This is a genomic window from Falsibacillus albus (genome assembly GCF_003668575.1).
GTDB lineage: Bacteria > Bacillota > Bacilli > Bacillales > DSM-25281 > Falsibacillus > Falsibacillus albus.
Genome location: NZ_RCVZ01000013.1, coordinates 57,672 through 115,342, shown reverse-complemented (window position 1 = coordinate 115,342; position 57,671 = coordinate 57,672). Strand labels below are relative to the sequence as shown.

Annotated in this window: 56 protein-coding genes and 2 pseudogenes (1 of these 58 only partly in view); 34 read left to right on the top strand and 24 right to left on the bottom strand. The window is 39.2% G+C overall.

The annotated features are described in order from the left end of the window. The first annotated feature begins 131 nt into the window (after positions 1-131). Positions 132-1,160, top strand: coding sequence for an ATP-binding cassette domain-containing protein (locus D9X91_RS17000; RefSeq protein WP_121681849.1), 1,029 nt, complete (start codon positions 132-134; stop codon positions 1,158-1,160). Then, entirely contained in the window at positions 1,157-1,972 is an 816-nt protein-coding gene (locus D9X91_RS16995; protein WP_121681848.1) for an ABC transporter permease, read from the top strand. Before D9X91_RS17000 ends, D9X91_RS16995 begins: the two co-directional genes overlap by 4 nt. Before the next feature lie 498 nt (positions 1,973-2,470). Here the strand turns inward: D9X91_RS16995 and D9X91_RS16990 are convergent, their stop codons facing one another. Beyond that, on the bottom strand, positions 2,471-4,345 hold the full coding sequence (locus tag D9X91_RS16990; RefSeq protein ID WP_456071347.1) for a BMQ_0737 family morphogenetic spore coat protein: 1,875 nt from the start codon (positions 4,343-4,345) through the stop codon (positions 2,471-2,473). Positions 4,346-4,825: 480 nt separating this feature from the next. Between D9X91_RS16990 and D9X91_RS16980 the strand changes: the two genes are divergently transcribed. Continuing rightward, positions 4,826-5,182 carry a hypothetical protein gene (locus D9X91_RS16980; RefSeq protein WP_121681846.1) on the top strand — a complete coding sequence of 119 codons (357 nt, stop codon included), beginning with the start codon at positions 4,826-4,828 and terminating at the stop codon, positions 5,180-5,182. Positions 5,183-5,265: 83 nt separating this feature from the next. Here the strand turns inward: D9X91_RS16980 and D9X91_RS16975 are convergent, their stop codons facing one another. Next, positions 5,266-6,381 (bottom strand): AbrB family transcriptional regulator, encoded by a 1,116-nt coding sequence (locus tag D9X91_RS16975; RefSeq protein ID WP_121681845.1) that lies wholly within the window; start codon positions 6,379-6,381, stop codon positions 5,266-5,268. 210 nt (positions 6,382-6,591) lie between these two features. Continuing rightward, a complete protein-coding gene (locus D9X91_RS16970) occupies positions 6,592-6,963 on the bottom strand; it encodes a DUF6572 domain-containing protein (RefSeq protein WP_121681844.1) in 372 nt (123 codons plus the stop codon). Between the two features lie 131 nt (positions 6,964-7,094). On the opposite strand from D9X91_RS16970, the gene D9X91_RS16965 reads away from it, so the two are divergent. Then, a complete protein-coding gene (locus tag D9X91_RS16965) occupies positions 7,095-8,198 on the top strand; it encodes an NADH:flavin oxidoreductase (RefSeq protein WP_121681843.1) in 1,104 nt (367 codons plus the stop codon). Positions 8,199-8,525: 327 nt separating this feature from the next. Here the strand turns inward: D9X91_RS16965 and D9X91_RS22930 are convergent. The 6 genes and pseudogenes from D9X91_RS22930 to D9X91_RS16935 all read right to left on the bottom strand — a co-directional run. Further along, positions 8,526-8,655, bottom strand: a pseudogene (locus tag D9X91_RS22930) (flavin reductase family protein); the annotation flags it as partial. 217 nt (positions 8,656-8,872) lie between these two features. Continuing rightward, positions 8,873-9,145: a DUF2277 domain-containing protein gene (locus D9X91_RS16955; RefSeq protein ID WP_121681842.1), complete on the bottom strand. Its 273-nt coding sequence runs from the start codon at positions 9,143-9,145 to the stop codon at positions 8,873-8,875. A gap of 144 nt (positions 9,146-9,289) precedes the next feature. After that, positions 9,290-9,676, bottom strand: a complete 387-nt coding sequence (locus D9X91_RS16950; protein ID WP_121681841.1) for a VOC family protein — start codon at positions 9,674-9,676, stop codon at positions 9,290-9,292. Between the two features lie 164 nt (positions 9,677-9,840). Next, the gene (locus tag D9X91_RS16945) at positions 9,841-10,350 is read right to left on the bottom strand and encodes a DinB family protein (RefSeq protein WP_121681840.1); all 510 of its coding nucleotides are present in this window, start codon (positions 10,348-10,350) and stop codon (positions 9,841-9,843) included. Between the two features lie 112 nt (positions 10,351-10,462). After that, positions 10,463-11,248, bottom strand: a complete 786-nt coding sequence (locus D9X91_RS16940) for an SDR family NAD(P)-dependent oxidoreductase (RefSeq protein ID WP_121681839.1) — start codon at positions 11,246-11,248, stop codon at positions 10,463-10,465. A 114-nt stretch (positions 11,249-11,362) separates the two neighbouring features. Continuing rightward, positions 11,363-12,322, bottom strand: coding sequence for a sigma-70 family RNA polymerase sigma factor (locus tag D9X91_RS16935; RefSeq protein WP_121681838.1), 960 nt, complete (start codon positions 12,320-12,322; stop codon positions 11,363-11,365). A gap of 579 nt (positions 12,323-12,901) precedes the next feature. Between D9X91_RS16935 and D9X91_RS16930 the strand changes: the two genes are divergently transcribed. The 4 genes from D9X91_RS16930 (at position 12,902) to D9X91_RS16915 (ending at position 15,753) form a co-directional block, all read left to right on the top strand. Then, entirely contained in the window at positions 12,902-14,359 is a 1,458-nt protein-coding gene (locus tag D9X91_RS16930) for a protein adenylyltransferase SelO (protein WP_121681837.1), read from the top strand. A 99-nt stretch (positions 14,360-14,458) separates the two neighbouring features. After that, a complete protein-coding gene (locus D9X91_RS16925) occupies positions 14,459-15,028 on the top strand; it encodes a hypothetical protein (protein WP_121681836.1) in 570 nt (189 codons plus the stop codon). A 144-nt stretch (positions 15,029-15,172) separates the two neighbouring features. Beyond that, positions 15,173-15,406, top strand: coding sequence for a DUF3953 domain-containing protein (locus D9X91_RS16920; protein ID WP_121681835.1), 234 nt, complete (start codon positions 15,173-15,175; stop codon positions 15,404-15,406). 167 nt (positions 15,407-15,573) lie between these two features. Beyond that, positions 15,574-15,753, top strand: coding sequence for a DUF4083 family protein (locus tag D9X91_RS16915; RefSeq protein WP_121681834.1), 180 nt, complete (start codon positions 15,574-15,576; stop codon positions 15,751-15,753). Positions 15,754-15,792: 39 nt separating this feature from the next. On the opposite strand, the gene D9X91_RS22590 is transcribed toward D9X91_RS16915, so the two are convergent. Next, positions 15,793-15,957 (bottom strand): hypothetical protein, encoded by a 165-nt coding sequence (locus tag D9X91_RS22590; protein ID WP_158598348.1) that lies wholly within the window; start codon positions 15,955-15,957, stop codon positions 15,793-15,795. A 104-nt stretch (positions 15,958-16,061) separates the two neighbouring features. Between D9X91_RS22590 and D9X91_RS16910 the strand changes: the two genes are divergently transcribed. Further along, a complete protein-coding gene (locus tag D9X91_RS16910; RefSeq protein WP_121681833.1) occupies positions 16,062-16,535 on the top strand; it encodes a hypothetical protein in 474 nt (157 codons plus the stop codon). Between the two features lie 86 nt (positions 16,536-16,621). Here the strand turns inward: D9X91_RS16910 and D9X91_RS16905 are convergent, their stop codons facing one another. The 3 genes from D9X91_RS16905 to D9X91_RS16895 all read right to left on the bottom strand — a co-directional run bounded on the left by D9X91_RS16905 (position 16,622) and on the right by D9X91_RS16895 (position 19,507). After that, the gene (locus tag D9X91_RS16905; RefSeq protein ID WP_121681832.1) at positions 16,622-17,698 is read right to left on the bottom strand and encodes a sensor histidine kinase; all 1,077 of its coding nucleotides are present in this window, start codon (positions 17,696-17,698) and stop codon (positions 16,622-16,624) included. After that, positions 17,695-18,375 carry a response regulator transcription factor gene (locus D9X91_RS16900; RefSeq protein ID WP_121681831.1) on the bottom strand — a complete coding sequence of 227 codons (681 nt, stop codon included), beginning with the start codon at positions 18,373-18,375 and terminating at the stop codon, positions 17,695-17,697. The genes D9X91_RS16905 and D9X91_RS16900 overlap by 4 nt, the downstream gene beginning before the upstream one ends. Positions 18,376-18,646: 271 nt before the next feature. Beyond that, positions 18,647-19,507 (bottom strand): PHP domain-containing protein, encoded by an 861-nt coding sequence (locus D9X91_RS16895; protein WP_121681830.1) that lies wholly within the window; start codon positions 19,505-19,507, stop codon positions 18,647-18,649. A gap of 315 nt (positions 19,508-19,822) precedes the next feature. Here D9X91_RS16895 and plsY point away from each other — a divergent pair, with 315 nt between their 5' ends. From plsY to D9X91_RS16855, 8 genes are all read left to right on the top strand, one after another. After that, positions 19,823-20,455, top strand: a complete 633-nt coding sequence (plsY, locus tag D9X91_RS16890; protein ID WP_121681829.1) for a glycerol-3-phosphate 1-O-acyltransferase PlsY — start codon at positions 19,823-19,825, stop codon at positions 20,453-20,455. 45 nt (positions 20,456-20,500) lie between these two features. Next, the gene (locus D9X91_RS16885) at positions 20,501-20,956 is read left to right on the top strand and encodes a hypothetical protein (RefSeq protein WP_121681828.1); all 456 of its coding nucleotides are present in this window, start codon (positions 20,501-20,503) and stop codon (positions 20,954-20,956) included. A gap of 44 nt (positions 20,957-21,000) precedes the next feature. Next, entirely contained in the window at positions 21,001-21,513 is a 513-nt protein-coding gene (locus D9X91_RS22585; protein WP_233569831.1) for a DUF5412 family protein, read from the top strand. 478 nt (positions 21,514-21,991) lie between these two features. Next, positions 21,992-22,420, top strand: coding sequence for a hypothetical protein (locus D9X91_RS16875; RefSeq protein ID WP_121681827.1), 429 nt, complete (start codon positions 21,992-21,994; stop codon positions 22,418-22,420). A gap of 167 nt (positions 22,421-22,587) precedes the next feature. Continuing rightward, positions 22,588-23,733 (top strand): acyl-CoA dehydrogenase family protein, encoded by a 1,146-nt coding sequence (locus D9X91_RS16870; protein ID WP_121681826.1) that lies wholly within the window; start codon positions 22,588-22,590, stop codon positions 23,731-23,733. A gap of 14 nt (positions 23,734-23,747) precedes the next feature. Further along, entirely contained in the window at positions 23,748-24,902 is a 1,155-nt protein-coding gene (locus D9X91_RS16865; protein WP_121681825.1) for a thiolase family protein, read from the top strand. Between the two features lie 22 nt (positions 24,903-24,924). Then, entirely contained in the window at positions 24,925-26,037 is a 1,113-nt protein-coding gene (locus tag D9X91_RS16860; RefSeq protein WP_121681824.1) for a CaiB/BaiF CoA transferase family protein, read from the top strand. Between the two features lie 503 nt (positions 26,038-26,540). Then, positions 26,541-27,341, top strand: coding sequence for a hypothetical protein (locus tag D9X91_RS16855; RefSeq protein ID WP_121681823.1), 801 nt, complete (start codon positions 26,541-26,543; stop codon positions 27,339-27,341). Positions 27,342-27,576: 235 nt separating this feature from the next. Here the strand turns inward: D9X91_RS16855 and D9X91_RS16850 are convergent, their stop codons facing one another. The 4 genes from D9X91_RS16850 to D9X91_RS16835 form a co-directional block, all read right to left on the bottom strand. Next, complete coding sequence (locus D9X91_RS16850) at positions 27,577-27,897, bottom strand: heme oxygenase (RefSeq protein WP_121681822.1); 321 nt, start codon at positions 27,895-27,897, stop codon at positions 27,577-27,579. A gap of 78 nt (positions 27,898-27,975) precedes the next feature. Then, a complete protein-coding gene (locus D9X91_RS16845; RefSeq protein WP_121681821.1) occupies positions 27,976-28,650 on the bottom strand; it encodes an ABC transporter ATP-binding protein in 675 nt (224 codons plus the stop codon). Beyond that, positions 28,651-29,772, bottom strand: a complete 1,122-nt coding sequence (locus D9X91_RS16840) for an ABC transporter permease (RefSeq protein ID WP_121681820.1) — start codon at positions 29,770-29,772, stop codon at positions 28,651-28,653. It abuts the gene before it with no gap. A 102-nt stretch (positions 29,773-29,874) separates the two neighbouring features. Continuing rightward, a complete protein-coding gene (locus D9X91_RS16835; RefSeq protein ID WP_121681819.1) occupies positions 29,875-30,450 on the bottom strand; it encodes a TetR/AcrR family transcriptional regulator in 576 nt (191 codons plus the stop codon). A gap of 348 nt (positions 30,451-30,798) precedes the next feature. Between D9X91_RS16835 and D9X91_RS16830 the strand changes: the two genes are divergently transcribed. Continuing rightward, positions 30,799-31,020 carry a hypothetical protein gene (locus tag D9X91_RS16830; protein WP_121681818.1) on the top strand — a complete coding sequence of 74 codons (222 nt, stop codon included), beginning with the start codon at positions 30,799-30,801 and terminating at the stop codon, positions 31,018-31,020. A gap of 450 nt (positions 31,021-31,470) precedes the next feature. Continuing rightward, positions 31,471-32,082: a CPBP family intramembrane glutamic endopeptidase gene (locus D9X91_RS16825; RefSeq protein ID WP_233569830.1), complete on the top strand. Its 612-nt coding sequence runs from the start codon at positions 31,471-31,473 to the stop codon at positions 32,080-32,082. Positions 32,083-32,255: 173 nt separating this feature from the next. On the opposite strand, the pseudogene D9X91_RS16820 reads toward D9X91_RS16825, so the two are convergent. Then, positions 32,256-32,684, bottom strand: a pseudogene (locus tag D9X91_RS16820) (FAD-dependent oxidoreductase); the annotation flags it as partial. Between the two features lie 239 nt (positions 32,685-32,923). Here D9X91_RS16820 and D9X91_RS16815 point away from each other — a divergent pair. After that, positions 32,924-33,268, top strand: a complete 345-nt coding sequence (locus D9X91_RS16815; protein WP_121681816.1) for a DUF6176 family protein — start codon at positions 32,924-32,926, stop codon at positions 33,266-33,268. Between the two features lie 119 nt (positions 33,269-33,387). On the opposite strand, the gene D9X91_RS16810 is transcribed toward D9X91_RS16815, so the two are convergent. Further along, on the bottom strand, positions 33,388-33,591 hold the full coding sequence (locus tag D9X91_RS16810; RefSeq protein WP_121681815.1) for a hypothetical protein: 204 nt from the start codon (positions 33,589-33,591) through the stop codon (positions 33,388-33,390). 52 nt (positions 33,592-33,643) lie between these two features. Next, a complete protein-coding gene (locus tag D9X91_RS16805; RefSeq protein WP_121681814.1) occupies positions 33,644-33,880 on the bottom strand; it encodes a helix-turn-helix domain-containing protein in 237 nt (78 codons plus the stop codon). A 390-nt stretch (positions 33,881-34,270) separates the two neighbouring features. On the opposite strand from D9X91_RS16805, the gene D9X91_RS16800 reads away from it, so the two are divergent. Together D9X91_RS16800 and D9X91_RS16795 are read left to right on the top strand one after the other, a co-directional pair. Beyond that, positions 34,271-34,594: a nucleoside triphosphate pyrophosphohydrolase gene (locus tag D9X91_RS16800; RefSeq protein ID WP_121681813.1), complete on the top strand. Its 324-nt coding sequence runs from the start codon at positions 34,271-34,273 to the stop codon at positions 34,592-34,594. Between the two features lie 143 nt (positions 34,595-34,737). Next, positions 34,738-36,654 carry a 3'-5' exonuclease gene (locus D9X91_RS16795; RefSeq protein ID WP_121681812.1) on the top strand — a complete coding sequence of 639 codons (1,917 nt, stop codon included), beginning with the start codon at positions 34,738-34,740 and terminating at the stop codon, positions 36,652-36,654. Positions 36,655-36,696: 42 nt separating this feature from the next. On the opposite strand, the gene D9X91_RS16790 is transcribed toward D9X91_RS16795, so the two are convergent. Further along, positions 36,697-37,368 (bottom strand): GIY-YIG nuclease family protein, encoded by a 672-nt coding sequence (locus D9X91_RS16790; RefSeq protein ID WP_121681811.1) that lies wholly within the window; start codon positions 37,366-37,368, stop codon positions 36,697-36,699. Between the two features lie 714 nt (positions 37,369-38,082). Here D9X91_RS16790 and D9X91_RS16785 point away from each other — a divergent pair. Together D9X91_RS16785 and D9X91_RS16780 are read left to right on the top strand one after the other, a co-directional pair. Then, positions 38,083-39,846: an ATP-dependent nuclease gene (locus D9X91_RS16785; RefSeq protein WP_121681810.1), complete on the top strand. Its 1,764-nt coding sequence runs from the start codon at positions 38,083-38,085 to the stop codon at positions 39,844-39,846. After that, positions 39,833-41,410, top strand: coding sequence for a UvrD-helicase domain-containing protein (locus D9X91_RS16780; RefSeq protein ID WP_121681809.1), 1,578 nt, complete (start codon positions 39,833-39,835; stop codon positions 41,408-41,410). Before D9X91_RS16785 ends, D9X91_RS16780 begins: the two co-directional genes overlap by 14 nt. 131 nt (positions 41,411-41,541) lie before the next feature. Here the strand turns inward: D9X91_RS16780 and D9X91_RS16775 are convergent, their stop codons facing one another. The 3 genes from D9X91_RS16775 to D9X91_RS16765 form a co-directional block, all read right to left on the bottom strand. Beyond that, positions 41,542-45,855, bottom strand: coding sequence for an Eco57I restriction-modification methylase domain-containing protein (locus D9X91_RS16775; RefSeq protein ID WP_121681808.1), 4,314 nt, complete (start codon positions 45,853-45,855; stop codon positions 41,542-41,544). Beyond that, positions 45,848-46,606, bottom strand: a complete 759-nt coding sequence (locus D9X91_RS16770) for an N-6 DNA methylase (protein WP_121681807.1) — start codon at positions 46,604-46,606, stop codon at positions 45,848-45,850. The genes D9X91_RS16775 and D9X91_RS16770 overlap by 8 nt, the downstream gene beginning before the upstream one ends. Before the next feature lie 338 nt (positions 46,607-46,944). Further along, the gene (locus tag D9X91_RS16765) at positions 46,945-47,139 is read right to left on the bottom strand and encodes a helix-turn-helix domain-containing protein (protein ID WP_121681806.1); all 195 of its coding nucleotides are present in this window, start codon (positions 47,137-47,139) and stop codon (positions 46,945-46,947) included. A 170-nt stretch (positions 47,140-47,309) separates the two neighbouring features. On the opposite strand from D9X91_RS16765, the gene D9X91_RS16760 reads away from it, so the two are divergent. The 10 genes from D9X91_RS16760 to D9X91_RS16715 all read left to right on the top strand — a co-directional run. Then, complete coding sequence (locus D9X91_RS16760; protein ID WP_121681805.1) at positions 47,310-48,812, top strand: hypothetical protein; 1,503 nt, start codon at positions 47,310-47,312, stop codon at positions 48,810-48,812. 92 nt (positions 48,813-48,904) lie between these two features. Further along, positions 48,905-49,483: a hypothetical protein gene (locus tag D9X91_RS16755; RefSeq protein WP_121681804.1), complete on the top strand. Its 579-nt coding sequence runs from the start codon at positions 48,905-48,907 to the stop codon at positions 49,481-49,483. A 7-nt stretch (positions 49,484-49,490) separates the two neighbouring features. After that, positions 49,491-51,179 (top strand): DNA primase family protein, encoded by a 1,689-nt coding sequence (locus D9X91_RS16750; protein ID WP_121681803.1) that lies wholly within the window; start codon positions 49,491-49,493, stop codon positions 51,177-51,179. A 371-nt stretch (positions 51,180-51,550) separates the two neighbouring features. Beyond that, positions 51,551-52,438 carry a recombinase family protein gene (locus D9X91_RS22925; RefSeq protein WP_233569829.1) on the top strand — a complete coding sequence of 296 codons (888 nt, stop codon included), beginning with the start codon at positions 51,551-51,553 and terminating at the stop codon, positions 52,436-52,438. A gap of 35 nt (positions 52,439-52,473) precedes the next feature. Continuing rightward, a complete protein-coding gene (locus D9X91_RS22920) occupies positions 52,474-53,160 on the top strand; it encodes a zinc ribbon domain-containing protein (RefSeq protein ID WP_233569828.1) in 687 nt (228 codons plus the stop codon). Between the two features lie 34 nt (positions 53,161-53,194). Continuing rightward, on the top strand, positions 53,195-53,704 hold the full coding sequence (gene radC, locus D9X91_RS16740) for a RadC family protein (RefSeq protein WP_121681802.1): 510 nt from the start codon (positions 53,195-53,197) through the stop codon (positions 53,702-53,704). A 199-nt stretch (positions 53,705-53,903) separates the two neighbouring features. Next, positions 53,904-54,164: a hypothetical protein gene (locus D9X91_RS16735; protein ID WP_199738132.1), complete on the top strand. Its 261-nt coding sequence runs from the start codon at positions 53,904-53,906 to the stop codon at positions 54,162-54,164. Positions 54,165-54,445: 281 nt separating this feature from the next. Beyond that, the gene (locus tag D9X91_RS16725) at positions 54,446-56,194 is read left to right on the top strand and encodes a DUF262 domain-containing protein (RefSeq protein ID WP_121681799.1); all 1,749 of its coding nucleotides are present in this window, start codon (positions 54,446-54,448) and stop codon (positions 56,192-56,194) included. 98 nt (positions 56,195-56,292) lie between these two features. Then, a complete protein-coding gene (locus D9X91_RS16720) occupies positions 56,293-57,204 on the top strand; it encodes a hypothetical protein (RefSeq protein ID WP_121681798.1) in 912 nt (303 codons plus the stop codon). A 176-nt stretch (positions 57,205-57,380) separates the two neighbouring features. Then, positions 57,381-57,671, top strand: the 5' end (the start) of a protein-coding gene (locus tag D9X91_RS16715) for a DUF4145 domain-containing protein (RefSeq protein ID WP_121681797.1). The gene runs 3,813 nt beyond the window's last position; the window shows 291 of its 4,104 coding nt (coding positions 1-291); its start codon is at positions 57,381-57,383; the stop codon falls past the right edge of the window.

The window sequence follows — 57,671 nt, the reverse complement described above, 5'->3', positions numbered from 1 at the left end:
TTGAACCGCATACTTCCTATAAGAATCCGATCAACAAACAAAATTTAGCAAAAAACATTTCCATCGTTCATATTCCGTTCATAAAGGTGAGGTATGATGCATTTGTGATTAGGTAATTAGGAGGAATGAAAATGAAACAAGGATATAGGGAGTCAGCTTTACATGGCAATTCGGATTTGGCCGTTGAAGCGCACGGGCTCGTCAAGACATTCGGCGACAATCGTGCAGTGGACGGTGTCAGCCTGAACGTTCCGACAGGTTCCATCTACGGTGTGCTCGGGCCGAATGGAGCGGGGAAGACAACGACGATCAGGATGCTGGCGACGCTGCTTCGGGCAGATGGTGGATCGGCAAGAATATTTGGACACGACATCGTGAAGGAGGCGCAAATCGTCCGTCAATTGATCGGGGTAACCGGGCAGTATGCTTCAGTCGATGAGTCGCTGAGCGCAACCGAGAATCTCATCATCTTTTCCCGTCTGTTGGGATTGAGCCGTGCAGAAGCAAAACGAAAGGCAGCGGAATTGCTGGAGGAGTTTAGTTTAACGGAAGCGGCGAAGCGCCCGTTGAAAAACTTCTCGGGCGGGATGCGCCGCCGTCTTGATCTGGCAGCAAGCCTCATTGCCCAGCCACCGCTCATTTTTTTGGATGAACCAACGACCGGGCTCGACCCGCGCACGCGCAATCAAATGTGGGATACTATACGCCAATTGGTGAAATCGGGATCGACCGTACTGCTTACCACGCAGTATTTGCAGGAGGCGGATGAGCTGGCTGACAGGATCGCCGTCATCGACCGAGGAAAAGTGGTAGCGGAAGGGACCGTTGATGAACTGAAGGGATCTGTTGGAACGTCATCCCTGCATTTAACTATCAAAAATCCACACGATATCCACATTGCCCGCAATACCGTGGAACGTGTGCTCAACGTCCAATCTTCCGTGCTGGCAGAGGCAGGACGGATTACAGCACCGATGGCCGATGCCGATCGTGTCACGGACCTTTTGATTGCCCTGCGCGAAGCGGGCATCGCACTCGCCGAATTAAGCGTACAAAAACCGACGCTTGATGAGGTCTTCTTGACCATTACAGGACACGGAGTACAGGAGGACGCTGATATGTCCAACCAATCCAAACAAGCAAGGGAGGTAAGTGTATGAAAAACGCAGCCATCCAGCCTGCAGCAGACCGGCAATTGCGCAACCGAACAAGCATCAGGCAAACATTCAGAAATTCATTGACCATGGCCTACCGCGGACTTTTGAAGATTCGCCGGACACCAGAGCAGCTTTTCGATGTCACGCTGCAGCCGATCATCTTTACATTGATGTTTACGTACATCTTTGGAGGCGCCATCTCCGGCAACGTCCAAAACTATTTGCCCGTCATCATCCCAGGCATCCTCGTTCAGACTGTCATCACAACGTCCATTGTTACCGGAGTCCAGCTGCGCGAGGATATGGATAAAGGGGTGTTCGACCGGTTCAAATCGTTGCCGATCGCACGGATTGCCCCGCTCGCAGGAGCACTGCTCGCTGATACGATCCGCTATACGATCGCCACCGTGCTAACCTTCGCCATGGGGTACGTCATGGGCTACCGCCCGGACGGAGGCTTGGAGCACGTTGCCTTGGCAGGACTCATTGTCATCGTGTGTGCATGGGCAATCAGCTGGATTTTTGCCTTCTTCGGGGTTATTGCCAGGACGGCCTCAAGCGTACAAGGAATCTCGATGCTTGTGCTCTTCCCGCTCACATTCCTATCCAATGCATTCGTGCCGGCCGATACAATGCCTAACTGGCTTCAATGGTTCGTAAAAATCAACCCGATCTCCCATCTCGTCACGGCCGTCCGAAATATGACCAACAACGGCACCGTCGGCTGGGACCTGACGATTTCCCTCATTGGTGCAGCAGTAATCGTTGCCATTTTCGCCCCGATCACTGTGAAAGCTTATATGAGAAGGACATGATGATGAAAGGGGTGCCCTTGGACTAATAAACCGTTCCATTTCGATCAAGTGACATAGGAAATGGTCCAGGGGTTTACCTTGGACCATTTCTTTTTCAATCAAAGTTTTTTAAACTTTTAATAAGGCTCTTTTCTCAAACTTTGTTGCTTTAACTATTAAAATAGGGTTGTATATGCAATCTTTTACCAATAAAATGGCGTAATTAGTCAGAAAAGAGCCCGGACCCTATGTTTAACGTGCAAATCATCTATTTTCGCGTTAAAATCGGTATTAAGATTTTAACAACAATCCTTACGAAAACAGCCTTTAATAAAGATTCGTCTACTGAAATGACAAAGAATTTCATAGGACAATAAGCGATGTACGTTTAAAATTCATTGCTAATTTATCTGCCAGTTGTGCTGTCATGCAACTGGCATTTTTTATGATATTTTTTCAAAATAACTATGCTTTTCCTTTGAACGGTACATAGTTCCTTTGTAAAAATCATTATCATTCTTATGTTTCTATTGCCAAACTATGATAACCGCCCCCTGCAATGGCGGTGACATCGGTTAAGCCACTGACAGATACAGGCACAGGACTATCGGAGTTGGTCCCATCCCCCAATTGACCATATAAATTATACCCCCAAGCCCGTATGGTTCCAACGGAAAGGAGAGCAAGACTATGATAACCGCCCCCTGCAATGGCGGTGACATCGGTTAAGCCACTGACAGGAACAGGCACAGGACTGTTCGAGGAGGTCCCGTCCCCCAGTTGCCCATGATTATTACGCCCCCAAGCCCACATGGTTCCATCGATACGGAGAGCCAGACTATGGTAAAATCCCCCTGCAATGGCGGTGACATCGGTTAAGCCACTGACAGGAACAGGCACAGGACTATCGGTGTTGGTCCCATCCCCCAGTTCCCCATAAAAATTAAGCCCCCAAGCCCACACGGTTCCATCGGAAAGGAGAGCCAGACTATGAAAGGTTCCCCCTGCAATGGCGGTGACATCGGTTAAGCCACTGACAGGTACAGGCACAGGACTATTGGTGTTGGTCCCATCCCCCAGTTGCCCGGAACTATTATCCCCCCAAGCCCACATGGTTCCAACGGAAAGGAGAGCAAGACTATGATAACCGCCCCCTGCAATGGCGGTGACATCGGTTAAGCCACTGACAGGTACAGGCACAGGACTATTGGTGTTGGTCCCATCCCCCAGTTGCCCGGAACTATTATCCCCCCAAGCCCACATGGTTCCAACGGAAAGGAGAGCAAGACTATGATAACCTCCCCCTGCAATGGCGGTGACATCGGTTAAGCCACTGACAGGTACAGGCACAGGACTATTGGTGTTGGTCCCATCCCCCAGTTGCCCGGAACTATTATCCCCCCAAGCCCATACGGTTCCATCGGAAAGGAGAGCAAGGCTATGATAACCGCCCCCTGCAATGGCGACGACATTGGTTAAGCCACTGACAGGTACAGGTACATTACTGTTGGTGCTGGTCCCATCCCCCAGTTGCCCATAACTATTATTCCCCCAAGCCCATACGGTTCCATCGGAAAGGAGGGCAAGGCTATGATCAAATCCCCCTGCAATGGCGGTGACATCGGTTAAGCTACTGACAGATACAGGCACAGGACTATCGGAGTTGGTCCCATCCCCCAATTGACCATATAAATTATACCCCCAAGCAAAGGGTGTTACTCCAGTAGGTCGGACTTCTAAAGGTATAGATAGATGAACTTGAGAGGTGACCCAATCATATACTTTCTCTACTTGCAGACAAATGTCTTCGCTTGGAGTCGCTTCAAGGTGTTGATCACAAAATTGAGAGTTCGTCGGAGTCTTTTTTTCTGATAGTAGAGGTGGGTTTGATGATATTGAACAAGATATAGTGCGTTGATCAAGAGGACTGCAAAGTTGACTCTGCATGGCTACAACGGCATCCGTGACAACTTGTACGGAGGGGCACATGGATAAATTTACATTGATTTGCAGGACGTTTCCATTGGCATCTCTAATCAAGGTGGGTTTACATTTAAAGTCGGTGATCTGACACTTGATCTTCGTTCCTAGCGGAGCACAAAGAATGAAACTTTCTATTTTTTGAAAAGGAATGGGGTCACTTAAACAGATGTGGCCATCAAGATAAATTAGCTGAACGACAACAAACCCTTTTATCACAAGGTATACTTTCTGTAAGGTAACTGTTTCTCCTGAAGGGAGAAGGATATCAACATTTTCACGACCTTGATTTTGAGATAATTCTTCGCAGTAAATATTATTTTGAGAAAGAGGATTCACCGGATTTCCAGAGTCATCGGTTAACAAACAGACGACTTGTGATACATCTTCTGTTGGACAACTAACAATAAACATGAATTAACCTCCGTTATTTAAATCGGTTACTATCAAGTATATGTTTGGTTTCAGTAAAGGCTTATGCAGTTGTCCTTATGAATGAGGATTGATTATTGATATAAACGGAGGATTCTGTTTTGGACAATATCAATGTCAAAATGGGTATAAAGAACATAAAAATAGCTGGTCAAAACTGTCGACAGTTGGAAAGCCATTTCCTTTCTATGCACCTCAAAACGGAACGGTTTGTCGGTCAAAGAGACAGCCAATTTTTATGGGGCTCTGTGTGGGAGTATGAGACCCGGATCGAGTGGGAATTGCGAGAGAAGTGTCTCAAAGCGGGAGTATGAGTCCCGAAACGAGGATGAAATACGGAATGGGTGTCTCAAAGCACGCACCAGTACGCCTCTTTAAAAAGAAAATTTACCCATATTTCCAAAAATTTATATGATATAATGTTCTTGTTTAAATCACAACAAGAGGTGTACACGATCGAAAATGAAAAACATGCTAGGATTCGTAACGATTCTTTCATTAATCGCTTCAATTATTCTCGTTTTTATTTGCACGTGCAACTATTTGATTGATTATCATACAACAGGTGAACACTTCACAGAGGCGATGAAGAACAATGTCTATGTAAGCTACTGGGTATATTTATTGATTTTCTTTGCCGGGACGCTGGTTCTCTCATTCCTCGGATCTATCATTTTGAGGCCAAGTGTGGTCGAAGAGGAAGGATTTCGAGTATACGAGGATCCGGTCAGAATGGGATACGGTCAAGGGCCGCCCGTGGAAGAGTATGTCACGGTAAGAATGAAAAAGAGTGAGCTGTCTAAAGTGCAGGGTTCATAAAGAAATCCCAAAGTAAATTCCTTTGGGATTTTTTATTTGTCTGAATTTTTGTGGGGTCAGACCCTCGACGGTGCATTCAAACGTTAATGCACAACTGGAGGTCTGACCCCTTTCCCCTGCTTATTTAACAACTTGAACAATGGCGGCAATATCATAAATATCGTAAGTAGCCGTAATACCTGGACCGTTACAACAAAAGTTGAATCGGCATGGAGCGCGATGGAGGTTGTCGCCATCTCGGCCACGCCGCCGGGGGCGAAGGCAAGCAATGCTGTTGCGAAGGGGATATGGGTGATTTTAGACACTTCCAACGCAAAAAGAGCCATTGCAGCAATCAATCCAGAAGAAGTAAGCAAACCGAACACAAAGATCTTTTTGGCACCTGTAAACATTTCCTTATTGAGACGGGAACCGATACTTGCCCCAATGAAAATTTGGGCAAGCACGTTCAGCCCATGCGGCCACCAGACTAGGGGAGCTCCGCCTTGGGTGGATGTGCCGATCAACTGGATAACAGCAACAGCCATCATCCCGCCTACCAGCCATGGCGCAGGAAGTTTAACCAATCTGCCAATGATATAGCCGATCGTTGATCCTAAAATAAGAGCAAAAGTCCAGGTGACCTGATCAGGATGCAGAATATGCATAATCGGTGCAGCCATGCTTCCAGACGCCACACTCATTTTTGAAGAGTTGGCAAGGAGCGGAACTGTTCCAACGACGAGAAAAATGCGTATCATTTGAACGATGCTGACGGTTACGGTGTTTGCCCCGACTTCTTCAGCAATGCTTGGCATCGCTGAAATCCCTCCAGGCGTCGTACTGAAAAGACTCGTCACCATATCCGCTTTACTGAACCACCATAACACCACCCCGGAAACCAAGGCGAGAAGGATTGATAATAGCAGCGTGGCGGTGATGACCACATAATGCATTTCAAAGGTTTTGAACACAGATATACTGATTTGCTGGCCCAACTCGATTCCGATGATCGCCTGGCCGATATGCCGCCAATACGGTTCAATGCCTTTTTTCAATTGCAGCCATCGAGGCTTCCAAAATGAGAGGATGCCCGCAGCTGCCAAACTCCCCACCATCCATGCAATCGAGGTGCCGGTCAAGGAAAGTAAATACCCGCCAAAGCTGCTTATTATAAGAAAACATATATTTTGTAGTAAACGATTTTTACTGAATTTCATAGATAGGAAGCTCCCTTCCAACATAGTTTGGAGCATTTTCCTGAAATGATGCATGAGGTGGTTTGGTCCGTTTGCTTTTTCGATAAAAGAAACAATGAAGAAGCATGTCAAAAATAAAAGGGATCAGACCCTCGTCGTCACATTAATACGGTAATGAAACGAAAGGGATCTGACCCGGTATTGAAACCGCTCAGTTAAGCTTTTGCATCCTTATTCCTCTGAAACTTCATAACTTAAATCAAAACCAGCTTCCTTGACTGTAGAATAAGCAACATTTAAGTACTCCACTGCATTACCAGGTAGGTCAAATTTTGAAAAGATTTTTATCTCAAAATTCTTTCCTTCTGCTTGAGGATAGCTTTCATAAACCTCCCCACTCTCTAGAAAGCTTACATATATATTTATCTTATCTTGCAGTAAAATGAGATGTTCATATTCATTAGACCAGTCAAGGTGGTCTGTTATCGCAAGTGTTACGATTCCTGTTTCTTTGTTCATTCCAATACTATCAATTTTATCCTTATCTTTGATTGACATTCTTACAACTCCCCACTGTATGATTGCAACTTCTATTTCAAGCATCGCATATCTTCTTCGGACAAGTTCGTGAATAAGCGCTGAGTGCAGAGCAAAACATTTGCCAAACAGATTTCTTTTCTTACTTGATGGTATCTGAAATAATATCTACGTAATCATGAAAGGGGAGAAAACCAATGAGTCAGACAAATAAATCACTTGAAGCATTATTTAAACCTTTTAAAAGTGAAAAATTAACACTGGCAAATCGCACAGTGATGGCGCCAATGACACGCGGATTTTCACCTGAAGGCATACCAGGAGAAGATGTGGCAGACTATTATCGCCGCCGCGCCGAAAATGGGGTAGGCTTGATTGTCACAGAAGGAACAGGAATTAATCACCCTGCTTCTGTGTCAGGTGCAAGGATCCCACTGTTTCATGGGGATGCATCATTAGACGGCTGGAAGCAGGTGGTGAAGGACGTACATCAAGCTGGCGGAAAAATCGTGCCTCAGCTCTGGCATGTCGGAATGACCCGTAAAAAGGGCGAGCTTCCAAATGCAGACGCTCTTCCTGTTGGACCATCTGGACTAAGCTTGTCTGGTGAAAAAGTGACAGAACCAATGACTGAATCAGAGGTCATGGCGATGGTCGAAGCGTATGCTCAAGCAGCAGCTGATGCCAAACGCCTTGGTTTCGACGGCATTGAGCTTCACGGAGCGCATGGTTATTTAATTGATCAATTCTTCTGGGGAAATACAAATAAGCGTACGGACCGTTATGGCGGCGATCTCGTCGGGCGAACACAATTTGCCGTTGAGGTAATTGAAGCCTGCAGACGGGAAGTTGGACCTGACTTCCCGATCATCTTCCGTTTTTCTCAGTGGAAAATGAACGATTTCAAAGCCAAGCTTGCTGAAACGCCGGATGAATTACATCGTTTCTTGCAGCCCATAGTAGAAGCAGGAGTCGATATTTTTCACTGCTCGACACGCCGTTTCTGGGAGGCGGAATTTGAAGGCTCTGATCTGAATTTGGCAGGCTGGACGAAGAAGTTGACAGGCAAACCTGTAATCTCTGTTGGATCTGTGGGACTCGATGGCGAATTTACCAGCTTTGAGGGTGCCAACACAGCCAGCCTGGATGGTCTTATTGAAAAGCTGGAAAATGAAGAGTTTGACATGGTCGCAATCGGCCGTTCATTATTAATGGATCCTGAGTGGGTAAGGAAAGTGCGCGAAGGCAGACTGAATGATTTACTGCCGTTTAATAAAGAAGCACTTCAAAAGTTATACTAGGTTTACAAAGTCTAAAATAATGGCTCTGTTAAAGTTTAATATTTATCTATATAGAAAGAAGACTTCCGAAAATGGAAGTCTTCTTGCGTTATTGTCTTATGCAATAACGTACCGTCAGTCTAAGTACATTTTGTCTATTTCCAGTTCTTTATAACAGACTGGACTGCCATTCCGGATATGAATTTGAATAATGAAATTACAGATAACGAGTTTTAAAATCTTGCTTTCTAATTATACAATTACTATTCAAACACCACCTATGTAATATAATTATTCTTGAGGTGATATAAGTGGAAGGTTTACAAATATCCGAAGAATTCTGGCAGGCTGTAGATTGATTAATCCACCAAGCTGATGACATGGGGGCAAGATTAGGTGTCCCATCTTCATTTAACTTGCTTATTAGTAAGACTGGTGACCCGAAATAAAGGATTTTAGGGTCAATTGTATTGTGCATGTAATCAATCCTAGATAATTACTTAATGTTTACATTATTAAGTATAAGAGTGAATTGAATAGATTATCTTTCTAAATCTTGCTCTTTCAATCAGGATGTTCAACATTTCTGTTTTTACCGTTGTTCCACAATCTGGCTCGTTTCATATAAAAAGACGCATTTCATATTACAGAAATGCACCCAATAGTTGAATAGCTCATTATAATGTTATTACTCACTAACTTGTACCAAACCTTTTAGCTGATCTGACACGAGCACGCTCAGCTTCGACTTCACGATTGCGAGGTTCTGCACTGGTTTCCATAATATCAAATAAATTCTTAGTAATCATTGCTACTTCATTGACTGCGTGATTAAACGCCTCTTCGTTCGCCTTCGAGGGTTTGTTATAGCCCGTTATCTTTCTGACATACTGAATAGCTGCTGCATGAATCTCTTCATCGGTAGCTGGTGGGTCGAAATTAAATAATGTTTTAATGTTCCGGCACATAATTTCTCCTTTTTGTTTTCTTATTCTACATTCCATTCCACAAGGGATCCTTACAATCCTTTTCTACTTAGAAAGGAACTCTATTTTTTTATAACCAGAAAGTGTTCTAAACTACAACAAGGATAGTTAAATGAAAGTGCATCTTCAGAGATTTTGCACAATCTGAATTGGATTACCGTCCGGATCTGCAACCCATGCAATGAGAAGACGGCCGAGCCATTCGTACGGTGAGACCAGGGGCTCGGCACCCTTCGAGATGATGGTTTCAAAAGCCGCTGCAGTGTCATCGGTCCACAAAATCACTGCAGCACGCTGCCCTTGTGACAAGGGAGCGAGGCCGTGATCATCGCGCGTAGAATTAACAGATGCGATGCCGATTCTGTAGTCATCGAGAACCAAATCAATATGAATTGGTTCTCCATCATTTGGTACTCGAAAGGTCTCAGTAAAACCCAGACCCTGGTAGAACGTAGCTGCTCTAACTACATCCGAACTGAGCAGAACAATTTGAGGATTACGGAAAATCGACACTTTGATACACCTCCTCTACAAGTTGAACATAAACCGTTAATCATTGGTTCAATGTTTCGTGAAAATCCTTTTTTCAATAAATTTAATAAAAAGTGCAGATCTACTTCTCGAAGAAACACACTCAATAGCTGAAGATAAAAATCTTTCAATCCCCTCTACTCAATTTACACCCCCGTCAGGTCAACAAGCCTTTGTTCTAACTCATCTTTTTGACGCAGGTGATGACGTAAATGTAATTCAACTAAATCATACCATTCCCTTGCATTCAGCCAGCCGAACGATATATGCTCGATTTTATAATTTGGGATTATATCATCGACTTTGGATTCCCATTGGTTTAACCTTAAAATTACTTGATCAATTCTACTGGCAAGCTCCTCCTTGCTATCTGAATTATTGGGTGGAGTATTTAGTTCATCCGGTAATTTATATTTATTCGGTGGAAATCCAAACTTAAATAATCGCTCAGCAAACTCCGTTTTCCCAAGACGTTGTTCCTCATTCAAGGTAGAACATGTTTCCATATTATCTAGATAAGAATGGGAAACAAGGATTAAATGGTCATACATTTGCCCAATAGACCAAACCCCTTCTTCAGATATATATCTTAGTTGTTCTAAAGAGTAATTTTGAAGCTCATTTTTATAAGTATTGATCAGTCTAAGTTCACTCAATTTAATTCCTCCTTTTTAATCATTAACTCAAATCTAAAACTTTTACATTTTTTTGATATGTAGCTAATTATTCAATTTCCTCATGCATTTGCACTAGCTGTATACTTATTCTTCAATCTACAATTTCTCCGCAGGTCACATTGGCCACAGCGCCTGTAATTGCGCTCGCACGATCGGAAGCCATAAGGACAGCTGCATTCGCTACTTCTGCAAGTCTTGGCAATCGTTTAAGCAGAGTTTTTTCAGCGATGCCGGACTCGAACTCATCTCGTGTAATACCAGCATTGTCTGCATGTCGATTGAACACCTCATCAACACCCGGGGCGTCCGGAGAGCCGGCTGAACGTAAACAGACGACACGGATACCCAGTGGTCCAACCTCAATCGCCAATTGACGGCAAAGGCCCTCGATCGCTGCTCCTGCAACTCCGAAACCGCCTACATCGCGATAAGGTTTACGGGCCGCCTGAGCGGTGAGCGCAAGTATAACTCCTGCCTTTTGCTTAGCCATGTGTCGTGCTGCTGCAGTCGCAGTGATAAAATGTGATTGCATGGCCGTGATGATCGGACTCACAAATTGCTCCTGTTCCATTTCTACAAGCGAAGCCCCCTGGGTTTCGCCAAGTCCAATGAGGTTAAATGAGACATCTACACTCCCGACTGTGTTTACCACTTGAGAGAGGTGATTTTCTACCGCCTGCTCGTCTACAGCATTAACTTGAGCGGTCTCAACTTCTCCTCCACTACCAGTAATCTCCTTAGCTACTATATTAAGTCTATTAATATTCCGACCCACAAGAAAGACCTTCGCCCCTTCTTGAGCAAAAGCGCGGGCAACGGCGCCTCCAATTGCGCCTCCTGCACCATAAATCACGGCGTTTTTGTTCCTAAGTAACATTTTCGATTCCTCCCTTTATTTGACTCAACTATGAATGGTTACACCAATATAGACGAACGGGCGACTGGAAAATCATCGGTCCAATAGATGTATTTTTAATTTGATCTGCTGCAATCAAATAGTTAAGTCTAGCTTAGTTGGCAGCCCTAGTCGGGAGTATAGTGCGGGATGGATGAAAGTATGTACATGGATTATTCGATTGTCACGAATCTCAGGAACATGGATACCCCACGGTACTAGTTGTTCATTCGACTGACCTGGGGCATACTGAGCAAGGGCAGCTGTACCATTGACTCTGGTTGGCAGCAATCGTGAGCCTACACAGTGAGACCGAGTGATTTCATAAAATGTGGCAAGGTCCCCTCGACCACTGATCCACATCACGAAAGGCGGCATCGATATGCTGCCGTCCTCATGAAAAAGTTCTAAAAGCGCATCAATATCGTAGCGTTCAAAAGCATCGACATAGCGGTCAATCAATCCCCGATTCACTTCTGAATCAACATCATTCAGTGTTTCCGAATTCAGGTTAGCACGGTTAAGTGTGCGTCTTGCTCGCTGCAGCGCACTATTGACAGCGGTAATTGACGTTCCCAATGCTCTCGCGGTTTGAGTGGCTGACCATCGGTACACATCCTGTAAAATTAAGACTACACGCTGGCGTGGGGGCAGTGTCTGCAAAGCAGCTATAAATGCTAGACGAATGGTATCTTTCCGAATTGTCACATCAACTGGATCGATGGCATTGTCGGGTACCGGCCAAACCCAATTCGCCAAGGGCAATGTTTCCGTTGGTAATCGTACGGTTGCCGCTGGATCTGAGAAGTCTATTGGCATTACCCGGCGTTTTGATCCTCTTGTCTTATCCAGACATACGTTGGTAGCGATTCGATAGATCCAAGTCCTGGGAGAAGATTCATTGCGAAAACTGTCCCAACCCTTCCAAGCTCGAAGCATCGTATCCTGCACAGCATCTTCGGCGTCAAATACACACCCCAACATTCTGTAGCAGTAGGCGGTTAGCTCCGGATGTAATTCTTCAACCCATGCCATTTCAGGTGGCTTTTTGTTCATTTCATTCACCAAACCCTTCATTGTGTTTGTATAATAATTTGGGTTCAAGCTTGTTCTTACCAATAGTAATTCAACGTTAGGCATCGTTTTTATATCAGAATATTCAGATAATAAATAGCGGATAGTTGCTCATTACTGTAATTCTCTTATGCTGCTGATAAATCTATTATCCTTCAATTATTAAAGGAATCGACAAGTAATAAATCCAATCATACGCCATCTACTATAAGTCCAACTTTTTGGACATATATGGGTACTTTTTTATGCTCTTATTTCTACATTTTTCGATGAAATACCTGCCCTGGTTTTAAAATACGCATATTTTATATTCCTTGTTACACAATCGCGGTTCAATTAGGTGTGACGTGGAATTCCATATCTTTCATATAGACTTTATAGGAAGGTCGGTCTACACCTATTTTTTAATAGGTGGAAAAAAATTTATGGAGAAGGGAAGGCGTTTATAAAACTCGTCTTCTTCCGATAAACGGGTATAATAAAAAACAAAGACCAATCTGTTGAAAAGGCAAGGAGATATAAGCGAAAATAAAGGAAAGCCACAAAAGAGAAGGGGATTCGATGACAAACGAAGGATGGAAGTTAGAAAACAGCTACAGCCAACTGCCACGGACGTTTTACCGAGAGCAGATGCCGACACCTGTCCGCGACCCGGAAATCGTGATGTTCAACGGGCCATTGGCAGAGTCGCTCGGATTGAACGCCAAGGAACTGAACAGTGAAGATGGCGCAGAAATTTTCGCCGGCAATCAGCTTCCGGAAGGCGCTGAGCCGATTGCCCAAGCCTATGCGGGGCATCAGTTTGCAAACTTCACGATGCTCGGCGACGGCCGTGCGGTGCTGCTGGGCGAACAGATCACACCTGACGGGAAGCTCGTGGATATCCAGTTGAAGGGGCCGGGCCGGACGCCGTACTCCCGTGGAGGCGATGGGCGAGCGTCTCTTGGGCCGATGCTTCGGGAGTACATCATTAGTGAAGCAATGCACGGACTTGGCATTCCGACTACCCGCAGCCTGGCTGTCACGACAACGGGGGAGCCGGTCTACCGTGAAACGGAACTTCCCGGGGCAATTCTAACCAGGGTCGCCTCCAGCCACCTGCGTGTCGGCACCTTCCAGTATGCGGCGCAATGGGGGACGAAGGAAGATCTGCAAGCACTTGCCGATTATGCGATCAAGCGCCATTATCCACATGTGGAAAACGATGAGAACCGATATCTTTCGCTGTTGAAGGAAGTAGTCAAGCATCAGGCCGAACTGATTGCGAAATGGCAGCTCGTCGGCTTCATCCATGGCGTCATGAATACGGACAATATGACGATCAGTGGTGAAACGATCGATTATGGACCGTGCGCCTTCATGGACACGTTTGATCCAGGGACGGTGTTCAGCTCGATCGACATTCAAGGCCGCTACGCATACGGCAACCAGCCGGCAATCGGCGGCTGGAACCTTGCACGCCTGGCGGAAAGCATGCTTACACTCCTCGCAGATGAGGAAGAAGAGGCGCTTCAGCTCGCACAGGATGCGATCGCACAATATCCGAAGCTGTATCACACTCACTGGCTGTCGGGCATGAGGGAAAAAATCGGATTATATAATGAAGAAACTGAGGATAAAACGTTGATTGAGGACCTCCTCAAACTGATGCACAAGCATGAAGCTGACTACACGAATGCGTTCCGTGCATTGACCCTTGATCAACTGGACGACAAACCTCTCTTTGAAAGCGAGGAATTCACCCAGTGGAAAGAAAACTGGGAAGCAAGGCTTGAAAGACAGGAAGAAACGAAAGAAGCTTCGCAGGAATTGATGCGCAAGAGCAATCCTTCCGTCATTCCGCGGAATCATCGGGTGGAGGAAGCGCTAGAAGCAGCAGTGGAAAAGGGAGACTACAGCGTCATGAAAAAACTCCTGCAAGTCCTTACTGACCCGTATGCTTACTCATCTGAACAGGAAGACTATACAACGCTGCCGGAACCAACGGATGTACCGTATCAGACTTATTGCGGGACCTGATCAAAAAAACCTTTCATTCTCTCAGCGAAGAGGATGAAAGGTTTTTTTCTTTTCATTGGGACATCCTATCGATAACCAAATTATAGGGATGTGACCAAAATGAAAAAAATGCTTACTATGCTTGTCATCATCGGCATGTCCATAGGAGGAAAGGGCGTCTTCGCAGCGGGTCAGCAGGTTGATTTAAGTGGTGTGACGTATATCAAATCGGAAACCACTCCTGACCACAAGCTGGAAGAAGCCTTCAGCAAGGAATTTAACCTGAAGCCTGGAGAGAGCAACATTCATTACTTTTACAATCACATCGATCTCAATGGTGATAATGTTCCAGAAACCTTTGTTTATTTGACGGGCCGTGAAGTATGCGGAACAGGTGGGTGCAGCGCCATGATTTACAGGCAAAGTGATGCCGGCAAGTATCAGCTCGTCTCCCGTTTTTCTCTTGTCCGGACGCCAGTCATAATCGAAGACGCCACGACGAAAGGCTGGAAAAATATCATCATGTACGTGTCAGGCGGCGGGATGGAGGGGCGCTATAAAATTTTGCCCTTCAATGGAAAGGCGTACCCATCCAATCCATCTGTTCAGCCTGATGTAAAAGATGACAAGATTACAGGAGTCGGTATTATTAATGACGACCTATCCAAAAATCCGGGAATTCCTTATTAAGAATCTGAGTCCGCCTTCAATTCCATACCTGGGGAAAGCTGCCTGTTCTAATCAAATTACCTATGTTAAACTTGAACTATCAATGTTTCCTATTCATGATCCAAATTAGATCAGACATGCTGAATATGAAGGAAGGGATTCATTTTGCTTAGGTATATTCGTTATGTTTTATCAATTATAGTGGTCGCCTCAGCTGCTTATGAACTGTTGGCTAAAAATTTCGAGTTTCATCATTATATAATGTTTTTCCTGGGGCTGACCATGTTGGTTTTGGGAATAGAAGAATATCAACGGAACAAAAAAGGAATTGGTCTCTTACTTGTCGGTGTATTTTTATTTTTAATGGTCGCTTCCGTTCAAGGATTTTTACTGCACTAAAATGTTACAGGGGGTCTGACCCGAGATGTGTTAATGGAATTAACGCACTGCGGGTCATGCCTCTTTTTTTTGCCTAAGAAAATTATTGTAAGAATGATATGTTTTTGAAATAATTGGAATTAAGTTAAAGAGCAGTAAAAGTAATAATGTTTTTGGAGGTGATTAATATGGGTGCGTACAATGGCGGGGATCTTTTATTTCAATTTTTTAGTTTTGGATTAATTATTTTACTTATCGTACTAACCGTCTTCCTCTTTCGTTCATATTCACAAAGATGGAAAAAACTCGATAAAATAGAGAAAAAATTGGATACGATTATGGAGCAAGTAAAAAAAATGAATGATTAAAATGAAAAAGCATCCCTGAATAGTCTTTTCCAGAGATGCTTACTCTTTTCCTCTAACTACACGGCAGATTTGATTGGAATTTTCACCAATATTGATTCTTCCGATCGAATTTGACAAAAGTTCAAGTTGTTCCGCAAATTGAAGTTCTTGTTCAGTTTCATATGTTGGCGTTTTTGTAGTCATTTCTTCATCCTGCTTTTTCATCCCACTCACTTCCTTAAGATAAGGATCACCAAATCATGTGGTAAAATATAGTAAAAGGAAAAATTAATCATACACGAAGGCATAAGAAAGGGGGTTTTATAACTATGGCAGAAATAGCTCATGTTGTTGCTCTTAATCATTTTTTGATGGTTGCCTCTGCAGTCATTTTATTTATACTCATTACATACTTATTCATGAGAAGGGCAGCAGCTCCTCAGGAAATGGAGTTTACTTTGAAGAAAGGTGTCAGGAAATTTATCTTTAATTTTTTACATTCGGCAATGGCTGGTTTTCTATTCTACCTAGTCAATAATGAAAAAACAGGTGCCATGATGTTTTTCGTTCTATTCTTAATCGTGTTGTTACTATTACCAGAGAAGACATACGAATCCAAGTCCATCAAGGCAAAAATCATATCCAGCGTTTTCTTATTAGTGCTAGTGATTTTAACATCATTATGGACTGCCAGTATCAGTGTTAAAGGCATTGCATGGTTAATTATTTTTATGGCGTATTTACTTGAAAAAATTGAAAAGAAGGTTTTTATCTTGGATAACAATAGTAGTCACGGGTTATAGCATTAAAGGAAAAAGCTTGGGGAAATCCCAAGCTTTTTGTGTGCTCGTTGTGAGAAAGGGATCAGGTCCCCTTGTTCATACTAACCTCACTTCCCACCATTCCTAGGCAAAGTCACCATTATCGTCGTGCCTTTCCCTAATTCACTTTGGGCCCGGATCTCGCCGTGGTGCATATCGATGATCTTTTTGACGATCGACAGCCCGAGTCCGCTGCCTTCTGTCGTGCGGGTCCTCGATGGGTCGGCTTTGTAAAAGCGCTCGAACATATGCATGATAGCTTCTTCATCCATCCCGATGCCTGAATCTTTGATCGTCACCATCAATCGATTTTCATCGACTTCGCGCACCGCAACAGAAATCGTTCCGCCAGACGGAGTGAATTTGATGCTGTTATGGATGAGGTTGATCCACACTTGATCCATCAAATCCTTGTCGGCCATGATCACTTGGTTATCGAGCGAAATGTCCATCTCCAATTCCTTTTCCGTCCATTGCGGTTCACAGGAGAGGATGATGCGGCGCAGCTGGTGGTCGAGCCGGTAGCTGGTCAATTCAAAAGGAGGGTGCTCGGACTCCAATGACGTCAGCTTCAGCAGGTTGTCGCTTAACTTCGATAGCCGGATTCCTTCCTTTTCGATGATGTCCAAATAATGCTTCCGCGCCTCTGGTGTCAGCTGTTCACTTTTCAAAGCGTGGGCGAATCCGCTGATGGAGGTCAACGGAGACTGGAATTCATGCGAGACGTTCGAGATGAATTCCTGGCGCATCTGTTCCATCGCCCCAAGCCTCGACGCCATGTGCGTGATGTTCTCGATGAGATGATAATACGGATGCCTGGGATTTGGAACCTGTTTCTTATAATAAGAAAGATCAATATTGAAATTTCCCTCGGCCATCATTTTCATCGCGTTGATCAGTGGGGTCATGAATGCCTGCTGCCGGTCCTGTACCCACTTGATTCGTGTGATTAGGAACATGCAGCAGCCAAACAGGATGAAGCCGAAAATCGAATTGATGATCTGCGTCATATAGAGGCTCGGCGTGTAATCCCATTTTGGAAACACCCACGATGTGAGCCAGTAGGAAGCGGACCAGCACAAGGTCAAGGCAAGGAAAATGGAAACAAATCCGAATGCGCGTTTTCCGATTTCCTTCACAGTCATGCCTTCACCTCCAGGCGGTACCCAAGCCCGCGGATCGTCGTGATTTTAAACGGACAATCCTCATGTGAAAAACGCTGCCGCAGCCGTTTGATGTGCACATCCACCGTCCGTTCGTCCCCTTCGTAGTCATAGCCCCAAATATCCTCGATCAACTGCTCCCGCGAAAACGTCTTGGTCGGATTGAATGCCAGCTTAAACAGAAGTTCGAACTCCTTCAGCGGCAGGGTGATGTCTTTTTTTCCGTCAAAGACGTTATGTGAAGCACGGTCGATGACGATGCTTCCGATTTCAATTTTATTGGACACCGAGATTTGAAAACGTTTGAGCAGCGCCTTGACGCGTGCAGTCAGTTCGGCCGGTGCGAACGGCTTCACCATATAATCATCCGTACCGAGGTCGAAGCCCTTCACCTTTTGCGTCACCTCGCCCTTCGCCGTCAGCATCAGGATCGGAATCGAATCGGAATAATACGTGCGCACCTCCTGGCAAAATGTCCAGCCGTCCATCTTCGGCATCATGATATCCAAGATGATCAGGTCGATCTGAGTCGACGCCAGGACTTCCAGTGCCGATTCCCCATCCGTCGCCTCCACTATCGACATCCCCTCTTTGGAGAGGAGGACGCGGACCAGCTCCCGAATATGCGGATCGTCATCCACAATCAATACTTTCGCCATGCGGATCACTCCTTTGTATGTATTCTGCCCACTTCATGTCCCTTCATTTTACCAATAATGGAAAAGGGGAAGAAGAGCAGGATCTGACGAATAGGATATCTATAGCATACATCGGATTTATGAACGGAATATGAACTGAGGTTGTAACGGATATTTTTTCATAAAGCACTTTTTTAACTTTTGTTGCTTTTCATCAAGGGGATTTTTTGCAATAAGAAAACCGCCTTGGTAAAAAGACGGTTTGTTAAGCGATCCTTTTCCGTTCGTTTAATCATGTGGTGAATTTGCTTACTTCATTGTGACTTAAAATATCCCCAAGATTTAACCAGGAAATCGGAATTTCCATCTCTCCAATTTCGGTTTTTCCAAAATTACCGTGGCAATCTGAACCAGCTGTAATCAACAAACCATGTTCTTTGCAGGTGGACAGGCAATCTTCTGTGACTTCATGGGAATGCGTTGGATAATAACATTCAATGCCATCAATCCCTAAATTAATTAATCTAGTTATTTCTCTCTTAAAATCGTTCCTTTCAGCAACCTTTATTACTCTTCCTGGATGAGCAAGAATTGCCTTCCCGCCTGCACTGTGAATATGATTGCATACCATGCTGACAGAGGGAAATTCAATACAGTCAAATGATAGTTCGTATTTTGAATAGAATTCAAAACCTGCTGTCAAGCTGCTGGTAATCCCCTTTTCCACAAAATAATGCAATGCCTTCCAACCACCGTTTTTTCGGTCATAATGATAATGTAAGTATTCCTCTAGAGATATGTTATTGTATTCCCTTTGCATCCTCACTATGAGCCGCTCATCCAAAGACTCAAAAAGCAATCTGTTTTTTTTCGTGAATTCTCTAAACCTTTCATTATTTAAATCCATTCCATAACCCAATATATGCAGATTTTTCCCTCTATCTAATGCGTCCAATTCTACACCAGATATTAACAATAGTTCTTTTTCATCATTTAGCTTTAGTATTTCTCTTGAACCTTCTAGCACATTGTGGTCGGTAATCGCTATTAAACCTAACCCTTTCTCTGCTGCTTTAGCTATAACCTCTTCGGGAGACATCGTTTCATCGGAAAATAAAGAGTGAATATGTAAGTCAGCAAATTTATGATTCATTTTAATATCAGCTCCGTAACAAATTTATATAAATCAACATTCGCTTTTGAGGATCATATTCCCTTCCTATGTAACAAAAGCAATAAAACTTTGTTGCAACACCGTTAAAACCGTCCATTCGTTTTTTCAGACGGTGTAGTAGCTATTGACGTTTTGGATATAGTAAGGAAAATCAAAAAACCTTACGATTACATTCTTTCATCAAGTTTGTGGCCTGAGAAAGTCTAAAGAATAATCCGCTTTTTATGGTATTATTTGTATAAAAGCTTATTCAGCACGGATGAAAGCTTTATTGAGGGAAAAGGGGGAAGAGTGATGATTGACATGTTAAAGATTGTAGCTGCCTTAGCTTTGGGCTACTTGATAGGCAGCATGAATACAGCGGTGATTGTTGGAAAAATATACGGCAGGGACATCAGGAGTCATGGAAGCGGAAATGCCGGGCTTACGAATACGTTGAGGGTCCTTGGGAAATCTGCCGCGATATTTGTTCTTGCGGGAGATATATTAAAAGGGGTCATTGCCTGCTTTGTCGGATTGTCACTCCATGTTTACCTTTTTTCTGGAGAAGCGCAAGATTGCGTAAGCCTTTTGGCCGCAGGTGCTGGAGTGGTGATCGGGCATAATTGGCCGGTATATTTTGGGTTTAAAGGGGGCAAGGGAGCACTTACAGCAGTGGCTGTGCTGTTTATGATTAACTGGATCATGGCCCTGTTATGCGTTGGCTTTTTTGTGATGATCGTCGCCTTGACCCGTTATGTTTCATTGGGCTCAGTAAGTGCAACAATCCTTTTTGCAGCAATTTCATTCATTCCAGCTTTCGGGAACACCTTTTACTTTTATATATTTGCGTTTCTAATGGCGTGTATGGTTATTTTCAGGCATTTGGAAAATATAAAGAGGCTGTTTTCAGGAACTGAAAATAAACTTAATTTTACGCGGGGTTGAGCACCTTGGAAATGTCAATGCTATAGAAATATTAGGGGGGAGCATATGAAAAAATTCGGATCGATTTTAGGGGGCATTGCTCTAGTCATCATAATATTAGCAAGTATCTCAACCATCATGTCCCATGTGAAATTTTATTCATTTGAACATAACAAGAAGGTCACAACCGAAACAAAAGTTGTAAATGCGGATGAACTTTGGCATATCATCTTTCCCCAATCGATATTGGCCGAGAAATTAGACAATTCCACTAAATATTCATTAATAGTTAAAGAAATGAGAAAGAATTTTAATGAACTGTTTGATGAGTTAAACATGATTATAAATAGTCCTGATGTCAAAGTGAAAATTACCTATCCAATAACTACATACAAAGACAAAGATCAGACAATTCGATTTGTATCCGGTAAGGCCGAAATACTAGAAGTAAATGAAAACGGGCAATGGAAAGATTTTAATGGTACGTGGCGTGATTTATATAACTCTCTTAACAAGCGTTAAAGGACTTCGGCGACAATCTCGTTCATTCAGCGAAAGGGGTAATTATGGGTAGAAGATTTAATATATGGTCATTTTATTTATGCTTAATCGTTCTATTGTTTTTAATGAACTTGATTTTTTCGGATTGGAAGGTATCTCCTCCATCTTACATTCTATGGATTCTTTCCGTAATCTCCTTTATTCTCGGGATAATCGGATTTAGAGATAAAACGAATAAACGATCAAGGATTCGAAGCTGGTTTACTGTTATTCTTTCACCGCTGTTATCTTTAGTTCTTTTTCTTGGTGTCATTCGATTTCTATTTATTTCAGAAGATTTATTTAAAACGACGGTTTCTCCAGATGATAATTATAAGATAGAATTTTACCTTACAAATGGCGGTGCCACTACATCGTTTGGTGTAATAGGTAAATTAGATGGTCCTTTTTGGTTTAAAAAAACGATTTATCATGCATACCCAATGGACCACGTCAAAGTAAAATGGGTAGACAATCATACTGTTTGGATAAATAATCATATTTTGGACCTAAAAAAAGGCGAAACCTATTCTGAGTGAGGAAAGAAAGCTTTTCCTTTATTCCATAAAAGGTCTCGTCTTTCCGATCATAGACTATTATTGCGATGGGATGTTGAAATTTTCCCTGTGGGGTACAACATCATCAGCAGTAGGGTTATTTAACCGAAAGAAAAATCGTGAATTTAAGAAAGAATCTTAAGTTAAAAAGGACGGTAATGGGAATAGAAGACCACAGCCGCCCTTGTTTTTCTATATATCACGCAGCGCATTCACCAGATATCTTCGAAAACCACGAAGATATCTGCGAAATTCTCATTTTATCTACGAAATCAAAGATTTATCTGCGAAAAATACCAATATATCGATTATTCGACATCTCTCGCCAAAATTTTTATATTTCGCGCGAATACTACATTATGAAAAACGTCTCCGCATATTAATGAATAAACCTATTCTCCAAACATTTCCATTTAATGTTAAAATTAATTAAACTTTTAAAAATCAAAGGGGGGATTTCATGAAAAAATTCTTCTTTCTCACAGTGTGTTTCCTGCTGATTACCTTAACGGCCTGCAGTGAAAAAGAACAAACGATTGATATGAATAGGGTAAGTAAAGAGACTATGATCACAAAAAAATATCTCGAAGAAAAAGGCTACACATTGGTTTCATTCGTCGGTAAGTCCAGGGAAGTCCTCACAAAAGAATACCTTGCATCCATCAGGGGCCAGCAGGAATGGAAGGTACAGCCGGTCAAACCCGATCCATTCATCGGAAAGGCGATCCAAAGAGTCACATTCGTTGTAAAAAACCATCCTTTGAATAAACAATACCATGGCGAAATAAGAGTCACGGTCTTTCTTTATCAAAACAAAGTCATAGGCGGCACATCGTTTGCGCCTGAAAATGACGGAGCGGTTCATTCCTTGGATGGGAAAAATGACTGACCATCCCCGCCGGCAGAAAGCGTCCGCCCGCAGTGGGAATCAGCTCACAACATCATCCACAGCAGGAAATTCCCCTATCACTGTGTAATTATAAATAAAACAGATTGAATTTTCCGATTATAATGGATTGATTAAATATCACGGAACAAGCAGGGAGGAAATAAAGAATGAAACACCTCTATTTAACGGATGACCACGAAATCTTCCGCAGCTCATTACGGAAGTTCCTCGAGAAGGAAGCCTATCCCTATTATGAACAGTGGGAGGAGGAGCGGATGATCCCGCGCTCCTTCTGGACGAAGATGGGGCAGCAGGGATACCTCTGTCCGGATATCGATGAACAATATGGTGGAAGCGAGGTCGACTGGGGCTTCTCGGTCATCATCAACGAAGAGCTCGAGCGGGTCGGCTCGAGCCTCGTCGGCATCGGGCTGCATAATGATATCGTCGTTCCGTATTTGACGGCTTTCGGGACCGATGAGCAGAAAAAACGCTGGCTGCCGAAATGCGCGACCGGTGAAATCATCACGGCGATCGCCATGACTGAACCAGGGACGGGATCGGATCTTGCCAACATCAAAACAACTGCCGTCCTGAAAGACGACCACTACGTCTTGAATGGCCAAAAGACGTTCATCACCAACGGCATTCAATCGGACCTCGTCGTTGTTGCCTGTAAAACGGATCCAAAGGCGAATCCGAAGCATAAGGGAGTGAGTCTGCTCGTGGTAGAACGCGATGCCCCGGGCTTTTCAAGGGGCAGGAAGCTGAACAAAGTCGGACTCCACGCGCAGGACACCGCAGAACTCATATTCGAGGATTGCCTCGTCCCGAAGGAAAATCTTCTCGGCGAAGAAGGCAAAGGCTTCCTTTATCTAATGGATAAACTGCAGCAGGAGCGCCTGTTGGTGGCGATTGCCGCCCAGACGGCTTCTGAGGTGATGCTGAAGCAGACGATGGACTATGTGAAAAGCCGGGAAGCGTTCGGCAAGCCGGTGAGCAAATTCCAGAACACGCAATTCAAGATCGCGGAAATGGCGACAGAGGTTGAAATGGGCAGAGCATTCCTCGACCAGCTGATCGCGGAGCATATCGGCGGGAAGGATATCGTGACGAAGGTGTCGATGGCGAAGTGGAAGCTGACTGAGATCGCCCGGAACATCGCCGCGGAGTGCATGCAGCTCCATGGCGGATACGGTTATATGGAAGAATACGAGATTGCCAGGAGATTCCGCGACATCCCCGTCGCAAGCATCTACGCCGGCACGAACGAAATCATGAAAACAATCATTGCCAAAAACTTAGGATTATAGAAAGGAAGATGAACATGCGCGAAGTTGTAATCGTAGAAGGGGTCCGGACCCCGGTGGGAAGAAGGAATGGAGTACTGAAGGATATAAGGCCGGATGATCTGGCGGCAAAAGTGTTGAGCGAGCTCGTGAAACGGGCGGGGATCGAAGCTGGTCTTGTCGAGGATATCATTCTTGGCTGTGTGACGCAGTCAGGCGAACAGGCAGGCGACATTGCCCGGGTGGCTGCGCTGAATGCCGGCTTTCCGATTGAAGTGCCGGGCACAACGATTGACCGTCAGTGCGGATCGAGTCAGCAGGCCGTCCACTTTGCAGCCCAGGCGATCCTTGCAGGCGACATGGATATCGTGATCGCCGGTGGTGTCGAGTGCATGTCGCGCGTGCCGATGGGATCAAACTATCAGGGAGCAGACCCATATAGCCCGAACCTGAGGGAGCGCTACGAAATGATCCATCAAGGCTTATCAGCGGAAAAAATCGCGGAGAAATACGGATTCACCCGTGCGGAGCTTGACGAGTTCTCGACGGAAAGCCACCGCCGCGCATTGAAGGCCCAGGCGGAAGGTTTTTTCAAAAAGGAAATCATGCCGCTTGAGGTGACGCTCGAAAACGGTGAAACGACTGTCGTGACGGATGATTCAGGTCCAAGGGAAGGCACGACGCCGGGAGTCCTCGCTGGACTGAAGACAGTTTTCAAGGAAGACGGCGTCATCCATGCGGGCAACTCCAGCCAAATCAGCGACGGGGCTGCCGTGCTTCTTTTGATGAGCCGCGACAAGGCAGAAGAACTGGGCTTGAAGCCGCGCTTCAAGGTGCACACAAGGGTCGTGGTCGGTTCCGACCCGACGTTGATGCTGACAGGACCGATCCCGGCGACGGAAAAAGTCTTGAAAAAATCAGGATTGAAGCTTGAGGATATCGATGTGTTTGAGGTGAACGAAGCCTTTGCCCCAGTCCCGATGGCTTGGCTAAAAGAGACTGGCGCCGACCCGGCCAAACTCAATCCGAACGGCGGTGCAATCGCACTCGGACATCCGCTAGGTGCCAGTGGTGCCCGTCTGATGCTGACGATGATGAGTGAGCTCGAAAAATCCGGCGGCCGCTATGGACTGCAGACGATGTGTGAAGGGCACGGCATGGCGAATGCGACCATCATCGAACGCCTCGATTGAATCACGAAAGGGGAGAGAGGCCATGCTGGAGGGAATCAAGGTTGTTGATTTTACGACCTATATACCGGGGCCATTTGCGACCTTAAGGCTGGCGGAGCTGGGGGCGAAAGTGATCAAGGTCGAAGCCCCCGACGGCGATCCTGCCAGGCATAACGGAAATGGAAGTGTCTACAAAGCCCATAACCGCGGCAAAAAGAGCATCACCTTGAATCTGAAGCATGAAGAAGGGAAAAGGATTGCCATCGGATTGCTGAAACAAGCCGATGCTGTCATCGAGAGCTTCCGGCCCGGCGTCATGGAAAAGCTCGGCCTTGGCTACAAAGAGGTCAGCGAAATCAATCCGAAAGTGGTCTACTGCTCGATCACCGGCTACGGAAAAGAAGGAAAAATGGCAGCGCTCGGCAGCCATGATCTTAATTACATGAGCCTGAGCGGTGCACTGGCCCAGCTGAAGGATGCGTCCGGAAGACCTGTCCACCCGAGGCACACCTTTGCCGACTACATCGGCGGGATGGCCGCAAGTGAACGGGTCCTTGCCGGCCTCGTTGCCCGCGGTGTTTCAGGAAAAGGAAGCTATCACTGCCTCTCGCTTGTCGATGCGCTTGCTTCCATGATGACCAACCATGTTCTCATCGAAAAAGAAACGGGCTACTCGAATGGCGTCGAGGTACTGAATGGCACCGTCATTTCCTATCACCTATATGAAACAAAAGACGGACGCTATATCAGCCTAGGTGCCCTCGAACCGAAATTCTGGCACAGCTTCTGTCAGGCGCTCGGCCGGGAAGATTGGCTCTCTGCCCACTATTCCAAACCGGATCCAAGCAACTCTGTCTTTATTGAATTGACCGATCTTTTCAAAAGCAAAGCCCTCTCAGAATGGGCCGCTTTCGGTGAAAAAGTGGACTGCTGCCTGGCGCCTGTTCTGGAAGCAAGAGAGCTTGCAGAATATCCTTATTTTCAGGAGAAAGATTTCGTTTCCCGTGAAGGCTTTGTGAAAATGCATGCGGACTTAGATCATGGGGAAATGTCGTCCCCGCCTGAAAGAGGGGAGCAGACGGAAGCGATCCTAAAAGAATGGCTTGGTGCGGATGATGGGCAGATCCTGGCTTGGAAGGAGCAGCGGGTTATTTAGAAGACATTGTTAAAGTTTATTATTGTTATGAGATCGTTTCCAGATGTTGATTGGAGTGCAAGTCGTAGACTCCTCGAAAATGCTTCCACATTTTCTTCGTGCGGTGTTGACTCAATGAAGCTGGTTCAATGTCCAGCGGGATTAGGGGGACAGGTGAGACCCCGCAGAAAGCGAAGACTTGCATGGAAATCAACAGCGGTGTTTGACAGAGCCGTTTAGAAAAACTAATAGTTGAATAGCTCTGAAGGGTGCGAACACACAGAAAATAGCAGTCCAATCAGCAATATAGTTGGCTGTTTCTTTATCGTTATTAGTGGGGAATCAAAATAAAAGCTAATTGGCATAGGGGCAACAAAATGTTTTGAAAAAGCAATTACTGCGTTTAGAGAAGCAAATGACCAATTGGCCATAAAAGAAATTGAAACCTTAATGGAGTGAAGAAGAGAATCAGGTCTTTCACCTATCCATCAATCCCCCATAAACTGAAAAAAGGGGTGATGAATATGGAGAAATACTTTCGTCCATCTTGCCTAAAAGCCTTAAATTTAAGATTTGAGAGTTCGGAGTTCTATGCACATTTTTCTGGAAAAACGTATGATCAAATCAAGTTGCCTCCTGAATTGACGAGCACCCCGGAGGATACTCTTCTTAACTATTTTAGCGTCCTGCGTGAAGCTGATAACATCTATGGAAGGAGCTGCGGCACGGTAGGTCAAGCACGTATTCCATTTCCGATTGCCTATAATTTTCTGTCTAAAGAGTATCAAAATCAATTAAGCTATGATGAATATGTTCGTTCTTTTGCCGGGATCGGGCATACGAGTTTGATCAAGCTTTTACGGGTGCCCGATGAAAAAAGAGGAATAAAATTTTTTTATGAAATTGAAACAATTGAGGGGAAGCTGGGGAAGCGGGCTGAATATTTTGGCTACTCATACGGATACATCCATCTTGTTTATCAAAATGAGGGTTTTAGAATTTCAGAATTGAGTAAAATGGAAGAAGATTTTTTGTGCGCACCCTATCATGGCTGGGACCAGAGTGGGGAGGACGTGGTAGCAATTAAATATGGGGGTTGGTGCAAATTGGTCCAGCACATATACCCGACTGAGAAAAATGGATACTTTAAAAATATTTACTTCCATGGCACGGATGGAGCTGATTATTGTTTTATTTATGTGACATTGACGAATGGAACGGACGTAGAAATCGCTCAATTCAAGAGAAAAAGCAATGAAAAGTGGAAACAGATTAAAATAATACCGGAAGAGGAATGTTTAACTGAAAAACGTTGCGATGATTGATATTGTATTATTGGAATGGGTTCGGAGATTCGTGCCAACTTTGACTTTTGCCATAATGACCACAATGGCAGCGTTAATTTTTCAATAAGGGAGTCAATATGGATAATAACGTTTTTGAAGATTACCTTGAACATCAGAATCAATCTCAAAGTGGAATGAATACGGCAAAGAAAGATAAGAAAAAGCTAGTTTCTCTAAGAGAATCCTAGCTATTTCATTCAGGTAAACGGTATGTTTACTTTTCAGTTGTCGAACTTACATCAGAAATGATGATTTGACTTCCAAGCAAAGGGGATTCGTTTGATCCAGTTCCATTTAGGGACTGTTTATGGGCATTTTTAAACGCATCACTTTCACGCCAAGTTTTGAAGTCCTCTAAATTGTCCCAGTACATATTCACGTTCATTTCATCAAATTCCTTATTGTCATGGCTGATTAATACTTCTGTTTTTATAAAGCCTTTGAATTCATGAATTTGCTGGTCTTTCGTGAAGGATGGTGCGATATGGGCGGCAAATCCTTTTTTGGTTTTGATGCGGTTTGTGATAACAATCATTCTAAACACTCCTTTTGATCAAATTTTTAACAGACGACTCATTTTCCACTAACGCACAGCTGGTAGCATCTTTTAAAATTACTGTAGCAGCAAGGTTCCATCTTCCATATGATAGACTTGATCACAATAACCCAGCATACGTTCATCGTGAGTGACCATCAGGGCCGCTTTGTTTCGTTTTTTAACTTCATCCGCAATTAATTGGACAACCTCATGGGCACGCTTAGAATCTAGACTGGCAGTCGGCTCGTCAGCAAGAATTACGCTTGGCTGATTGAATAGGGCACGAGCAATGGCTACGCGTTGACGCTCACCGCCGGATAGTTCATTTGGCATTTTGGATAACTTATTTCGCAATCCAATCCCTGTCAGTAAATCCTTTGCAAACTGATAATCTTCTTTATTGATTTTACCAGCCATTTTTTTTATGAGAACTAACTGGTCGAGAACAGATAAATATGGAATTAGATTTGAAGATTGTAAAATGAAACCTATTTCATTTAAACGGAAATCTGCGAGCTGCTTCGCATTTAACGCTGCCACATCTTGACCGTTAACCGTCAACTTTCCAGACGTTGGTTTGATTAATGCACCAATAATGGATAGTAATGTGCTTTTTCCTGATCCAGAAGGACCCACAATGGCCACTAATTCTCCAGGATTCACTGAAATGGATGCTTCTTTGAGAGCCGTTACAGTGGAAGTTCCCTCATAATATTTTTTCGTCACTTGCTTTAATTGAATCCCACTCATCTATTCCACTCTCCCTAAAGCTGTCAACGGATCGATTTTGGTGATTTGCCGGACAGAAATAATTGAGCTTAGCAGGCTAATAATTAATAACGCGACTGCATATGAGACTACAAGTTTAGTATCTAAATCAAAGGGCATGTTTTGGGGCAATGCAAGAGCAGTTAAATAAGTTAATCCGATTCCTGCCGTAATACCCACTAAAGATAAGAGAAACACCTGTGCAACAATTGAATTTGATAAGAATCGATTGGATGCACCAATCGCCTTCATCACTCCAAATTGTGGAGTTTTCTGTATGGTAATAACATAGAAGAAAACCGCAATGATGAATGCTGAAATCACAATCAGGAATGCAAGCATCATCAAGATCGTTCCGCTTTCTTCCTTATACCCCGGCATGCCTTTCACAGCTGTTGATTTCGTCACAGTTTCAATCCCTTTGATTTCTTTATCAAGCTTTCCAGGGTTCAATTTCGGTGCATCCAACGTAATGGCTTGAACGGGTTTATTTACTCCATTATCAGAACCCGGTGCTGCATATTGGTAGTCCCTCCATGTATTCATATTTGTAAATAATGCAGGTAGATGGTTGAATGTTTCATTTTCGACAAAGCCGATAATGGTCAATTTCATTTTGGAGTTGGATACAAGAAGCTCATCCCCGATTTTGTATCCGGCATCCTTTAAACTCTTATTGGCAAGAACCCCGAATCTCTTGCTTGTAGAAAGTTGTTTCCCGTCTATTACGGTTGGCTCAATAAATGATCCTGCATTAATTCCAAGTAAAGCGACATCTGTTTTCTGGTTATTGTCATTTGTTTTCTCTTTCGAAATCGACGCCACAGATGAACCGAAACCAGCGGCATGTTTGACATTTTTGTTTTTGCGAACCTCATCGATTACATCACTTGAAATAATAGACTTATTAAAGGTGGCACCAGCTGATTTCTCATACACTACATAATTTGCATGTAAGTTTTTAATGGTTGCAGCACTCAGGGTCGAGAGGCCATTCCCAAGTCCTGATAATATAAAAACCAGCCATGCAATGAGAATGATGATAATGCTCATCATCAAATATCGAAACTTCGAATGTTTTAATTCTTTTATGGCTAAAAACACGATTAAACTCTCCTTTCTACACAAGTTACACATGTGTCACTTTTGCGCAAAAAAATAACTTATATGCTACAAAAATTATTATACATATAAGTTACACTCTTGTCACTTATTTTTTATAATGCCATTTAAAATCATCTTCTTTGTATGTTCAAGGACCTTTTCAGATGCCATCCCGGAGTGATTCGGAATGGATATGCTTTGAAAGATAAACCCGATTAACAGCTCATTTGGCAGATCCATATCGATGTAACCATCCGTCTTTCCTTGTTGTACCATGTGGAAGAGAGGCTTATATAATTCATGATGCATCTGTGAAAGATGATTTTGCTTCTCTTCCAAAAGCGGTGCATCTTTTGTATTAATAAGGCCTTGTATCCCAAGGATCAAATGTAAATCTTTGTACTGAAATATTTTTTGCAGCAGCAAATCAATCTTTTCTAGAAATGGCATCTCCTTTGGAATAGAGGAAAAACTAGAAAGGGTATTCTTCATTTCCTCTAACATTAAATCTAATAACAACTCATCCTTATTTCGATAATACTTATAAATTGCTGCACGTGAAACATTTAACTCAGCTGCTAACTGCCCAATCGTAAAGCCTTCATAGCCGGTTTGAATGATTAGTTTCTTTGCACTGACGAATAAATCAACTGTATTGAATTTCCGCTCTCTCCCCATATGATTACCTTCTTTCAACTCATTCCTCAATATATCCAGTATTTCATCTAAGTATCAGGCTCATTCCCAGCGTCGACAATAAAACTATATTATCTAACTTGGGTATAAAAGTTCATAAATAGTTTGGGGCAATTTTTAAACAGCCCCAGCATAATTTTATCAGTCTCCCACACTTGTATCAATGTCGTACAAAAGGTTTACCGGTAAAGGGATGAAGCCTTAATCACTTCTGTGTCTTTTTATGAACTTGAAACTCCGAATATCCGCAGAGGAGGAAAAAACTTGAAACCATCCCCGCAATCAATCGTACCTATAAAGTAACGATTAGAAAATGGGGGATGGTGTGAAATGCGCGGGTTGTCGATGACAAGTGATACGGACTTTAGTGGTCATCAACTGGAGATCTTCTTTTGCTTCTCGATTTTTTTCATTTTGGCGATATGGGTTTACTATGATACGGACAAATACTTGACTGGCGGGTGGAGACATTTCTATTGGATTGCCACACTGTTAACCGGACCGATCGGACTTGTTTTTTATTTATATAAAAGAAGGGATATGGAGTTTTAATTTAGGATCTGTTTTTACACCGCTGTTGATTTCCGTGCAAGACTTCGCTTTCCGCGGGGCGGGCGGTGAGCCTCCTCTGCTTCGCTTGGGGCATTGCCTTGCTCGCTGATACCTCCGGAGTTTCGCACCTTCTACTTCAATCAACAACATATGTTGAATTAACAAAATACTAATTAGTGTAAACCAGTATAAAAAATCAATGCTTCCTGCTGGTTTTGTCAAATTCCAATTTTAGTATGGGTCTTTCTCTATTCGTTTGCTGAGAATTTGAAAGTATTTTAGAAATTCTTTCAAAAAACTATAAAAATAAAGGTGGTATTTAAAATCAAAACATTTCTCAAGATTTTTGGTCTAGAATTATTAGTTATTTTCTTTTATACCGTTAATGGGGCATACGCAACAATTACAGCGCCTACTAATCCTTTTTTTCAATACATAGGATTATTGCCTTTGGCTTTGGGAGTATACTTCTATCTATTAAAAACAAATAAATGGGGAAATTACCTTTCTTTGGATAATTTGAAACCTTTGAAGGAAATGACGCTCCTCTGTTCTCCGTTGCTATTAATATTAGCGATATTATTCATTGGCAATGGCGGAATAGATACTTCCTCAATCTCCCATTTATTCTTGGTGTTAGGCACACAAATTCTCATTGTTGCCTTTATTGAAGAAATATTTTATCGAGGATTTATGCTAAACATTCTCATATCTAAGGGTTTTAGATTTGCAGTTCTTACATCAAGCGTGCTTTTTGGATTGACTCACTCTTTACAACTTCTGGGCGGACAATCTCTCGAACAAACAATTTTGCAAATAATGTATGCTTTCTTTACAGGGTTAGTTCTTTCTTTATTAATCGTGAACAAACAATCGATTCTAGTCACGATCATTTTCCACGGTCTTAATAATTCGTTTATTATGTTGAAACAAACCGATGGACCACCTATTTACCTCTACCTGATTGTCGGTATACTTATTGTGTATGCTGCTATTTTATGGATGAAAGCTTCAAAAGCCGAAAATACTGTCCTTAACAAAATTAATAACTTGTCATTTTAGAAGTCTTTAAGTATAAGATGCATTGACTAAATGGGAATTCATCTCACATTCATGGTAAAAAGCTTGAGGTTATAATATTTCCTCAAGCTTTTTGTCTGATGTTAAGTTGATTTTCGCTGCAGGATGCTCGCTTCAATCAACATAAAAATTGTTTCCATTGCTTTAACAATTTATTAACTCCTGATCAAATGGTCAAACGCACCCAATGCAGCGGCGGCACCGGAGCCCATCGAAATGATGATCTGCTTATAAGGGGTGTCGGTACAATCTCCTGCAGCGAAGACGCCTGGGACGTTGGTCGTGCCACGCTTATCGACGACGATCTCGCCCAATCGCGTCCGATCGATTGCATCGCCGAGCCAGTCGGTGTTCGGGACGAGGCCGATTTGGACAAAGACGCCCTGCAATTCTACGTGATGCTCTTCGCATGTTTCACGATCCTTGTACGTAATGCCATCGACTTTGTCCGTACCGGTGAATTCGGTTGTATGGGCATTACGGATGACGGTGACGTTCGGCAGGCGGTGAAGACGGTCTTGAAGGACGGCATCTGCTTTCAGCTCAGGGTTGAATTCAAGGACGGTGACATGCTTGACGATTCCCTATATAAATCTAAAAATTCTAGTATTGAGAGGGGGTTTGGATGTGTGGAGGAAAGGAGGAGAATCAAAAAAGTGGGATGATCAGTGGGAGAATGGAAGGATTTTATTAAATTGATTCTCATTTTCATTAATATTTTTGCAAATCTCTTTTCTAAAAGGATATTGATTTTGCTGATAGGATTTGAATTAATCTTTTGTTAAAGTCTGTATATAGAAGTCAGACTTACGGGGGGAGAAATATGAAGATTGAATTAACTAGATTTAGGGTTAAAAAAGGTAAAACGGAACGGGTTGATGAATGGCTAAAGTTCTTAAACGATAATATGACAGATGTTCTTGTTACCTTGGAAGGAGAACAGATGTATGTGGAGACCATTTTCAGGGAACATCTGAATGGTGAAGAGTTTCTGTATTGGTATTCAGTCCAAGGGGAAGGCGGGCAAGAGGTAGAGCACTCTGAACATTGGATTGATAAAAAGCATTTGGAATTCTGGAATGAATGTATAGACGAAGCATACAAGCCAATTGACTTGAAAACTGAAGTTGTCATGATACCTTCAAAAGTAAAGAATAGTATGATTTGATACTTGGACCTCTTAGCTAGAGGTCTTCTTTATGGATTAAATTCAATTGCAGTGATTTTACAAAAAAAAGCTGCCTCCACATATTCATGCAGAGGCATCCAAGTCATTATGTAAAAAGATTAATGCACATTCATATCGTCCTTATAAAAATAAGGATGCTTCTCACCGATTTCCTCAAAAGTCCCCGTTCCCAAAATCGGTTCAACACAGGTTTTGGCGCATCCGATATGAAACAATGAGTAGATGCTGTCCAAGTACACCATATCGTCCGTTTCGAATTGTTCTCCGCAAACGCTGCAGCGGATGGAAGAATAGATAGTCATTTCAACATCCTTTCTAATAGGTTGATAGTTTGTATGTATGTTAGTTACCGTGTTATTTCATGCATTCCATCACATCAACTTGAAGCCGGTCCAAGCTGATTCCCATGGCTTCAGCTATTTTAAAAAGAGTAAGGCTTTCTGGAATTCTTTCTCCCCGTTCAATCTTGCCAATCATCGTTACAGAAAGGTCAGCCATTTCCTCTAGTTTTTCCTGAGACCAGCCGATTTCTATCCTTCTTAAACGTATGTGTTTCCCTAAACAATGACCGAAAATTTCCCGCTCTGTCAAAGGATTCGCCCCTTTTTTCAACCATTATCAAGTTGAGGGAATTGGGGGACCAGAGACAGTGAGTATCATTATGTTAATATATGTTAATTTTTCAAGTTTTTTTATGTGCTATTCACTAGAGGATGTGTAAGGTCGATTTCCGCTGCAGGATGCTCGCTTTCCGAGGGGCGTGCGGTGAGCCTCCTCGCTCCGCTGCGGGGTCTCACCTGTCACGCTATTCCCTCCGGAGTCTCGCACCTTCCGCTCCAATCAACAACATATTGAATTAACAATTAGATAAGTACTGTAAACTAGCATAAAAGATGAATGTTTCCTGCTAGTTCTTGTGAAATTCCAATTTTAGAAAAATAATAGTTTGTAGGACTGATCTTTTAAATAGGAGGAAAAGCAATGCCGACATATAACAAATTGGTTCGCGATAAAATCCCGGGGATTATTGAATCGAATGGAGAGAAGTTCTCAACAAGAATCCTCTCGGAAGAAGAATACATAACAGAATTGAAGAAAAAGAGCTTTGAAGAATTAGAAGAGTATTGCGAGGCAGAAACAAGAGAAGAGGCTTTGGAGGAGTTAGCTGACTTAATGGAAATCGTTCATGCATTTGCCGCTTCGCATGGAAGTACTTTAGAGGAAGTGGAAAAAATCCGCCAAGAGAAAGCAGCAGAACGAGGTGCATTTGATAAGAAGATTTTCTTGATTGAGGTGGAGGATTAGCTATACCAAGGATGGGTTTACATGCAAATCGAGAGAGGTAAGTCTGTATTTCCCAATTAATCAAGTAATCTAACCATTTATTGTCAAAATAGGGCGTCTTTTGTAGTATAATGTAAACTATCACAAACAGTTGGAGTGTTAAGATGGCTTACACTATACCGGAGACGATCCGATCGTCGGCTACGGCTGGTGAGAGGTTGTTGTTTCGTACGTTGAAGACGTATTTGCCAGATGATTATATTGTGTATTATGAACCTGAGATTCATGGGAAGAGGCCGGACTTTGTCATTATTGGACCGGACTTGGGTCTTGTGGTGTTAGAGGTAAAGGATTACACAAAGAGTACGTTGTTTCAGTTGAACCATGATGAATGGATTTTATATACGTCTTCAGGGGAGCAAAGGAAGACAAAGAATCCTCTGAAGCAGGCCAGGGATTATGTGTTTCAAATTGCGGATGTGTTGAAGAAGGATAAGAATCTCGTCCAGTTGGAAGGGAAATATCAATTTCAGTTGAAATTCCCTTATGGATTCGGAGCGGTGTTTACCCGTTTGCATCAGAAGGATTTTATTGAAAATGGATTGTATGCGGTGGTGGAACCGTCATTCTGTTTGACGAGGGATGAGATTGATCCGGATAAAGACGGGTTCTCAGAAGAAATATTAATCGAGAAGATCCTGAACATGTTCACGATTCCGTACCGGCTGCAAAAGCCGCTTACGAAGGAAGACATGGATGCGATCAGGTATCACTTATTTCCTGAAGTGCGGATTAGTGCTGAGTTCAAGCAACCTGTCCCGTACCAGGATCAACTCTTACTTTCGTTACATGACATTAAAGCGATGGATTTGCATCAAGAAAATTTGGCGAAGCAAATTGGGGATAAAAACCGGTTAATCCGGGGAGTAGCAGGCAGCGGAAAGACGCTCATTTTGGCGAGCAGAGCAAAGCTGCTCGCCAAAGAACAGCCAGATTGGAAAATCTTGATTCTCTGCTACAACATTTCCCTCGCACGAAACATTGAGCAGATTGTCTTCCATATGATGAATGAACCTGATAATCTTTTTGATTTTGACTTCTCCTGCTCTGAAGATACGAAAGAGAAGAAGCATCATATCTCCGTTCGAAATTTTCATTCATGGCTGAAGAATGATCTTAAGATTCATGAAAAAGAGCTGCCTACCGTGCTCAAAAAGATTAAAAATGGGGAAGCCATTCTCCCTACATATGATGCCATATTAATAGACGAGGGGCAGGACTTCGAATCCTCCTGGTTTGAACTGGTCACAAACCTTCTCAACCCAGAAACGAAATCTCTTCTATTAGTAGAGGACCGCGCCCAGTCCATCTACAAGCGTAAAAGAAGTTATTTGCAGGATATGGGCCTCAGTTTTCAAGGAAGATCGAAAGTGCTGAGCATCAATTATCGCAACACCGCTCAAGTGGTGAAGTTTGCCTGGGACTTCTATAAAACGCATTCCTCGTTAAAAAATAAGGTTGTGACGAGAGAATTCGAAGGTGAGATTATTGCTCCTCAAAGTACACGGAGGAAAGGGATTGAGCCAGCCATACTCAAGACAGATCACTTCCATCAGGAAGCGAGAATCGTAGCAAGACAAATCAAAAAACTGAATAAAGAAAAGCATGTACCGTTCTCGGAAATGCTCATTCTCTATCGCATTAAGAAATCGTTCACCACAAACTACATCGATATTCTAAAGCGCGAACTTCAAAAAGAACAGATCGACTATTTCTGGCTAACGGAAAACAGTGAATCTAAGCGGAGCTTCGAGAAGGATGACAACCGGGTCAAGATCAGTACAATCGACAGCAGCAAGGGACTCGACTTTCAAGCCGTCTTCATTGTAAATGTAGATAACATGCCATTTGCACTTGAGGAGGATGTGGAAAGAGAAGTCTCCCTTCTCTATATCGGCATGACCCGCGCAAAGGAATATTTGTGCTTATCATATTCCGGAGAATCCGAATTCACTCGTTACTTCGATCAATGCCTTCTCGAGAGGAAAGAACAGAAGAAAACCAGTGAAAAAAGTGGATGATGAAAAAAGGTATGAGCAGTCGTTTGCTCATACCTTTTTTTATTATCGATTAACGAATTCCTTCTTCTTAAGTACACCAGACTCAACAAGATTCTTCAAAGCACCTTGATTTTTGAAGCGGAAATACACAGACAGCCGCTTCAGGTCCATTTGCGTTAGGGCAGATTCTTCAACGGCAAGTGAATAAGAAGCTCCCAATCTCTTAATCAAGGATTTTGCATAGTCTAGTTGCTTAGGAGTTAAAGGCTCATCATTGTTCATTTGAAGGGGAGTGCCAATCGTACTGGCAATGTCAGGAGTGTAAGCATCACCCTTGATCCAGGCCACATCTTCGCTGGAGAAATCGTACCATTCATCCTGAAGCTTTTTCGAAGCAAAATGGTCATGGAACGCTTTCTCTGTCACCTGAATATCACCAGATTTCACAAGATACACGAGGTGATATTCAAAAGGTAATTTCACCTTGAACACATCCAAGCTTTTATCGATCGTAGTAGAGCTCCCAATTTTGAACCATCCGTTCATATGTTCCTGAATGATATACACATATCCAGGATGAGAACCCTTGGGAGCAGGAGACTGAATAATGGTTTCAAGTTTGGATCGATCCGTTTCGTATAAAAATACTTTTTTTGTTTGAATGATGACTTCAGGTTTTGAATCATCGGAATTATCTTTGGACGGTAATAGTTTAGAGAGAAGTTGTTTTAGCATTTGGGACACCTCGACTGTTGGTAAGACATTTTTAATTTATTTTACCATAATATTACACAAGATCGGGTGTATTGACCTTTTTTTAGTAAATTAAACATTGTATTCTCATAGGTTCTAGATGATTCTTTGCCCAAAAAGATAATAAATAAAAAAATAAAAAAATATGGAGGTGGCTATGCCTAAGAAAATATTGTGTACTAATTAAAGTCAAGAATTACTAAATAATATTGAAGGTCAAGGCTGGTTTTTATCGAATAAGCTTCATCATATGGAGACAAGAGGAATCAACAAGTCATTTTGGATTTTACAAGGCAATCAACAGCGGTTCACGATAGATAATGAGAAGTATCCACACCTTCACGATATAAATTATTATTTGAAGGAAAGAAAGTACATTGATTGGAATATAAAGAAGAAACACTACATCAGGATTACTTACTTATAGAAGCTAACATCCATCCCTATTATCCATCCCTATTATTGGTAGATGGTTTACTGATCATAGCAATATTTTTAGGATTAAGAATGGTGAACCGTACCATAAGTAACGGTAAACCATTATTATAACGATAATTGAACAAAATTTAAAAAATATAGAAGTAATAGCTCCATTATTCAGTGTGGGGCTATTACTTCTTTTAATTTTATTGGTGTTATAATAGTAAAAAGGGAAAATTTCTCATTTTAAAAACTATTAAATGGAGGGGAATACTAATGGAGCTTAAAAGCCTAACCGTAGAAAATTTTCGTAACTTTGACAAAATAAATATTGATTTAACAAATCAAAATGTTGTATTTGGAATGAACGATGTAGGTAAAACAAATTTACTATTTGCTATTAGATTCTTACTAGATAGAGATATTCGTAAAAATGGTTTCAAAGAGTCTGACTATTTTAAAAATGAAAAAGATAGAGTTATAAAAATAACATTAGGTATAAACCTATCAGATCGCTTAACTAGTGAAGATTCGCAGCACATTATAGCTAAGGTTGGTGGGGCAAGATCGAGTAATGAATTAGATAACTTCTATTTTCAAGTAAAAGGTACTTATGATAATAGTGAAGGAGTAGGTATTCCTAAAATTTATTGGGGAAGTAATATAAATAATTTAGAAGAAATCCTGCAAAATGGTATCTATAGCAATCTTGATAATTTATTTAAGATTGTTTACGTTGATCCGACAATAGACTTAGAAAAAACCTTCTCAAAAAATAGAAATAAGCTATTTAATCAAAATAAGTTGGATGAGAATGACATTACCATATCCAATGAGATTAAAGACTTAGGAATGGAAATGAATAAAAAAATAAGTAGTATGGGGGTTATTCAGTCTTTTCAAGATACTATTACAGACGAATATAGAAAATTAAAGAAAGAAAAAATAACTATTGAAATGAAGTCGGAAATTACCATTAATGGTTATTTTGGCAATTTAATTCCTTATATCAAAAGAGAAGATGATGATAATATCTATCCGACTTCAGGAGATGGAAGAAAGAAGATATTAGCTTATTCCTTAATAAATCATCTTATTCAGGCACAGGAAGGTAATAAAATAATTATTTACTTAGTTGAGGAACCAGAAAATAGTTTACATAGGTCTATGCAAATTGCTTTATCCAAACAATTATTTAATTCTAAAGTGTATAATTATTTCTTTTTATCAACCCACTCTTCTGAACTATTGTATGAAATGGATAATGCTTCATTAATTCGAATTTATTCAGAAGATCGGATAGGTTGTGAATCATATATTTATCAAGTTAATGAAGAATATAAGAATGTAAAAAAAGAACTTAATAGAGCATTGTCAACAGCTCTATTCTCTGAAAAAGTACTATTAGTAGAAGGTCCTTCAGAAAAAGTATTGTTTGAGAAAATTTTAGAAGAAGTATACCCAACATATGAGTTAGATGGAGGGTACCTGTTAGATGTAAGCGGGATAAAGTTTAAACCGTATGTAGAAGTATTAAATGGATTAAATATAAAACCAATAGTAAAAACAGATAATGATCTAAAAGCAAAAAGGGGTAACGCAACCTCTTTTGATTTAATAGGAATCACGAGATGTTTAAAACTCATAGAGACTGATAAAGACCAATCCATAGACCCTGTTGAAATAGATTATTTTTATGAAAATGAGCAAGGTAAGAGGGTTTGGACAAATAAAGTAAAAAACCAAATGATTAAGGACAAAAAGCTAGAACTTTATGAAGATTTTAAAGACAGCATAGAGCAATTTAAAGATAATAATATATATTTATCAAAAATTGATTTAGAACATGATTTATATGAAGTTATTGGAGACAGAATGGAAGATATTTTGGGCTCAAACCCTATAGATTATCTCCAAGATCATAAATTACTTAATATGATTGAATTAACTAATGAGTTAACGAAAGAGGATTGTTTAAAAATAATAAAGCACCCTCTATTTGAATCGTTAAGAAAGTTGGTACCATATGAAATTGATTGATCAAGATGAGAGATATGGAATTTTAGAAAACAGTGGTGATATAGTGGTTTCAGCTAGTGCTGGTTCTGGTAAAACTACTATCATGGTAGAGAAAATGGGAATAGAGCTCGAAAAAATAAGAGATCACCGAACGATAGCAGCAATAACATTTACTGTAAAAGCAACCGAGGAAATTAAAAAAAAGGCAGGAAAAAATATTAAGAAACCCTTTGTTGTTATGACAAATGATTCTTTTATTGAAAGTGAGATTATAAGACCATTTATTAAAGATGCATTAGGTAAAGAGTTCGGAAATGATTACTCTGTTGAATATGGGAATGAATATAAATTTGAAACATATTCATCTGGATTAAAACAGTTGAAATCTAAAAATATCCTAGGTAGTTTTGAAGACAATAAGCGTAATTTTAATTTTAAACTTGCTAATGAAATTTTAGAAAAGTCAGTAGCATCTCAAGAATATATTAAAGCAAAATATTCTTGGATTTTTTTAGATGAATATCAAGATTCCGACAGGGATATGCACCGTTTCTTTATGAAGTTAAAAAATGAATTAGATATTAAATTATTTATTGTCGGTGATTCAAAACAAGCTATCTATTTGTGGCGTGGAGCAATAAGTAACGTATTTGAACTATTAGAGAATGAAAATTTCAGTTCTTATGAACTCGTGACCAACTTTCGTTGTGATAAAGAAATTGAAAACTATGCAAATCTATTTCATAATCCACAATACGTTATGAATTTGCATAGTAACGTAGAGAATGTAACTTTAATAGAATACAATAGCTTTAATAGTTTTTATGAGCGAAGAGATTTCGTAGGTTTTGTGGATGAATTCAAAAGTATTATTTTTGAAGAAATTCTTGATTTAAATAAAGAAGTAACAATTATTGCTAATTATAATAATGATGCTAAGAAGATAACAGAACTATTAAATCAAGAAGGGTTTGACTTTGTTTTTATACCCAAGACCCCAATTGATGAAGGTATTCCTAATGGGTACTTATTAAAAGAACTTGCACTATATTCAAAGAACTCAACTTATACAATTTACGACTTTTTGGAAAACACCCATATTGATGAAAGAATCCGAACGAGATTTGAAGTTAATAATATTATAGGGAAATTAAAGAAGACCGAAAATTTAATACCAAATATAATTGAGGGAGTAGTTTCCGAATTATCTAGTTATCTAGGAATATCAATAGGGAAAGATGAAATTAAAAAGTTCTGTGAGAGTATTTGTGATATTAAATATGATATGGCTTTCCGAATATTAGAATCGAAACATAAAGTAATGACAGTTTTTGCTTCAAAGGGATTAGAGTTTGATCAAGTAATAAGCTTTTCCCGTTATTATAAAATTCGCAATAGTGAAAATTTACAAAACCACTACGTATGTATTACACGGGCAAAGGAAAAATTTATTATGTTTATTGATGATGAAGCATACTATGATCATGTTTTAGAAGTAGCAGATAGCAATGGTATTAAAGATATAAAGAGGCTAATTAGATATGAGGTAAATGGGGATAGCAATAGGAATATGATAAACCAATAAGGATGACAAAGTAATAAAAAATCTCAATGATGAGAAATTGATCAAGAAATTAAGTGTAGCAACTTTGTCACTCGTATTAAATAAGTTAGAAGCACGCCAATATTGGCGTGCTTCTAACTTTCTTATGCAACTTACATTGTTTTAATTCTTCTTTCAATATGGCTGGTTTCTTCATCGGATAACCCATATTTCTTAAACAATTGTTTATCCACTTCATGAACAGAAACAGACCAATCAATATCTGAATCATTAGAGAAATTCTGTATAGGAACAAATTTAAAAGTTTTAGAAGTAGCATCTTGACTACCTTTCGCAATACCATGAAGATATCTAGCAAATTTTGTCGTAAGGTACTTTGAAAGGTTATTACACGAAATTTCATCTAATCCTAATTCTGCCCCAATTACAAGATAGGATTCTGTACAAATTGTTTTTGGTGCTCCAACAAAAGTGTTCAGATTATCATCATTTAATTCAGTACCGACATTATTCGCTCTAGGAGTATATACTTTCCAAATATCAATCCATTGAGGGCGAATAGTAACTTCATTTCTTTCAACATAACCTATTTTTTGTCCTTTTCCGTAACACTGAATTGGATCTGATAACCCAGAATTACTTTTTCGGAATTTAATATCTTTAATAAAGTTCCCTTCAAAACCAAACGGCTTACGTGATGAAACATAATTCATCATTGTTTCAATATTTTCATCGGGAAAAACTTTCTCCAAAATCGTTATTGCCTTTCCATCACGAACAAAAATATCAACACCTTCAATTTTCATTGCTCTAAAATCATCATTAGTAATCATATTTTTTTCATGAGTAACAACTCGTGTAAGGTGATGACTATTATCATAATTTTTATCCCATAAGAAGTAACATACTCCGCCACGAATATTGGTATTAGGGAAAATATCTTCAGGGGTTAACCAGTCGTGAAGTTCTCGTAGGTGAATATCATTTAACATTTCATCTCTGAAATCATCCAGACCTTTCCCTCCTGCATACCAACGTGTCGGCATAATGAATGAAACTAATTCTGGATTGAGTTCTTTTGCCAAACGTACAAAATGGTGGTAGATCGGTCTAGCACTTGCCGATGCTCCTCCATCCATTTCTTGATATGGTGGATTACCAATAATTACATCAAACTTCAAATTCTCATCTCCAAATAATTCTTGTAATTTCCTTTTAGCAGTATTACTTTTTGCATATTCGGTTAGATCATATTCAACAATATTTTTACTAGAGATATCTTTAAAATCGCTAAAAATATATTTTTTTGCAATGTTATAAATGATGTTACTTGGAGCACACGCATAGACTTGATTTTCGAGAATCCACTTAATACGCTCGTTATAATTTGGAATTTGTTCTTTCAATCCTTCATTTAGACGTTTAACGATTTCCGTTATATAAAGTCCACTCTTAGTGTATAAATCAATAAATTTAACATTATAGCTGCTAAAAATACCTGGGTTGTTTTTAGCAACTAAATCAACCATCAATTTTACCACTCTTCGAGGGGTAAAAATTTGGTTTGTTTGCTGCGGGGGAATATAGTCGAAAATATCTTCGGTAAGCGATTCGTCAAAATAGTTCGATAACCTATTCTTTGTATTGAAGAACTCTTTGATACTGGCGTTAAACACCACTTCATTAAATAAACCAGGCACTTTACGGTTATTTCCATCTTCATCTACATAATCAAAACCATCACGAAGTTTCTTGAATTCGTCAACAGTTATACTTGTTAATTCTTCGAAGGTTGGTTCATCAATGTGTATTTCAAAACTAGCTAAAGTCGTATCTTCATTACCATAAGCCATAAGGAATGCAGGAATAGTTCTAGCAAAGCCGCGCAAGTGATCTCGAACATCATCTTCAGTGGTCTTTTTCTTCTTCTCTTCCACAATGACAACTTGCTTTTCTACTGCAGTTTCAACCGTTGCTTTTACTTCTGTATTAAGATTTTTAGTAAAAGTTTGATTTATTTCAACCTTTTTCTGTTCAAATTCTGTTTTTAGTTGCTCTTCTTTAACCACGTCATGAGCTTCTTGAGCAATTTGAATTTGCTCAGTATAGTCATGTTCGATTTCTCGAACTTGGCTTTGATAAGTTTCTACACTCTTTTGAACCACGTCTTGAATGACTGAAGTTACTTCATTTTTTACTTTATCCGTTTGAGTTTTATTCATGTTGAATGTTTCTTTCAACTTGCTAAACCCACTATTTAGCGTGTTCTTGATCTCAGTAGTAATAGTTGTAACTTCAGGTATTTCAGGGATATCGGTTGTATCCACAACTTTATAGATTGCGTCTCCGAAAATATCTTTTGTATGGTTAATTACAATGTCTGTAGGAACATTTACGTTTCCTTCATCATCAAGCATTGGAGTTGTTACATTGACTTCTCTACGATCCGTCAAACGCTTATTCTTTTCGGGCTTAATCTTATCCAGAATTTCCTTGAATGGAGAATTCCCACCAAAAATACCTGAGATATTTGCAAACAAAAGATTACTCATGAACCCACGTTTCACTACCTCTGTTGAAGTGATTTGGGTTGGGATGGTTAATACTTCAGTTGCATCTAATTCATGCATATTACCTTCATCATCTTCTCCAATCACTGGAAAGAAGTTTAATAGCTTTTTAATCTTCTTCTTGCGTTCCTCACTTGTTTTTGAGCTACCACTTGATAAGTTATTAGCGAACTCGTCAAAGAGCAATAGTGTTCGTTCTGGCGCGAAATCAAAGATATATGCATTTTCTTTCCTATAAAGCTTACCGTCCTGAACAAATTCATATGGATTTTGGGCACGGAAAGCTGCTTGGAAATATAAACTTGGTGACTTAATGTTGCTAAGCATAAGCACCGCAGACCATTCAGGAATTGTAATACCAGTTGTAAGTTGACCAACGGATAAAGTTATGGTTTTTTCATTTTCAGAAATTGCTTTTTTAACTTTATCAAAACTTTTCTCATTCTTCTTGTAGTCTTTTCCTTCTTCTTCAAGGATTGGATCAGTTGTAACACTTATTCCGTCACCAGCAGCTAGTACAATCTTATACTCACCAAAAACAGGATGAGAATTTAACAACTTTTCAAGTGCTTTGGCAGAGTTAACACGTGGTAAAAGCCAAAATGTATGGTTTAATTCACTTCTGTGTTCATCTGTCGAAAAAGGAAATTTACCTGAAGATAGATTATCAAGGAATTTTTTCACGCTTGCTTCATATTCAAACTTGCCATCTTCTTTAACCCTGAAGAACTCATTTAAGTCGAATGCATAATCAACATTTATATCATCTTCTAACGTTAAGCCCTTAGACACTCGATCTTCAATTATCTTGCTCATTTGATAAGTGAATAAACTTAGTGTTGGCAGATTTTCGTATGGATTACTTCCTGTAGTATAATCCCAGTCTTTTTTTGCTTCTTGTTCATCGACATACGACCAGTTAAAAATTTGATTTTCATTAAATTTATTATTTGCCAACGCTTTGAATGGAGTACCTGACAAATGTAAAGTGAAGTTTCGTTTGATTTTATCGAACACTACATCAGTTTTTGCGGTATCAACACCCTCATGAGCTTCATCAATGATTAGTAAATCCCAATTCAGTTGACCAACCCATTCAAGTTTTTCAAAGCCACCACCCGCAAATTTTGCACCTTTCAAGTCTTGGAGTGAAATAAAGGTAATCTGTGATGGATTCTTATGGTCAGTAGAGTTAATAAAATCAATAAAATCCTTACGAGATAATGCCTTATCTTTTAAAGCATCCGTTTCAGAAACAAATTTCATTCCTGGTTCTTGCCAAGAAATGAACTTCTTAAAATCATCAAACCAAGAATTGGCTATTGCAGGTCTGTTGGTTACAATAAGTACATTTGTTGCATTGATTTTTCTCACAAAATCATATGAAGTCAGTGTTTTCCCAAAGCGAGGTTTTGCATTCCAAAGAAATTCTCTAGGTACTTGCGTACTATTGTAATAATCAAGCGTTAACTGAACCGCCTTACTTTGTTCATTCCGAAGAAAATAGTCAGAATTTGCTTCATCAACTTGAATTTCATCATAATCACGATTGATAAACTTGTCCGTTAGGGTTTCTGCCCTTTCTGGTGTTCCATTCAAATAAAACCATTCGTCAGCATGACTATTAAAATCTTTTTTTGGAATCCCATTCTGTAAAAGGAAACGGTGAAGTGATTTATCATGAAACCATGTACCATCAGACTTCTTTGCGACCTTTTCAAATAGAATTTTAGGATTAAGTCCTGCGGTTCCAACCTGTTCAAAAATTCGTTTTTTGACCTGCCTACTCGTATCACCGATTTTGATGTAACCTTCATGAGAAGGAACTTCAGGTAAGGTATAGGCATATATCTTCAAGTCTAATTCATCATACGGTTTAATGATTGTTTTATCCATTTACTTCCTCCATCTCTTCCTTATATACATTAGTAATCTTCACAGGAACGTATTTCATTTGTTTTTTTTCTTTTACAGCTATTTCTTCATCATCAAAAGAGTCAAACAAATCCAGTTGCTCAAGTACTGAATGGCTTAGTGATTCTCCACCTTCTTTTTTCATACCATCAAGAATATCCATAAGCGTATATTCAGTGCGTTGAACCTTAATTGTCTTACCATATTTGCGAAGGTTTATAGGGTTCCACTCACTAAACACAATAGGATTGCCATCAGGAGCTAATTTAGTTAGAAAGTTTCCCTGTGCAACATTATTTGAGATTATCAATTTTGCACTGTCTAAGACCTTCTTTTTAACCTTTGCACCTTGTTGTATTGCTTGTTGTTGATAGGCTTCATAATAGACTTGGTACATATTCATAACACATTTTTGAGCGTTATCTTCAAGCAATTCAACACCATATATTGTTGATAAAGCAAGTAACGAATAGTTCTCATACCGTATTAAGTTATCACCATAATTCTTTACTACCATCTTCATTTTTCTATTTAAAACTTCAACTAAGAAAGCTCCTTCTCCAGCAGCAGGCTCTAGAAAAGTAGAAGTTAAGTTTTGACATGCTTCACGAATGTTAGGTAAGTCAAGCATTTTATTAATAATCCTTTTCGGTGTGAACACTTCACCGTGATTTTGGATACGTATTTTACTTTTTATTATTTTTTCGTTAGTAGATTCGGATAAATCACTCATCTTTTCGTAGCTCCATTCAAAAGAAGTTTGTACGTTAGGAATATATCTATTTCCAATTATATAGGAATTGATGACTTACATGATAGCCTATTTGGCAATATTTATGATGTGCAGTCTTATTTCTTGGTAACGTCCCAATTAGAAATTAGTTTTCTTATTGTTTTGAATGAGCTAAATTAAAAAGCTCCACAAATTAATGGAATAGTGGTAAATAAATCAATAATTCTTACGGATAATTCATGATGATAAATATATATTATAATATTGATGCCTATGCCGATAGGCAATCCTCATGAGAGGTAGGAACATAGAGGAACACAAAAAAGATCTCACTTAGTTCATTCTAAGTGAAATCTTCTGCATCTATTAATTATAAATTCTTCTAACGATGTTCTTGGTATTCTCCATGATCTTCCTACTCTAAATCCTTTTATTTCTCCGCTATTCAGCAATTTATAAGCATAGTTCCTTCCAATATAAAGTGCTTCCATCAATTCTTCCATAGTTAAGATATCATTATGCATCTCAAACATATCGTGTACCTCCTTCTAGTCCTTTTTAGATTATTGTTGCTTTTTATTGATTAACAAAGGTTCATTCTCACCTTGTTAACATTTTGTGCTAGCAATAAAAACTAAATTTGCATTGGTAAATTAATAAAAAGTATATTTGTAATACCTGATTATATTTAAAGAGGTGTAAAATGCAAAGGTTAACCAATAAATTAAAAGCGGAATTGTATAAAGAATTAGGATTTCAATTTAGAAGCAATGAAAGAAGCTACGCAGATATACTAGAAGCAGTTAATCTTGGTGAAAAATTTAAAGATGTATGTGCTGGTTTGGATCTGGAAGCTACTGTAGTTGAGGAATACATAAAAAAATATGTATTGCATTTGATTCTTGAGGAAGCAGCAACTCTTAGCCAACAAGAGGTGGATCTTGCAATATCTTTTCCTGATGAGCCTTTACTTGGCACAACGATTGGTGAATTACTTGAGGATATGCAAAATGAAGTACAATATGTGCTTAGTGAAAGATTTCAAAGTTACTTACAAGAGAACTTAAAAGTAGAAATTGTTCATGATGATAATGAAGAAAGTTGCCTTGAGAGGCAAAAGATAGATGAAGCAGCCGAGTTATTTAAAAATTTTACTTATCCATTTACTGAAAGGAATCATACTCTTTTTCCCTTTTATTTTAAAAGATACGTAAATAAGCAAAGATCTGTAAAACCAAGAATTGATAAAGATTTTGATAATGAAAGTTTACCCAATGACCTCTTGACTCATCATCATCAGTTTATAGAACTTTTAAATGACCATGGTAATGGAATTAATCCTACAAGGGATATCCTTGAAATAGAAAGGGAAACGAATGTCTTTTTTTTACTGAAAGCATGGTCAGTATTACCCAGTGATTATTTCAAAAAATTTAAATTAAAGAAAGACAAAAATAACTATTTAAAGGTGCTTGCATCCTTCTCCTTAATCGAGGATATTAGGTTAAAGCTTTATTTTACAGAGCAGTTCATTAAAGAGGATAACAGTTTTCCTTTTATCAAAGGGCAAGGCTACAGTGAATTGTTTATTTTAATTTTTTTGTACGTTCCTTTGTTAAAAGAATACTTGATTGAAAATATAAGGGCTCCTAAAGGTGAATTATCAATTAAAAGTGATGAAGTAACCGAGAAAGAGGAAGTGAGCAGGTTAAGAGAAATCAAGAAAAAATTGTTCCTTTACCATACTTTAAAAGGAGTTGCAGGTTATAAACTAGCAGATTTAAGAGATGAGTCAATATTCCATATAGATGAAAGTAGAATTAATTACTCAGAGGATTTCATTGAGTTCTATAAAAAGGTAAAGAAGGTAAATGGGATTCGGAGACAATTCAGCGAAGAGGCAATTAATGATTTATTTGAAACAATCAGAGTTAAACCCGATTTAGTAGAGGCATATTTTTATTATATCGCAAGGGAGTTTGCTACTAGGGGTGAAAAACTTGCTTTAAGATTAGAAAAAAATTTGGGGATAGAAGAAGTTTTGCAGGTCTTTAGTAGCTTGGAGGTTGATCCTGGCTTAATGAAAGATAAATTCCTTAGTGTAAATATAGATTTAGACAAATTATTTTTTGAAAAAAAAAATAAATTTAAAATAGTAAAGCCGCTCTCTTTCTTTGAGAGCGGCTTTACTATTATTAGGCTTTAAGGGTGTATATTTTGAATTTTCAAAATAAATATCAAGGAAACAGGGGTGTTACTTTTAGTTTGTAAGTAATAACTAAAAGGAGAGATAAGAATATGGCTCTTGTAAATGAATTGACTAAAGCAGAAGAAAAACTTATTGAGAAAATGACAGAAGGAAATTCTAACATTCAACTATTAGCAAGTGACGGTGAAAATTCATTTGTATGCATAGGTAACAAAAGAATTGATCCTATAGTTCTTCTGCTTTGTCACATTACACCAAACGGAAAGGTTTGTAATGGAAATATTGGTAGTAGAAAAATAGCATTGTCAAACGAACAAAATATAACAAACCATGAGGTACGAATAATTGTAGACCGAAGGGATTCAGATAAAAAGCGTTTTTATTGTTATAGCAAAGAAGCAGCTTTTGTCCTCAAAGACGAAGATGAAGTAAATGAAAAAAATCTGCTGATTGCTTATATAGAAAACCAGTCATTTGCTCAATTAACAATTTTCAATAGTACGTTGCAAGGTAAGATTAGCGAAATAATTGTAAGAAAGGAATTCCTGTTAAAAGATCTACGCAACAATGCATTTACTTTAGTAACTACTCTTTTTCCTGCTATTCACAACCTACTTCTTGAAGATGAGGATGCTGAAACTTGCAAAATTAAAACGTTGAAGGAGTAAGGAAAGAATGGGAAAAGCAGGTGATTTTCAGGATGTTATTCGAAAAAAAATAAACAGTTTACCGATTGACTCGGTCTCTGACGAATACCTATACGATAATGAATTAAGTGATATAAAGGAATGTGAAAATTTATTAAAGACGGTATTTAGTAAAATTCCAGAAGACTATTTAAGAAATCATGAGATTAATTTCGAACCGTTGGGAAGAAACCTAATACTTAACTTTGAGTATGGGGAGTTAGATGATGGGTTCTTAGCCGAAAATTCCTTGGATGAGGAACAAAGCAAGGTCTGGGACATAGTTTCTAATGAGGTTATCGCTGAGAAAATAGTTGGAAATGGGGAAAACATTAAGGATGAGCCACAAAAGGATTCAAATAATAAAAACATAGAGTATGATATTTATTCAAAAATCCTCAATAAATATACCCTGAAATGTTTAAAAGGGAGCCTTTACCTTTATAACAATAGCAAAGGTTGCTTCTTTGAACTTGAAGAATATCAAATTAGGACACTAGTACGAAGCGGTTGGTCAGATAAGGTAGAAAGATTACTATCTAAGGGCAGAGTTGACGATATAATTGACCGCTTAAAAAGTAGTGAGGCAATTCAGATACAGGAAGACGATTTAGATCCCTACGCCTACTTAATTAATTTTAATAATTGTGTATTGGACCTAAGAACAGGCAGGGAGTTAAACCATTCTCCAACATATCGCTTTACTAGTTTTATAAATTCTAATTACACTACGCATCGGACGGAAGGGAAACACTTTTTGCAGTTTATCCATCAATGTACAAGGGGTGATGAGCAGAAGACAATGCAGATTCAGGAACTAATAGGGTACGCAATCTCAAATTTTACTAATGCAAAAAAGTGGTTTGCACTAATTGGAGCCCCACACTCTGGGAAAAGTACAATTCTAGAAGTATTGACAGAAATTATTGGAGAGGATTACACAAGTAATGTACCCCTTCATGAATTAAGCGGAAGATTTTCTTTATCCGATTTATTTAAGAAGAAATTAAATGTTTGTGGTGAATTAAACGACAATGCATTAAAAAATATAAATACAATAAAAGCGCTTATAGGAAATGATAGATTAAGAGCTGATATCAAATATAAATCTGCCATCAATTTTATTAATAAAGCTAAAATAATCATGGCTGGTAATGCTATGCCTCAATTACAGACATTGGACAATACCACAGCATTTACAGACAGAATTTTGTTTGTAGTTTTTAATAATACGATTCCAGAAGGTAAAAGAGACTACAAATTGAAGGAAAAGCTTCTTTCCGAAAAGGATTATATTGTCCAATGGGCTGTAGAGGGTTTGGAGCGGTTAATAAATAATAATTTTATATTTACCGAATGTCTTGATTCTATTGAATTTAAAAAACAGTATCAAAATGAAATGAGCAATATAAATGATTTTATAACGGTGATGTGTGAGTTAGAACCTAACAATGATGAATGTAGGGTTCATAAGAGAGATCTTTATTCAGCCTATATAAACTATGCCAGAGATAACTGCCATAATATGCTTAGCAAAAAAGACTTCTTTAACGAAATAAAAAAACTACCTATTAGACAATCAAAATTCCGATTAAGAAAGTCTACACCACTCGATGGATTCACAGGAATTGCGTTGAAACAAATAGTTCAAGGGCGTGAGCATTTAAAAGAAGTTTGATAATAAGCGGCTACTTTATCTACACAAATCATTGAAATAGCTTAATTTACTATCTTTAGAACAATAAAACTGTAGATTTTAAGGTTAAGAATTTACTACGTTTTCTCTACAATTGGCTACAAATATAAAAGAGTTAAGATGCATGCATAATCAATATATATAAAGAGTATTTACCAGGATATTAAATATATATTATACCTTTGAGCAATGTTATAAGTCCTGGTATGCATGTATTCCTACAAATATTAAAACTATCAGGGGGAATGCTGGATGGTCGAGAGTAATGAAAAAAGCATATATACAATTTTAATTGAATTAATAAGTGATTTGCTCTATCAAGAATTAATTGTTGAAATGGAGGTGAAAGAGAAATGATAAGAGCTGTTATATATGCAAGGGTTTCTACGGCTGAACAGGCAGAAGAAGGATATTCTATTGATGCACAAATTGATACGGTAAGAAAAAGGATTGAGTTGGATGGTAAGCAAGTAATTTCTAACTATATTGATCGTGGCATCAGCGGTAAATCAATGGAGAAGAGGTTACAACTACAGCAGCTTCTTAAGGATGCAAAAGAAAAGAAATTTGATGAGGTATGGGTCTGGAAAACAAACAGACTAGCAAGGAATCACTTAGATTTACTTAAGATAGTAGAAGAGTTAAACAAAAGCAATGTGAATTTTAAAAGTTGCTCTGAACACTTTGACACAACAACTCCACAAGGAAGACTAATGATGAATGTATTAGCATCTATTGGTGAGTTCGAAAGGGAGACCATAGTAGATAACGTGAAAATGGGAATGAAACAAAGAGCAAGATTAGGAAAGTGGAATGGAGGTCAGGTATTAGGATATATAAGTGCCAAGAGTAACAAAGATGATACTAAAACAAGGTTAGAGGTAGTAGAAGAAGAAGCATTCATTGTTAGAGAAATATTTAAACTATATTCCGAAGGGAGGGGATTAAAGAGCCTTACAAATCATATTAATAAGCTTGGTTATAAATCAAAAAAGGGAAATATGTTTTCAATAAACGCAGTAAAAGAAATTCTGATGAATCCTATATATATTGGAAAAATTAGATATAATCGCAGGGAAAATTGGAGTGAGAAGAGGAGAAAGGGAACAAATAAAAATCCCATTATTGTGGATGGAGGGCATGATGCAATAATCACTGTGGATTTATGGGAAAAGGTTCAGAAGTTGTATAGTCAAAGATCCCATAAGCCCAATAGGGTATATAGTGGTTCTTATCCTTAACTGGCTTATTAAAGTGCCCAGCCTGTGGCTCGTCTATGGTTGCAGGAAGGGTTAAGAAAAAGCATAAGGATGGAAGTTATATACTTCACAGATATTATCATTGTGGAGCTTGGAGAAATAAGGGTACAGCAGCTTGTAGGTCAAATGGTGTTAAGGCAGATGAAACAGAAAAAATTGTATTTAATAAGATACAGAGTAATCTATTAAACGAAAAATTATTAAGCGACATTGTAAATAATTTAAATGAAAAAAGAAGGCACACGATAAAACCTTTAGAGGAACAACTACAGCATATTGATAGGGAGATTCGTGGATATGATAATAAAAAGAGTAAGTGGTTTGAACTATTTGAAGACGGTATGATCACGAAAGAAGACCTTTCGAAGAGGCTTGGGTCTATTTCAGAAGATATTGAAATCAAAAGGAAACATAAAGAATCAATTCAAGAAAAACTCCGATTAAATAATTCTGACCCTATTGAATTCCAAGTAGTTAAGAATTTAATGAGTAATTTAAACGAGATAATTAGAAATGCTAATCATGATCAGAAAAAAACAATCTTAAATTTAGTGGTTGATAAAATTGTATTAAGTAAAGAAAGGAAAGTTGAATCGATAATATTACACTTTGATGGAAAATCAAAAAATCACATATTGGATGAAAAAGAGGACGGATCTTCAGTTGAAGATCCGTCCTCTTTTAATTTTACTTTAGTTTTATAACCAAATTTTAAACGATATCATGGAGGAAGTTAAAATGAAAAATTATTTACCGATACAAAATGAGCAATTAAGGTTATTAGAAGTAGATCAATTTCAAAAGCAACCAGCTAAGAGAGTAAACATTGTTAGTCTAAAGTTGGTTAAAGAGAATAGTTTCCTTTATCCAGAAAGAAATGTCAGGTCGCCAGAAGATGCTTATAAACTACTGAAACAATTCTTAGTTGAAGTAGATCGAGAGTATTTTATAGTTGTTTGCTTAGATACAAAGAATCAACCTACTACAATAAATGTATGTCATATTGGGAGTTTAAATGCCAGCATAGTGCATCCCAGAGAAGTTCTTAAACCAGCTATACTTTCAAATTCTGCTTCCGTAATTGTTGCTCATAATCACCCTAGCAATGATCCAACTCCAAGTCGTGAAGATATTGAGGTGACCAAGAGATTAGTTGAAGCTGGAAAAATCATAGGTATCGATGTACTGGATCATCTTGTTGTGTGCGCAGATAAGTTTATTTCATTAAAAGAAAAAGGTCATATTTGAAATGTTCCTTAGTAAAAAATAAAATGATTCTATTCAATAAGCAAGGTTCCTATCATATCGTGATGGGAACTATTTTTTTTATAATATGAATTGGAGGTATATTGGCTATTTGTGGAGAAATATGTAAGTTGAACTAATAAAGAAAATAAGCAATTAAATAACATACCTATTTAACTGGAAATTTAGGAAGGTTGATTTGATGATTGAAGTAATATGGGAAAGAATAAATGAAAATGAAGGGCAAGTATTCAAACAAATTAAAGGTGGAGAATTTACCTATAAAGTAGAAGGTAATACGATAAAATTAAGCAGAACAAATCGTATCGTTTCTAAAAGCACCTTTGCTGAAGCCTTAAAAGATGTACCATTAGATAATACTGTTCCATTACAAAGTCTACAGGCTCCTTCATATTTATTTGCCATCCTTATGGACAAGAGAATCAGACAAAATGATTGGTAAATAAAACTGACGATGTTGATAAGGGGAATTGAGTGATGATATGGATGAATGTCGATTATCCAGATAAATGTTGCACGGTACATAAAAAATCTTGTTCATATGTCTTATCTAGTGAAACCACAACTAAAGGAATTGAACGCAATTTAAAGGATGGTGGATGGTATCAATTTGAATCCATAAGTAATGCTGAAATCAATAATAGAAATTTTTATGGTCAACTAAGATACAAAAAATGTAAAAAATGTTTCTAACATCTTGAGTTTTAGAAAGGGGAGAGAAAAATGGCGTTTCAAACAGCTCTCACAATTAGAGAAGTTATAGAAAATATCCATCGGAAAAAATATATTCTACCAGCTATACAACGTGAATTCGTATGGGATACTGACCAAATTGAACGACTATTCGACTCATTGATGCAAGGTTATCCTGTAGGTTCATTTCTCTTTTGGTATGTAAATAAAGAAAAAAGTAAGGAATTTCAATTTTACGAGTTTATAAGAGAATATCATGAAAGAGATAACCGTCATAACCCCAATGCAAGTATTAGTGGTGAAGAGGATATTATAGCTATATTGGACGGTCAGCAACGTTTGACCTCAATGTATATTGGTTTAAAGGGTAGTTACGCATACAAACTTCCAAGAATGCGTAGAGAAAACCCTTTAGCATACCCTAAACAACAACTTTATGTTGATTTATTAGCACCTTCAGAAGAATTTGATACCGTATATGATTTTAGGTTCTTAACAGAAGAAAGTGCTGCTGCTGATAATACAAATAATCTTGCTTACTGGTATAAGGTTTCCGATATTTTAGATATTAGGGATCAATATGAAGTGAATCAGTATCTTATAGAAAATGGGCTAGGTTCGATTGAAAAAGAAAAGGCTTTGTTTGCTAACCAGACACTTTTTAAACTTTATAAAGCTATTAATGAAACACCGAGTATAAATTACTATTTGGAAAAAGAACAGAAACTCGATAAAGTTTTAAATATCTTTATTCGTGTAAACAGTGGTGGAACAGCATTAAGCTATTCAGACTTACTACTCTCAATTGCAACTGCTCAATGGAAGAATAAAGATGCCCGAAAAGAAATCACTGAATTTGTAGACGAAATAAATCAGATTGGCGATGGATTTAACTTTAACAAGGATTTTGTATTGAAATCGTGTTTAGTGCTTTGTGATTTCAGTGATATTGCATTTAAAGTTGATAATTTTGATTCAGAAACAATGCAGAAAATTGAGCTGAAATGGGATAATGTAAAAAAAGCTATTCGATTAGCTGTAAGTCTTGTATCCAACTTTGGGTATAATCAAGAAACCTTAACATCTAATAATGCAATAATCCCAATTGCTTATTATTTATTGAAAATAGGATTACCACATAATTACGTTCAATCTTCTTCTTATAATAGTGACAGGCAGCGAATACATAAGTGGCTAATTCTTGCTTTATTGAAAAGAGTGTTTAGCGGACAGCCTGACAATGTTTTGAGACCATTAAGAAAAATTATACTAACTAACCATGCTGAATTCCCGCTTAATGCTATTATTGATGAGTTTAAAGGTAGTAATAAATCTTTTTCGTTTAATGATGATGAGATTAGCAACTTGCTTACCTATCAATATGGTCAGAAGCATACATTCTCTGTTTTAGCATTACTTTATCCGACTTTAGATTTTAGAAACAAATTTCATCTTGATCACATATTTGCGAAAAGTTTATTTACAAAGAAAAAATTATCTAATAATGGTGTACCAGATTATAAACAAGATATTTTCATTAGTGAATGTAATTCAATAGTCAATCTACAACTCCTTGAAGGTATTCCAAATCAACAAAAGTCCAATTTGATGTTTGATGAATGGATAGTAAAAACGTATCTAGATCAAAATAAGAGAACAGATTATATGGATAAACACTATATACCAAAGGCAAGTTTAAAACTATTAGACTTTGATACTTTTATTGAGAAACGTAGTGATATAATCTTTAATAAATTAAAATCTATTTTATCTGTCTGATATGTAAAATGCCTTCATATTGAATTGAAGGCATTTTATTAATAATAGTGAAATATAACAAAGTTCAGTTTTTATTGTATAAAGGAGAATTGGAATTTATGGGTATTATAGATTTTAAAGAAATAAAGAATGACTTAGAAAGTTGGGAACTATTTGCACAAGAATTTTTAAGTGAAAAATTTGAACTAATTGATCCACCTTCTATTGGTCCAGATGGAGGAAAGGATCTTATTGTAAAAGATAAAGTGAGTGATTTCTTATGGTTAGTAAGTTGCAAGCATTTTGCTCATAGAAATTCTTCAAATTCTGTGAATAGATCAGATGAAACAGATATAACAGATAGAGTTAAAGCTAAGAAATGTAATGGTTTTTTAAGTTTTTATTCTGCTTCTATATCGTCGCCTCTACTTACCAAACTTAACGAGTTAGTAGATTCAAAATCAATAGATGAGTTTGATCTATTTAATAGTGCAAGGATTGAAAGAGAATTAATAAATAGTAGTGCTGGAAGGATATTATTTCAAAGACACTTCCCAAAATCCTGGGAAAAATATTGTATTCTAATAAGAAATACAACCTTGTCGAATTTCATTCCTAAAAAAGACCCACAATTCTTATATTGTGAAAATTGTTCAAAGGAACTAGTAGAACACAGTGAAGATGCAAAAATTATTTTTATTCAGAATAAAACAAGTAATGTAGTAGAGGAAATTGCGATCTCTTGTAATGAATGTGAGGAAGAACATCTTAAATTTCTTAACTATGGACAAGCCGATTATAATTACTATTTTTACGAGGTAAATGATTTGAAAATGCCTACCTATTATCATTTGCAAATGAATAACTTCATGAAGGATATCTGGAGTGGAAATAGAAAATATACTAACCATACTTTTGATAAGTTTAACTTTGTAATGTTAGCTATGGGACAACTGGTTTATAGAAAAACAACTGAAGATGAACTTCAAAGGACATTTGACCTTCTCAAGGAGTTCAATAAAATAGAATAGTAAATAAAGTTTACCGAAAGAAGTGTCACGGTGAACCGCATCATAAGTAAAACATGTTGTTTAACCACGCAAACTCCTAACCTCAAATGTCAAAACCCCACTTTTTTGTTAAAATAGTTGTTACATAGTTGTATAGATGATGTAACAAATGTAATGCAAGTGGGAGGCTTCGTTTGATGAGAGGGAAGAGTTTGTTTGAGTTTATTGAGGTGGTCTCGAAAGATTTGTTGGCGCTAGCAGAGGATCTGGAGAGTATGCTGTTTTCCCAACCTCAATCTGTGATGATTCAGGCAAGGCTGTATACAGAAAATTTGATTAAGTTGGTAAGTAAAGACGAGGGCATTGAGGATGTGTATCCACTGAAGCATTCGGAGCGCATTCATAAGCTGTATCGTCAAAATGCGATTGAAGAGGATATTTACATAAAGCTTGAATGGGTGCGCAAGATGGGCAATAAGGCAGCCCAT

Excerpts from the sequence above, each read along its gene's own strand:
- plsY (WP_121681829.1), top strand. The coding sequence starts at position 19,823 with ATGATTGACATGTTAAAGATTGTAGCTGCCTTAGCTTTGGGCTACTTG.
- D9X91_RS16795 (WP_121681812.1), top strand. The coding sequence starts at position 34,738 with ATGGCTTACACTATACCGGAGACGATCCGATCGTCGGCTACGGCTGGT.
- D9X91_RS16900 (WP_121681831.1), bottom strand. The coding sequence starts at position 18,375 with ATGGCGAAAGTATTGATTGTGGATGACGATCCGCATATTCGGGAGCTG.
- D9X91_RS16930 (WP_121681837.1), top strand. The coding sequence starts at position 12,902 with ATGACAAACGAAGGATGGAAGTTAGAAAACAGCTACAGCCAACTGCCA.
- D9X91_RS16905 (WP_121681832.1), bottom strand. The coding sequence starts at position 17,698 with ATGACTGTGAAGGAAATCGGAAAACGCGCATTCGGATTTGTTTCCATT.
- D9X91_RS16775 (WP_121681808.1), bottom strand. The coding sequence starts at position 45,855 with ATGGATAAAACAATCATTAAACCGTATGATGAATTAGACTTGAAGATA.
- D9X91_RS16955 (WP_121681842.1), bottom strand. The coding sequence starts at position 9,145 with ATGTGCCGGAACATTAAAACATTATTTAATTTCGACCCACCAGCTACC.
- radC (WP_121681802.1), top strand. The coding sequence starts at position 53,195 with ATGAAAAATTATTTACCGATACAAAATGAGCAATTAAGGTTATTAGAA.
- D9X91_RS16875 (WP_121681827.1), top strand. The coding sequence starts at position 21,992 with ATGAAAAAATTCTTCTTTCTCACAGTGTGTTTCCTGCTGATTACCTTA.
- D9X91_RS16895 (WP_121681830.1), bottom strand. The coding sequence starts at position 19,507 with ATGAATCATAAATTTGCTGACTTACATATTCACTCTTTATTTTCCGAT.
- D9X91_RS16870 (WP_121681826.1), top strand. The coding sequence starts at position 22,588 with ATGAAACACCTCTATTTAACGGATGACCACGAAATCTTCCGCAGCTCA.
- D9X91_RS16965 (WP_121681843.1), top strand. The coding sequence starts at position 7,095 with ATGAGTCAGACAAATAAATCACTTGAAGCATTATTTAAACCTTTTAAA.
- D9X91_RS16790 (WP_121681811.1), bottom strand. The coding sequence starts at position 37,368 with ATGCTAAAACAACTTCTCTCTAAACTATTACCGTCCAAAGATAATTCC.
- D9X91_RS16755 (WP_121681804.1), top strand. The coding sequence starts at position 48,905 with ATGGCTCTTGTAAATGAATTGACTAAAGCAGAAGAAAAACTTATTGAG.
- D9X91_RS22585 (WP_233569831.1), top strand. The coding sequence starts at position 21,001 with ATGGGTAGAAGATTTAATATATGGTCATTTTATTTATGCTTAATCGTT.
- D9X91_RS16720 (WP_121681798.1), top strand. The coding sequence starts at position 56,293 with ATGGGTATTATAGATTTTAAAGAAATAAAGAATGACTTAGAAAGTTGG.
- D9X91_RS16780 (WP_121681809.1), top strand. The coding sequence starts at position 39,833 with ATGAAATTGATTGATCAAGATGAGAGATATGGAATTTTAGAAAACAGT.
- D9X91_RS16885 (WP_121681828.1), top strand. The coding sequence starts at position 20,501 with ATGAAAAAATTCGGATCGATTTTAGGGGGCATTGCTCTAGTCATCATA.
- D9X91_RS16980 (WP_121681846.1), top strand. The coding sequence starts at position 4,826 with ATGAAAAACATGCTAGGATTCGTAACGATTCTTTCATTAATCGCTTCA.
- D9X91_RS16940 (WP_121681839.1), bottom strand. The coding sequence starts at position 11,248 with ATGTTACTTAGGAACAAAAACGCCGTGATTTATGGTGCAGGAGGCGCA.
- D9X91_RS16970 (WP_121681844.1), bottom strand. The coding sequence starts at position 6,963 with ATGCTTGAAATAGAAGTTGCAATCATACAGTGGGGAGTTGTAAGAATG.
- D9X91_RS16835 (WP_121681819.1), bottom strand. The coding sequence starts at position 30,450 with ATGGGGAGAGAGCGGAAATTCAATACAGTTGATTTATTCGTCAGTGCA.
- D9X91_RS16865 (WP_121681825.1), top strand. The coding sequence starts at position 23,748 with ATGCGCGAAGTTGTAATCGTAGAAGGGGTCCGGACCCCGGTGGGAAGA.
- D9X91_RS16855 (WP_121681823.1), top strand. The coding sequence starts at position 26,541 with ATGGAGAAATACTTTCGTCCATCTTGCCTAAAAGCCTTAAATTTAAGA.
- D9X91_RS16925 (WP_121681836.1), top strand. The coding sequence starts at position 14,459 with ATGAAAAAAATGCTTACTATGCTTGTCATCATCGGCATGTCCATAGGA.
- D9X91_RS22920 (WP_233569828.1), top strand. The coding sequence starts at position 52,474 with ATGGTTGCAGGAAGGGTTAAGAAAAAGCATAAGGATGGAAGTTATATA.
- D9X91_RS16750 (WP_121681803.1), top strand. The coding sequence starts at position 49,491 with ATGGGAAAAGCAGGTGATTTTCAGGATGTTATTCGAAAAAAAATAAAC.
- D9X91_RS16935 (WP_121681838.1), bottom strand. The coding sequence starts at position 12,322 with ATGAACAAAAAGCCACCTGAAATGGCATGGGTTGAAGAATTACATCCG.
- D9X91_RS16845 (WP_121681821.1), bottom strand. The coding sequence starts at position 28,650 with ATGAGTGGGATTCAATTAAAGCAAGTGACGAAAAAATATTATGAGGGA.
- D9X91_RS16860 (WP_121681824.1), top strand. The coding sequence starts at position 24,925 with ATGCTGGAGGGAATCAAGGTTGTTGATTTTACGACCTATATACCGGGG.
- D9X91_RS16830 (WP_121681818.1), top strand. The coding sequence starts at position 30,799 with ATGCGCGGGTTGTCGATGACAAGTGATACGGACTTTAGTGGTCATCAA.
- D9X91_RS16810 (WP_121681815.1), bottom strand. The coding sequence starts at position 33,591 with ATGACTATCTATTCTTCCATCCGCTGCAGCGTTTGCGGAGAACAATTC.
- D9X91_RS16735 (WP_199738132.1), top strand. The coding sequence starts at position 53,904 with ATGATTGAAGTAATATGGGAAAGAATAAATGAAAATGAAGGGCAAGTA.
- D9X91_RS16785 (WP_121681810.1), top strand. The coding sequence starts at position 38,083 with ATGGAGCTTAAAAGCCTAACCGTAGAAAATTTTCGTAACTTTGACAAA.
- D9X91_RS16910 (WP_121681833.1), top strand. The coding sequence starts at position 16,062 with ATGGCAGAAATAGCTCATGTTGTTGCTCTTAATCATTTTTTGATGGTT.
- D9X91_RS16725 (WP_121681799.1), top strand. The coding sequence starts at position 54,446 with ATGGCGTTTCAAACAGCTCTCACAATTAGAGAAGTTATAGAAAATATC.
- D9X91_RS16765 (WP_121681806.1), bottom strand. The coding sequence starts at position 47,139 with ATGTTTGAGATGCATAATGATATCTTAACTATGGAAGAATTGATGGAA.
- D9X91_RS16915 (WP_121681834.1), top strand. The coding sequence starts at position 15,574 with ATGGGTGCGTACAATGGCGGGGATCTTTTATTTCAATTTTTTAGTTTT.
- D9X91_RS17000 (WP_121681849.1), top strand. The coding sequence starts at position 132 with ATGAAACAAGGATATAGGGAGTCAGCTTTACATGGCAATTCGGATTTG.
- D9X91_RS16815 (WP_121681816.1), top strand. The coding sequence starts at position 32,924 with ATGAAGATTGAATTAACTAGATTTAGGGTTAAAAAAGGTAAAACGGAA.
- D9X91_RS16995 (WP_121681848.1), top strand. The coding sequence starts at position 1,157 with ATGAAAAACGCAGCCATCCAGCCTGCAGCAGACCGGCAATTGCGCAAC.
- D9X91_RS22590 (WP_158598348.1), bottom strand. The coding sequence starts at position 15,957 with ATGAAAAAGCAGGATGAAGAAATGACTACAAAAACGCCAACATATGAA.
- D9X91_RS16770 (WP_121681807.1), bottom strand. The coding sequence starts at position 46,606 with ATGAGTGATTTATCCGAATCTACTAACGAAAAAATAATAAAAAGTAAA.
- D9X91_RS16760 (WP_121681805.1), top strand. The coding sequence starts at position 47,310 with ATGCAAAGGTTAACCAATAAATTAAAAGCGGAATTGTATAAAGAATTA.
- D9X91_RS22925 (WP_233569829.1), top strand. The coding sequence starts at position 51,551 with ATGATAAGAGCTGTTATATATGCAAGGGTTTCTACGGCTGAACAGGCA.
- D9X91_RS16975 (WP_121681845.1), bottom strand. The coding sequence starts at position 6,381 with ATGAAATTCAGTAAAAATCGTTTACTACAAAATATATGTTTTCTTATA.
- D9X91_RS16850 (WP_121681822.1), bottom strand. The coding sequence starts at position 27,897 with ATGATTGTTATCACAAACCGCATCAAAACCAAAAAAGGATTTGCCGCC.
- D9X91_RS16800 (WP_121681813.1), top strand. The coding sequence starts at position 34,271 with ATGCCGACATATAACAAATTGGTTCGCGATAAAATCCCGGGGATTATT.
- D9X91_RS16990 (WP_456071347.1), bottom strand. The coding sequence starts at position 4,345 with ATGTTTATTGTTAGTTGTCCAACAGAAGATGTATCACAAGTCGTCTGT.